The following is a 56,889-nucleotide window of genomic DNA, read 5'->3' on the forward strand; positions in this document are numbered from 1 at the left end:
TGTCGGAGCGTTGTGTCGGCGCACGGTGCCGCCTGTGGCCCGGCTCTCCTGGGCGTTGCAACCGAATTGCGCGTGATACCAGCGCGAGAATCCGCTCGGCGCAGCAAAGCCGAGGAGGGCCGCCACTTCGGTCAACGGACGGTCGCTCTCGATGACATGACGCGTGGCGAGTTCCTTGCGGATGTCGTTGACGACCGACGAGAAGCTCTGCCCCTGTTCCGCCAGCCGACGCTGGACCGTGCGGCGCGCCACGCCCAGGTGTCCGGCCACCTGTTCGATGCTGCAACGTCCGCTGGGCAGCAGCAGCAGGATCGTGCGCCGCACATCCTCAAACAGTGTCGCCTCATGCGACTTGGGCGACGCGTCTATCAACTGCTGCGCATAGCGCACCATCGCCGGATCCGCTGACGGGTTGCGTGCATCGAGATCGGCCTTCGCGCAGACGATGCAGTTGAAGTCATAGTCAAACTCGACGCAAGGGCCAAATAACCGCAAATGCGTATTAACGTCGCGCGGTGCAGAGTGCTCGAAGCACACGCGCCGCGGCCGCCAGTCGGCCCCGAGGAGCTGGCGTATCAACCGCACCATCACGCCTAGCGCCAGCTCAACCCTTTGGCGCGTGGGTTGATGCGCGCCTTCAATAATCACCGCCTTGCGAATAATGACCACCGCGGCGCTTTCCTCGATCGTCAACGAAAGCACATCATTGAGCAGTGCCTGGTAGCGCAGCAGCATGTAAAGCGAGTCGCGCAACGTCGCCTGGTCGCGGATCAGCAAGCCTACCGCTCCAAGATTGGACAACCGGCGTGACTCGGCCATGCGCAGTCCGAAACTCTCGTTGCCCGACAGGGTTGCAGAGGCCTCGAGCAGTTGCCCGACGCGCTCGACCGGAATCATGAGGTCCGGCTCGCGCAATACGCTCGGACTTAACCCCGCGTCAAGGAGCATCCGCACGGGGTCCAGTCCGGCGGCACGAGCGACCTCGCTGTAGTTGGTGAGGCTCGCGGCGCGGATAAGTGACGACATCGGAGAGCTGAATAGAAGACCAAAGATCTGGCGCAGAATGATAATCCGCTGTCATGCACTGTCAAGCGGGGGAAACCCGTCACAGCCACACTACGAAGCGTTGATTGGGCTGATCGAAAGCCGGACAGTAAGTCAGCGCAGGCGGACGGGGGGCGCGATTTTGCGCTCGCGTCCGCCACGGCGCATCAAGCAAAACTGAGGATGAGTATGAGTTCGACGAATAAGAGTGTTGTCGCCCGATACTTCGGCTTGTCAGGTCTGACGGTCGTCGTCACGGGTGCGGGGTCGGGCCTGGGCCGGCAGGCGGCGCGTACGCTAGCCGCGGCTGGCGCGCAGGTCGCGCTACTGGGCAGGCGTGCCGATCCGTTGATGGAGACGCAAGACATGATCGCGCGGGATGGCGGCGTCGCGCGCCACTTTCCGGTCGATGTCACGGATCAGGAGGCGGTGGGTCTCGCGTTCGATGAAATCCAGCGAACGATGGCGCCGCTCTGGGCGCTCGTCAACAATGCTGGAGCGGGCGGTCGCGCTGCGTTGATCGATGTCGACGCGCAATTGTTCGACCGGGTGTTTGGCGTCAATACGAAGGCTGCGCTTCTCACCGCAACGGCGTTCGCGCGTCGACTGGTCGCCAGCGCACTGCCGGGACGCATCATCAACATCTGCTCGCTCGCTGCGCAATCGCACTCGCCAAATCTGTCGATCTATGGCGCGAGCAAGGCGGCGCTCGAGCATCTGACCCGATCGATGGCTCACGAATGGGCGTGTTACGGCATCAATGTCAACGTGATCAATCCGGGCTTCATCGAGACCGACATCAATCGTGCGCTGTTTCAGACGCCGGCCGGCAAGAAGATTGTCGAAGGATTGCCGCGCCGACGGCTCGGCACGCCCGAAGCGCTCGACGGTGCGTTGCTGCTGCTTGCATCGCCGGGAAGTGATTTCATGACGGGCGCGACGCTTTCGGTGGATGACGGGCAGCGCTTCGTGATGGGGTGATCCCTGCGAATCGCATGCCTGACGCAAGTTGGACAGAGCCGAACTAAATAGAAGACTGGCGCGCAATGATAAGTCCATGACATACATTGTCAAGCGGGCATGCGGCGGAACTCACACAATCATTTCACAAGGCCGTCGTTGTCTGGACGGTTCGCCGGATCGTCCATCGGGAGGTGGTCTGCACGGCGACCGAAGCGTTGAAATTTTCAAACCCGGCCTCGATGAAGCGAACGAAATGCGAAAGCTATCTGCGCGGGTGTCCACGCAGGCACGCGCACCAGACTTTCACTCTTAAAGGAGAATGGCCATGCAGGTCGAGCGATTGACTTGTTCCATCGGCGCAGAGGTGTCAGGCGTCAATCTCGGCGATGCATCGCGCGACGCGACGTTGTTCGCCGAGATCAAGGCGTTGCTGCTCGTACACAAGGTTCTGTTCCTGCGCGATCAGGACATCACGCGCGCCGAGCACGTGAAGTTCGCCGAGCGTTTCGGCCAGCTCGAGGATCATCCGATCGTCGGCAGCGATCCGGAACATCCGGGCCTCGTGCAGATTTACAAGTCGCCGGACCAGCCGCTCGACCGCCGCGAGAATTCGTGGCACACCGACGCGACGTGGCGCGCGGCGCCACCGATGGGCGCGGTCCTGCGCTGCGTCGAGTGCCCGGACGTCGGCGGCGACACGATGTGGGTGAACATGGCACTCGCGTATGAGCAATTGCCGCAGCACGTGAAGGACGATATCGCTGATCTGCGCGCAAACCACAGCATCCAGTCTAGCTTCGGCGCTTCGATGCCGATCGAAAAACGTCTGGCGCTGAAGGCACAGTACCCGGACGCCGAGCATCCGGTGGTGCGCACGCACCCGGAGACGGGCGAGAAGGTGCTGTTCGTCAACAGCTTCACGACGCACTTTGTCAATTTCAAGACGTCCGCGCGCGTGCGCGTCGGGCAGGACGGCAACCCGGGCTCCGGCCAGCTGCTCGCCTATCTGATCAGCCAGGCTCAGATCCCCGAATACCAGGTCCGCTTCCGCTGGAAAAAGAACAGCGTCGCGATCTGGGATAACCGCTGCACCCAGCATTACGCCGTGATGGATTATTCACCCTGCGTCCGGAAGATGGACCGGGCGGCGATCGTTGGCGACCAGCCATTCTGAGCCCGGGTTCTTTGCCGGCATAGTGTCGGCGGACCGCACACACACATCGGCACCCGTTGATATAGACCGACGGCGACGTCCGGCCGTCCAAACAGATGAACAGGAAACAAAACTAGATGGCACATGCGATCAGGATTCACGAGACAGGCGGCCCCGAGGTGATGCGCTGGGAGGAAGTGGCCGTCGGCGAGCCCGGTCCAGGCGAGGCGCGGTTGAGGCACGTGGCTGTCGGCCTCAATTTCGCGGATACGTATTTCCGCTCGGGCCTCTACCCGATGCCGCTGCCAGGCGGAATGGGCGTCGAGGCGGCAGGCATCGTGGAAGCGGTTGGCTCGGGCGTGACGAACGTTGCACCCGGCGATCGCGTGACCTATACCGGCTTCCTGAACACGCTCGGCGCGTACAGTACCGAGCGCCTGATTCCCGCTGCGCCGCTGATCAAACTGCCTGACGGCATCGACCGTGAAACCGCCGCGGCGATGACGATGCGCGGCCTGACGTCTGCCTACCTGATGCGCCGCATCTGGCCGTTGCAGGCGGGTGAGACGATACTCGTGCACGCTGCGGCGGGCGGCGTCGGGCTGATTCTCTGCCAGTGGGCAAAGCTGCTTGGGCTCACTGTAATTGGCACTGTATCGACGGAAGAAAAGGCCGCAATCGCGCGCGCACACGGCTGCGACCACATCGTCTACTACACGCGCGAGGACGTCGCGAAGCGCGTGCGCGAACTGACGAACGGCGTCGGCGTGTCGGTCGTCTACGACAGCGTCGGGAAGGACACTTTCGATGCCTCGCTCGATTCGCTGAAGCGCCGCGGGCTGCTCGTCTGCGTCGGCACCGCGTCGGGCAAGATCCCGCCGTTCGATCCGGCGATTCTCGCGAAGAAGGGCTCGGCGTACGTGACGCGCTCGGCGCTCGCCGACTACATCGCCGATCCGGAGGAAAAGGCCGCGCTCGCGGCGGAAGTCTTCGGCCATGTCGCCGCAGGGCGCATCCAGATCGGGATCAACCAGCGCTACGCGCTGCAGGATGCAGTGCAGGCGCACCGCGATCTCGAATCGCGCAAGACGACCGGCTCGTCGGTCTTCGTGATCTGAGGAGGCGGGCATGAACATGACGAGCAATGAGCCGACCGTGGTCATCGTGCCGGGGCTGCGCGACCATGTCGCGCATCACTGGCAGACATTGCTTGAGGCGCGCCTGCGCGCGGCGAACCGCCCCGTCGTCAGCGTGCCGCCGATGGGGCGCGACGATCTCGATTGTGCGGCGCGCGTCGACGCGATCGAGGCATGCGTCGCGTGCGTGGAAGGGCCTGTGATCGTCGTCGCGCACAGCGCAGGCGTGATCATGGTCGCGCATTGGGCGCGTCGCTACCGCCGCCCGATTGCCGGTGCACTGCTGGCCGCGCCGCCGGATTTCGAACAGCCGATGCCGGACGGCTATCCGACGGTCGAGGCGCTCGACGCGTCTGGCTGGCTGCCGGTGCCGCGCGAGCCTCTGCCGTTTCCGAGCATCGTCGCGGCGAGCCGCAACGATCCGCTCGGCTGCTACGAGCGGATCGTGGAACTCGCAAGCGTCTGGCACAGCGAGCTTGTGGACGTCGGCAACGTTGGCCACCTGAATCCGGCTAGCGGATTCGGCGAATGGCCGGCGGCCGACACGTTCATCGAGATGCTTGCGCGGCGCGCATAGCCCTTACCCGTTCCAGCGGGAGCGGGTACCGATGTTCAACGCAGAATAGTGAGGAAGACAAAACGAATCCGAAATGAACGGTGGCATTAGCTACCGGGGCTAGACCGCGCAGACCGTCAGCCTGATGTTCCGTGACGGTCGGCCGGCGCATGCGGCACCTGATGCGAGTGCAAACGCCTCGCGATAAAAAATCTAGGAGACGAAAGTGGGAATGCAAGCGACCGCGACCATTGAGGACACCCTCATGCCCGCACCAACCGTATCCCGGGCCTACGCCTGGAGTGTCTTCGCGCTGACCTTTGGCTTGCTGCTCGCCGACTTCATGTCGAGATATGTGCTCAACGCGGTTTTCCCGCTGCTAAAGGCGCAATGGCTGCTGAGCGATACGCAGCTCGGCTCACTGAGCAGCATCGTCGCGCTGATGGTGGGCCTGCTCACGTTCCCGTTGTCGCTGCTTGCCGATCGCTGGGGGCGTGTGAGGAGCCTGATCCTGATGGCCGTGCTCTGGAGCGTTGCGACGCTCGGCTGTGCGGTATCGGCGAACTACGGCGAGATGCTCGTCGCGCGCCTGTTCGTTGGCGTCGGCGAGGCCGCGTATGGGAGCGTCGGCCTCGCGGTAGTACTCAGCGTGTTTCCCGTGCATCTGCGCGCGACGCTGTCCGGCTCGTTCCTCGCGGGCGGTGCCTTCGGCTCGATGCTCGGGATGGCGCTGAGCGGTATCGTCGCCTCGCACTTCGGCTGGCGCTGGGCGTTCGCAACGATGGCGATCGTCGGGCTTGTGCTGGCCGGGATCTATCGCGTCGTCGTCACCGAGCGGCGCCTCGCGTCCAACCGGAGAATCGACGAGCCCAAGTCCGAGGCGCGGCCGCGGATCACACTGCGCAATCTCTTGCCGACGCTGTTCGCGTCGAAGGCGGTCATCTACGCGTACGCCGGCAGCGGCGTGCAGCTCATGGTCGCCGGCACGCTGCAGGCGTGGCTGCCGAGCTATCTGGGTCGCTACTACGGGATGCGCGTCGACCACGCGAGCGCACTCGCGGCTGTGTTCGTGCTGACGATGGGCGTCGGCATGATCCTGTGCGGGATGCTGACCGACCGCGTGAGCCGCCATAGCGCACCGCGCAAGTGGACGATGGCGATCGCATACAGCGTGAGTTCGTTCGTATCGCTCGTGGTTGCATTCCAGCTGCCGCCGGGCCCGCTGCAGCTCGCGCTGATGGGTGTCGGCATGTTCTTCGTTTGGGGCACCAGTGGGCCGACGGGCGCGATGGTCGCGAACCTGACGCCGCCCGCGATCCATGCGACCGCGATTGCGGTGTGGGCGCTCGCAAACAATCTGCTCGGCCTCGCGTCGGGACCGATCATCGCGGGTATGCTCGCGGACCGGATCGGCCTGCACGCGGCGCTGCAGCTGATGCCGTTCGCGGCGATCGGCGCTGCGCTGCTGTTCATGATCGGCAAGCGTTACTACCCGAGCGATCTGCTCCGGATCGCGTCGCCGCGCAACGAAGGCTGATCGATCCCGAAACGGGCGCGGCTGCCTTGCAGCTGCGTCGATGGACAGGCATGTGCTCTTGCGACGGAGGCGAGGCTCGATGAGCCCACGCCACCCGGTAACAGACTGCCATCCGGCTGGGTTTGGCCGGTCATTATAAAAAACGGAAGAGACGTCAATGAAACTGAAGTGGAGCGGTGTAGCGGTCCTCACGGCATTTGCCGGCGTGGCGCATGCGCAGTCGTCGGTCACGTTGTACGGGGCAATCGATTCGGGCGTTTTTTATCAGAGCACGTCGGCGTCGTCGTTTGCGCCGAACGCCCACAACAACGGGCACGTGTACGGCATCAAGGACGGCAGCCTCTATGGGAGCTTCTGGGGTATCAAGGGGAGCGAGGACATCGGCGGCGGCTACAAGGTCAACTTCAGGTTGCAGGGGGTGTTCAACAGCAGCAACGGCAAGCTCGGGCTGGCCGACACGACGGGCGGTACGGCGGTGTTCAACCAGCAGGCGACGGTCGGCCTGTCCGGACCGTTCGGCACATTCGACGCCGGGCGGCAGTACGCGCCGATGATCTACGCGATGGCCGATACCGACGTCCGCGCGGCGCAGTACTTTGGCAGCATCCTGGGCGCATGGCTCGGACTGAACCAGGCCGCCGGCTGGCCCGGGACAAACACGAACGTGCCGATCGGCGCGCTGTACGACAGCAACGCGCTCGTCTACCAGACGCCAAAGTTCTACGGTGCGTCGGTCGCGCTCGAGTACGCGCCGGGCGGTGTGGCGGGCCAGATTCAGGGCGGCACGCGCGAATCGGCGGTGCTCAAATATTCGAACTACGGGCTTAATCTGTCCGCCGTCTACTACAACGCACACGACACGAACCTCGCGGCGGCCGCACCGAGCGGGCTCGACAACAACCGTCTTTACTATTTCGGCGCGAAGTACACGTTCCGCGGCGTAGCGGTATCGGCGTCGTACGGGATCGGCAAGAATCCGTCGAACACGCTCCTCGCGGACTACGAAATGATTTCGGGTGGTCTCGGCTATCAGTTCAGCCCCTTCTTCAAGATCACGTCCGGCTTCTACTACCTGAAGGACCGTAACCACTCGGTGAACCATTCGAGTGAATACGCGGTGGGCGCGGAATACAGCCTGTCGAAGCGCACAATCGTCTCTGCGCAAGTCGGGTACGTCGCGAACCACGGGACGATGAACCAGACGATCATGTACGGCCAGATCGCCGCGCCGGGCGTATCGACCACGGCCGCGATGATCGGTTTGCGCCACAACTTCTGACGAATTGCGATCGAAACGGAGAACAACGATGAAAGCGATAGATGGACTCGGGGTGGCACTCGGCGTTGCGATCGCGGCGGCGTCGATCAGCGCGTGGGCGCAGGACGGCGCGTCGGCGGGGGCATCGGCTGGCACGGCGGTTACCGCGTCTGGCGGCATGACGGCCAAAGCCACGTGGCAGGCGAATCGCGCGCTGCGGCGCAAGGTGTACGCGGCGCTCGCGAAGCACAAGGAGATCGACGCGGGCGACATCGGCATCACGGCGAAAGGCGGCGCGGTGATGATCAGCGGCACGGTCCCGGAGGCGTCGCAGATCAATACCGTCACCGAGGTCGTGAAGGGCGTTGCGGGGGTGACGTCGGTGACCAGCAAGCTTACGCTGCAGCGGCCGTTCGGCCAGTAGTGGGGCGCGCAGGCCGGCTCAGTCTGAAGCGCTCGCGTGTGACATGCTGGTCGCCGCTCGCAATGCGTCTTTCTCGCTGGAGAAAATACCCTCGAAGCGCAACTGGAACTCGAAGCCCGGCATGTGTTGGAGTCTGTTGCCCTTCACTGATACTCAGGCCAGCCAGCCGTTCACGTACGGAGGAACCTGTCATGAAGGTTATCTCTCATCTCGACAAGGTGCGGCGCCTGGCGGTGCTGCGACAGCGCCTCGACCCGTTAGCGGATTTCGAATTGTGGTTCTGGACCACGCTGAGCGCGAGTATCAACGTGTTCAACGCAACGCTTCACCTCACTGGCATGACGCGTGACGATCCTGTGTTCTCGACCATTCCCGGCGTGCACGTCGTGAAGCAACCGGATGGCAGTTACGCGCGCGAGTTGCGTGGACTCGGCGATGTGAGCCATGTCGGCTGGCCGGAAATCGAGGGAGAAGTACCTCAGGTCATTCGGCAACTCGAACATGCGTTGCATACCATCGAGCATCACCGGGATCCGTGCATTCGCGGAGATCGCGTTCCAGTACAAGCCATCGTCGACGAATGTGAGCAAGCGTTTGAACAAATCATGTACACATTCGAACGGGCGTTGAAGGGTACCGAGTATGAAAACCGAGAATCATCGGCTCAAAGCTGAGAACATCGAGAGGTCGCTGAGGTTGCTCGGTGAAGATGACTGGGAAATGAAAATCGAGGCAGCGATGCTGGCTGGGACGCACTGGGCGAACTATGCGCTGCATCGCCGCGGCGTTACTTCAGACAGTGAGGACATCGTCCACAACTCGATGCTCGTCGTTAGCATGCTGCGCAAGTATGCCCTTGCGGAAGGCGAACTGCTTGGTGCACTGACCGAAATTGAGGAGCTTCGGCCTCTTTATGTTCGGGGAGACTTGCAAGACGGTTCCCGCGCTGCAGCGCGGGCGCTGGAACTGCTTCGGTTGATCAGCGCGCTCGCCAGGCGCGCACCGTGACGGCTTCGGAAAGCGTAGCGATGAGGTTCTGTCGCAGCAAGACAGTCTGATTGCTAAGGAGTGCCTCTCTTCGCAACACCTTATCGCGACAAAACCACGTCGTGCCACGGACGATATGAGCGTGGCACGACGTAGCCTTTACCGTTGTGTGCAGGTGCGGCAGGTGAACGGGATCTCGCTCAGCGCATCACGAAAGGATCGTTGATCGGATCGTCCGACGTGCGAAGCCACACTGACTTCGTCGTCGTATATTCGAGCGCGGCGCTGAAGCCGCCTTCGCGGCCGTGCCCGGAAAGCCCGAAGCCACCGAACGGCACGAGCGGGGAAACCGCCCGGTAGGTGTTGATCCAGACGATGCCGGAGCGCACGCGCTTCGAAACGCGGTGAGCCCGCGTGAGGTTCGTGGTGAAAATGCCCGCCGCGAGACCATAGGCCGTGCTGTTGGCTTTGTCGATCGCTTCCTGTTCGGTGGTGAACGTGTCCACTGAGAGCACGGGGCCGAACAGTTCCGTCGTAATGCTGTCCGCGTTCTCAATGCCGGTGCAGTCCAGAATCGTGGGCGCGTAGTAGTAGCCGTCACGCTCCAGCTTCTTCGCACCTGCGAGCACCTTCGCACCTTGACGCACGGAGCTCGCGACGACCGCCTCGATGTTGCGAAGCTGCCGCTCCGTGCACAGCGGCCCGTATTCCGTCTCCATCTCGTTGGGCGAGCCCACACGAATGCGCGAAACGCGTTCGACCAGCAATGCCAGGAACTGCTCCTTCACGGAAGCCTCGATCAGCAGGCGGGAACCCGCGACGCAGCTTTGGCCGCTCGCGGCGAAGATGGCCGCGACCTGCGCATTCACCGCGCTCTGGATATCGGCATCGGCGAAGACGATGAACGGCGATTTGCCGCCGAGCTCCAGCGAGACCCTGGCGAGGTTGTTGGCCGTGTTCCTGACGATGTGGCGCGCGGTCTCGGGGCCGCCGGTGAAGGCGACTTTGTCCACGCCGGGGTGGCTGCTGAGCACCGCGCCGCATTCCGGGCCGAAGCCGGTGATGACGTTGACCACGCCCGCGGGAAATCCCGCTTCGTGCACGAGGCGCGCGAACTCGAGCAGGGGGCCGGGCGCTTCCTCGGACGCCTTGAGCACCACGGTGCAGCCGGCGGCCAGCGCCGGCCCGACCTTGACCGCGGAAAGAAACAACTGGCTGTTCCAGGGAACGATTGCGGCGACCACGCCTACGGGCTGCCGCTCGAGCCAGACCTGCATGTCCGGCTTGTCGACGGGGATGTTGCTCCCTTCGAGCTTGTCCGCAATGCCTGCGTAATACCGGTAGTACTCCGCAACATAGGCGATCTGGCTCGACGTTTCCCGGATGATCTTGCCGGTATCGTTCGTTTCAATTTCAGCCAGTCGCGGCGCAGCTTTTTCGACGAGATCGGCGAGCTTGTACAGCAGCTTTCCCCGTGCCGATGCGCAAAGGCCCGCCCATTGGGGATCGGTCAGTGCGCGGCCGGCGGCCGCCACCGCCCGGTTGACCTCGTCGGTGCGCGCTTCCGGCATCTGTGCCCACACCTTGCCGGTGGCGGGATTGACGCTGCCGAATGTGGCGGCGCCGGGCTCGAACTGGCCGTCGATATAGAGCTGAAAATGAACATTCATGGCATCAAGACCTCATTGGAACGCAGGCATCACGTCGTGGATCATCCGCTCGAGTGACGCCTTCTTGCGCTCGAAGCTCATGCCGGTGTCGATCCAGAACGAGTACTCGTCGAAGCCGAGCGATTCGTAGGCCTTAAGACGAGCAATCACCTCAGCGGGCGTGCCGATCACGTTGTTCTTGCGCATGGCGTCCGGCGTGTAGAACGGGTGCGCGGCCATTTCTTCCTGGCTCAGCGGCTTGATCATGCCGCGGCTGATCGGGCGCTCGTTCTTGAACCACGCGCCGAAGTAGTTGTAGAACACGTTCACTTGCTCGGCGGCGACTTGGGCGTCGTCCTCGCTGCTCGCCACATAAGTGTGACGCAGCAGCATGATCTGCGGGCGAGGCACATTGCTGAACTTTTCGCACGCGGCATTGAAGTGGCCCACGAGCTTCTCGACCTCTTCGTCGCCCATGTGCAACGGCGTGACCTGGACGTTGCAGCCATTGGACACGGCGAATTCGTGGCTGTTCGGGTCGCGCGCCGCCACCCAGATCGGCGGATGCGGCTGTTGCAGCGGCAGAGGCGAGGAGGTCGTCGAGGGGAATTTCCAGAACTCGCCTTCGTGCGCGTAATCGCCTTCCCAGAGTTTTTTCACTGCGGGAATGAGCTCGCGCATCCGCTGTCCGGCACCCCACGCGTCGAGGCCCGGCATCAGGCGCTCGTACTCGAACGAGTATGCGCCTCGCGCAATGCCCAGTTCCAGACGGCCGTCCGTGATGATGTCGGTCATCGCGGCTTCACCGGCGAGCTTGATCGGGTGCCAGAACGGTGCGATCACCGTGCCCGTGCCGAGCCGGACGCGCTTCGTCTTGTTGGCGAGATCGACGAGGTTGATGAATGGATTGGGCGCGATCGTGAAATCCATGCCGTGGTGCTCGCCGGTCCAGACGGCGTGCATGCCGCCGCGATCGGCGATCTGGCACAGCTCGACCATCTCCTCGTAGAGCTGCTTCTGGCTGGTCTGGTCGGAGACGCGCTCCATGTGAACGAAAAGCGAAAAACGCATGATGTGACCTTTCAGGAAAGAAGCGGGCGGACGGTGCCGGTGCTATGGTCGCCGAAGTACAAGCCGTAGCTCTTCAACTGGCTCTCCTTGCGGTAGCGTTCGAGCATGCTGGCCAGCGCGCTGTCCTGGAACGCTTCGGTGTCGATATCATGGAGGCTCACGAATTCGCCCGCGACGGCAAGCTCGTCCGGTGCGCTGCAGAGGAACGAGATGTACTGGTAATACGTTTCGGTATTGTTGTAGACCGAATAAATGAAGTTTGCCGATGCGTCCGGCTGGTATTGCGTGAAGAGTTCGGCGAGCGCTTTGTCGGCGCCTTCCTTGCCGATTTCCTTCGAAGGCAGTCCCCATTTGTTGTCGGCCGTTTTGACCATGAGCACCTTGTCGTCGCGCGTGATAATCGCGCTCACGATGACCTTCGGGCCGGCGATGACCTCGGCGGAGAGCTTGGCCGGCGTGAAATAGCCGCCGCGATAGTAGCCCAACCCTGCGTACCCTGCGCAATGGAACGCCTCGACCTTGCCGATGATGAGCGCGTGGTCGCCCGCATCGATCACCGCGTGCGTCGTGCAGTCGAACCATGCGCTGACGTCGTCGATGAGCGGGTTGCGGTTGGCGCTCAGGTGCCAGTCCACCTTGGCGAAGCGATCGTCGCTGGGCCGGGCGAAGGTGTTGGACAGCTCCTTTTGCCCCTCAGCGAGAATGTTGATCGCGAAATGCCCCGTGGTGGAAAACGTCTGGTAATTGCTCGACGTCTTCGCGATGCTCACGAGCAGCAACGCAGGGTCCAATGAAACGGACGAGAACGAATTCGCGGTGAAGCCGAGCGGCTGGCCATCCTCGCGAGCGGTGGTAACGATCGTCACGCCGGTCATGAACGCGCCGAACGCATCGCGCAACTCCCGGGTGTTGATCGTGGCGGCTTGCTGGCTAGTTGCTTGGCTCATTTCACACTTCCGACTTCAGGGTTTGCGCTTGTGGCTCGGTCTGCAACCAGGCACGCAGGGCGCGATTGACTTCTTCGGGCGCGGTCAGGTTCACCATGTGGCGCTCGTTTTCGATCACGACGGCCTTCCCGGCATGCGCTGCCTGTGCCATTTGTCTCGCCATCTCCGGCGTCGAATTCGGGTCATCCGAGCCGGTGAGCACGAGAGCAGGGCAAGCAATTCTGTGCCAGCCATCGGCATACACTTCGTCGCCCTTGGCGAACGCCGTGTACGCCGTGGCGTAGCCCGCGAGGTCGACGGACTGAAGCCAGGATTCGACCTTTTGCGCAGCGACCTGTTGCGCTTCCTCGGCGTTGAACCAGCGCCGCAGCGGCGTTTCCACGTCGATGGTTCCCGAGCGCAGTTCGGCGGCGCGTTGCAGGACGGCTTCGCGCGCCTCCTCCGTACGACGGTACACACCGTTCAGGACTGCCACGCGCTTGACCAGATCGGGCCGGGTGACGGCAACGCCAGCGGCAATCAGCGAACCCATCGAGTGGCCGGCCAGATTGACGGGGCCGGCGTGAAGCGCCTCGATGAACTCGATCGCCCACTGCACGAACTGTTGCAGGTCGGCGTTCGCGTCGAGCGCATCGCTCGTGCCGTGACCCGGCATGTCGACCGAGATCACGCGGAATTCGCGCGACAGGTCGTCGATTTGCGGATACCACGCGCTCGCCTGCATGCCCACGCCGTGAATCAGGACCAACGGTTCGCCGGTGCCTTGCTCGAGCCAGTGGGCAACGCGGTTATTGGACAGCAGCAGGGTTCTTGACGTCATTTCCGAGTTCTGCGAGGTCTTTGTAGCGATCGCCAATGCGGTGATGCGGGCGGCCGGCGGTGGAGGCGCCAATGGCGATGACCAGTTCGTCGGCTGCCGGCGCGTCGGGAATCGCAAACTGGAGCGTCAGATAGTGCGAGCGGCGGCCCTCGTCGTTCTTGTCCATCATCGGAATGAGCAGGGGCGCATTGGCCGGGCCGCGCGTGTTGTTGAAGGCGAGGTACGACTTGGCGCCCACCGCCGAGCGATAGATGTTGCCGAAGTGCAGGGTGTGGATCAGCGCGGACGCATGCTCGATCTCGCCGTCGAGCCCGACGATCGCGCTCTTGCCAAACGCCTCGACCGCTTCGCCCGAGCCGGCTTCGTCGAGGATCAGCTTGGTCAGGTGCTCGCTGAGTTGCGGTCCGAGTGCGCGAATCTCCGGCGACAGGTCCTCGACATAACCGCGGCCTGCCCAGGGGTTCTTGATCACAGCAGCCGCCCCGATCATTTTCAGCGGCTTTGCGGCGGCCTTGTCGCCATCGACATAGACGGTCTCGACATGGAGGATGGTTTTGCGAATCAGGCTCATGGCACCTTCCTTTAGTGCGTTGAATGTGAGGTGCATTTTGGTATACCATGTTACGGGATGCCATGAGTGTTAACCCTTGCCCGAAAATTCTCGAAAAGGAAGGTGGAAAAATGACTGCGTTCTGGATTGCCCATGTGAAGGTCCTCGATCCTGCGAAGTACAAGGACTACACGGATATCGCGCCGCAAGCGTACAAGAAGTTCGGCGCCGTTTTCCTGGCGCGCGGAGGCGCGTCGCAGGTGCTGGAGGGGGAGTCGTTCGAGCGCCACGTGGTGATCGAGTTCAGCGATATGCAAACGGCGCTTGCCTGCTACCACTCGCCCGAATATCAGGCTGCCAAGTCGAAGCGCGATGGACATTGCATCGCGCACGTGTCGATCGTCGAGGGTTTGGGCGACTGATTGCGCTAGAGCCTCATCGGCATGGAAAGCTGGGCGTCAGTTAGGTCATAATATGGCATTCCATGCCTGTGCCCGGCCTGTGCCCGAGTGCAGGCCATCGTCCGTTTCCAGAGTGCCGCCTATGCAAGACCTCAAAATCGACCGCAATGCCAAAACCCTGCGTGAACTGACGCTCGACAAACTGCGCGGCGCAATCGTTCAGGGGTATTTTCGACCGGGCGCGCGGCTCGTCGAACGCACGTTGTGCGATGAGCTCGGCGTGAGCCGCACGGTGGTGCGCGAGGTGCTGCGGCATCTGGAAACCGAAGGGCTGGTCGAGACCGTTTCGCGGCAAGGGCCGATCGTGGCGCGGCTCGACCCGGCGCAAGTGGGCGAGATCTACGAGCTGCGCGGCCTCCTCGAAGCCAATGCCGCGCGCGCCTGCGCCGAGGATGCGACACCCGAAGTCGTGCAGCAATTGCGCGACATCCGGGGAATCATCGAAGAGGCGTTCGAGAAGCGAGAACTGCCGCGCGTGCTCGAGTACACCGAGCGCTTCTACGAAACCCTGTTCGAAGCCGCCGGAAAGCATGTGTCGCTGGCGGTCGTCAAGACGCTCAATGCGCGCATCAACCGGTTGCGCGCGTTGACCATCGCAACACCGGGGCGCGGTGACGACTCGAACCGTGAGATGAACCTGCTGCTCGACGCTATCGGACGGCGCGACGGCGACGCGGCATCTGCGGCATCGTTCGCGCATATCAAGCGGACTTCCGAACTGGTGTTGTCAGCCCTGGCGCAGCAAAACGAGGGATTGGGCGACAGCTAAAGCGTTTCCCAACCAGGCTTCAAAACAAAAGGGCCGCACTTCGGGTGCGGCCCTTTTGTTTTGTCTGCTGATTCGCACGGGCCGAAGTGCTCGCGTGCTCGAGCCTCCCTGAAAGTCCAATGCACGCCAGACCGGCCGCCTGCTAACTAATGGTATTCCATAATACATCATCCATTGTTGTGGACCATAAGATGGAATACCATAATATAATGTGCAACGCAGCAATCACTGGAGAGCGCCATGGCTGAGGCCACTACCGGACAAACCACGCAACAGGCCTTCGACATCGCCGATTTTCGTCGCGCGCTCGGTGCGTTCGTCACGGGCGTGACCGTCGTCACGACGATCCAGCCCGACGGCTCGCCGCGCGGCTTCACAGCCAACTCGTTCACCTCGGTGTCCCTCGACCCGCCGCTGATTCTCGTGTGCATCTCGAAGGCGGCGTCGAGCTATGCGGTGTTCTCCGAAACGCGCCGCTTCGCCGTGAGCGTGCTCGCCGAAGAGCAGAAGCCTGTCTCCGGGGTTTTCGCCTCGAAGGCAGCCGACAAGTTCGCGCAGGTGCCCTGGAGCACGCGCAAAACGGGCGCACCCGTGATGGACGGCGCGGCGGCGAGCTTCGACTGCCTGACGCATGAGGTCGTGGACGCGGGAGACCACATCATCCTGATCGGACGCGTGGTCGACTTCGTTCAGACGAGTGCCTCGCCGCTGGGCTACTGCCGTGGCGCGTACGTGAATTTCAGTCTTTCGCAGGATGCCCTGGGCGCTGCCGGAGCGCGCGCGCACGTGGGCGCGATTCTGGAACACCGCGACGGGCTCGTGCTCGTCGACACGGCGAAAGGCGTGCAGTTGCCGACCGGCATCAAGCTCGAACCGGCCAGCGACCCAGCGAGCCTGCGCGGCGTACTCGCGAAGCTCGGCCTGCATGTGCATCTCGACTTCCTCTTCGCCGTGTTCGAGGCGGACCGCGAGCGGGAGTCGGGCGTGCATATTTATTACCGCGGCCGCGTGATTCACAACGGTTCGCCCTGGCTCGACAGCAGCATTCGCATCGTGCCGCTCTCACAGATTCCCTGGGACGAAGTGAGCGACGACGCCGTGCGCTCGATGCTCGAACGCTACGTGCGCGAACGCAGGCAGGACGCATTCGGCATCTATGTCGGCGATGCGGGAGCCGGGACCGTGCAGACGCTCGTCGACGGGGATGCGGGCGATGTGCGCCTCTTTGCTCAAGTTTGACGACGACCGCCATGAGTAACGCACGTCCGTCGCTGAAGGTCCAACGCCCCACGGTCACCCTGCGGGAACTCGCGCTCGAGAAGATGCGCACGGCCATCCTGGAGGCGCATTTTCATCCGGGTGAGCGGCTGGTCGAGCGTTCTCTGTGCGAGACACTCGGCGTGAGCCGTACGGTCGTGCGCGAGGTCTTGCGGCATCTGGAAACGGAAGGGCTGGTCGACTCGCTACCGAACCAGGGGCCGATAGTTGCCGTTCTCGACTTCGAGACGGCGGCGCAGATCTACGAAATACGCGCGTTACTGGAGGGAGAGGCCGCCATGGCCTGCGCGCAGTATGCCGACGAGCGTATCGTTGCGGATCTCGCGGACCATCTCGACAAGATCGAGCACGCTTTCGAAGAAGAGGATTATCAGGCCGTGAGGGCGCTCACCTCCGCCTTCTATGAGCGCATGTTCATCGGCGGGAAAAAGCATGTGGCGTGGGAGATCGTGCAGTCATTGACCGCGCGCATCAACCGCTTGAGAGCGCTGACGATCGCTTCCGATGACCGCGGGCGCCAGGCGGTCAACGAAATGCGCCGGATTCTCTCTGACATTGAGGCTGGAAATGGGGCAGGTGCGCGCGAGGCTGCAATCGCGCATGTCGACAGAGTGGCCGAGATCGCATGGAAGCTATTGGCCCACGGGCACGAGAACGCTTTGTGGCGTCAGGCAGGGTAACGCGCTGCGCTTCATGACGCTCAAAGCCTGAGCGTCGCGTCGAAGTTGGATATTGACGTAGGCGATGTCATTAGTCATGCGAATTAGAAACTACATCAAGCATAAGCTGGAGAGGAAAGCGTGAGGCGCAGTAACTTCAAGAGAAAACTGGTTTGCGCGCTTTTGCGGAGTTCGCTCATTGCTGCGAATGCCTGCGCACGGTCCTCGGTCACCCATTACGCGGTGATCGATCAGCGTTGAATGGACTTTCGTCTGACGCCTTACGGCCCTGCTCCGGCCGGGCGATGCATTTTCCCCCTCAAGGAACAATCGTGGAATTGAAAACCCTATTGAAGGACGTGGCGCTCCTGCGCCATCAGGCATATATCGATGGGCAATGGTGCCCGGCCGACTCGGGCGCGAGTTTCGACGTGTTCGACCCGGCAACGGGCGCAACGCTTGGCAGCGTTCCTTTGATGGGAGAGGCCGAAACATCGCGAGCGATCGACGCCGCGAATTCCGCGTGGCCCGAGTGGCGGGCCCGGACGGCGAAGGAGCGTGCGCTCGTCCTGCGCCGCTGGTATGAACTCATGATCGAAAACGCCGACGACCTTGCGCTGATCCTCACTGCCGAACAGGGCAAGCCGCTTGCCGAAGCAAAAGGCGAGATCGCTTATGGTGCGTCGTTCATCGAATGGTTTGCCGAAGAGGGCAAGCGCGTGGCGGGCGATACGCTCGCCACGCCGGCATCGGACAAGCGCCTCGTGGTGATCAAGGAACCCGTGGGCGTTTGCGCCGCGATCACGCCCTGGAATTTCCCCAACGCGATGATTACACGCAAGGTGGGGCCGGCGCTCGCGGCAGGCTGTCCAATCGTCGTGAAGCCGGCCGAAGCCACGCCGTTTTCCGCACTCGCACTGGCGGTTCTTGCCGAGCGCGCAGGTGTGCCAAAGGGCGTGCTCAACATCGTCACCGGCGAGCCGAAGGCGATCGGGTATGCCATGACGAGCAGCCCCGTCGTCCGCAAGCTTTCGTTCACCGGATCGACAGCGGTGGGCAGGTTGCTGATGGCGCAAAGCGCGCCCACGGTGAAGAAAGTGACGCTCGAACTCGGCGGTAACGCGCCCTTCATCGTGTTCGACGATGCCGATCTCGACGCGGCAGTGGAAGGTGCGATCGCTTCGAAGTATCGCAATAACGGGCAGACGTGTGTCTGCACCAATCGTTTCTATGTTCATGACCGGGTTTATGACGCGTTCGCCGCGAAGCTGGCAACGGCTGTGAAGGGGCTGAAGGTTGGTCACGGAACAGAAGCTGGCGTGACACTGGGTCCGCTCATCAATGATGCAGCAGTCAGCAAGGTCGAAGCACACATTTCGGACGCGCTGGAGAAAGGCGCGACGCTCGCCGCTGGTGGAAAGCGGCACGCGCTCGGGCATGGCTTTTTCGAACCCACGGTTCTCGTGAATACCACCGCGCAAATGGACATTGCGAGAGAGGAAACGTTCGGACCTCTCGCACCGCTGTTTCGCTTCTCGAGCGACGACGAGGTGGTGAAGCTCGCCAACGACACGGAGTTCGGACTTGCCGCTTACTTTTACAGCCGCGATATTGGGCGCGTCTGGCGGGTGGCCGAGCAGCTTGAATACGGCATGGTTGGCATCAATACCGGCCTCATTTCGAACGAGGTCGCGCCGTTCGGTGGCGTGAAACAGTCAGGCCTTGGCCGCGAAGGTTCGCACTACGGCATTGACGACTACCTGGTCATCAAATACCTGTGCATGGCGGTTTGATGGACAGTTCAAGGCCCATCGGTAAACTCCGCGGTCCGACACGAATGGCAAATACGATGGCCAAACGCGGTGCCGAGGTGGACCATTCGACGGCGCACCGCTGGGCGATCGAGCTTGTGTCACTGCCCGAAATGGCGTTTCGCCGGCACAAGCGTCCGGTGGGACGTAACGCTTTTCACCTCGATGGCGACTCATTGCAGCGTTAGGCGGAAACCCCCATTGACGCTCCAGGGACGCGCCACTAGTATTTGATAATATGGCGTCCCGTACTATGGTATACCAAACGAAGGCAAACACCAGGCGATGCGCGGGTGATTCACTCGGCAACCTGACTAAACTGCAGGAGGCGTTATGAAGAGATCGGATAAGGCGTTTCTGCTTATCGACATGCAACAGGAAGATGGTTTCGTGCTCGACGGCTTCGATGAAACCTTGCGCAATGCTGGCGCTTTCCTTGAGTTCATCCGTGGCGAGGGAATTCCTGTTATCTACACAAAGCACATCAATAGGGCCGACGGTGTAGGGCTGGCCAATGGTGAGCCCCTTGACTCCGATGGCATCCCTCAAACTTACTGCTCCTCGACGGCGAAAGTGGAGATTTGTGACCTGATTTCGCCAAAGCAGGGCGACGTAGTCATCGAGAAGTACAGGTATAGCGGCTTCTTTGAATCCAACCTTGATTTGATCCTGCGCAGCATGGGCGTCAAGTCGCTGATTGTCGGCGGTGTTTTGACTGACGTTTGCGTGATGACGACCGTATTTGATGCGTATTTCAGAGATTATCAGGTCACCCTGATTGAAGATGTCTGTGGTGCGACTACCTCCGCGGCGCATCACTCGTCATTAATGATTATGGCTAACTGGGTGTACGATCTGCAAATATTCAAGTCGACCGAATATATGCGATATCTGCGGAATGAAGAATATAAGGCATTCAAGCATGAATTCCCGGACGAATTCGCGCATGCGCCAGAGCAGATTGTCGATGCCATTTCCAAACTTAAAAGCAAGATAAATCACTGAGTCATTCAAAAAAGATGGAGGGGAAAGATGTCAATTGAAGCGAGAAGTGTAGATTTCATACCGGAGAACGAACGGTATGGCAAGCCGAGTTCCCTGTTCTATATCTGGTTCGGCGCGAACATGAACATCACGACGATTGCCTCAGGCGTGCTGCCCGTCGTGCTGGGACTCAATCTGTTCTGGAGCTCCGTGTCGATCATCGTTGGCTCGCTGATCGGCGCGATCTTCATGGCCTCTCACTCGGCTCAGGGGCCCAAGCTCGGGATTCCCCAGATGATTCAAAGCCGTGCGCAGTTTGGAGTGATTGGCGCTGTTTTGCCGTTGCTGTTTGTCATGCTGATTTATCTTGGGTTCTTCGTCAGCAACACCCTCCTGGCTGCTCAGGCTATCGACAAAGTCAGTCCTCTGGGTCAACGGGGCAATATCTACGTCATCAGTGTGCTGTGCTTCTTGATCGCGCTTTATGGGTATAAATTGATTCACCGGGTGCAGAAGGCGCTTTCGATCATGTCGATCCTGGTGTTCCTTATCGCGACGGTCCTGGCGATTATCTTGCCTGTTCCTCCGGGGCAATGGGCGGCAACCGGGTTTTCACTGCAAAAATTTCTTGCGGCAGTCAGTATTTCGGTCACCTGGCAGCTTTCTTATGCGCCTTATGTCGCGGATTATTCGAGATATCTTCCTGGCAAGACCTCCACATCGAAAGTCTTCTGGCATAGCTACACCGGGACGGTTTTGGGCGGTGCGTGGATGATGATTCTGGGTGCGGTCCTGAGTGTGGCGATTCCACACTTTGCAGACAATGTCGGCCTGAATGTCGCTGAGCTCTTTGGGTGGGGCGCCGTGCTGCTCTATGTGTTTGTGGTTTTTGGCCAGGTGTCGATCAACGTGTTCAATCTTTATGGCGCGTTCATGTCGACAGTCACCGTTATCGAACCATTCGCAAAGATGAAGGTGACGGCCAAAGTCCGTGGATATTTCATGCTGGCAATCACCGCGATTGCAACTGTGCTCTGCACCGTCAGTCAGGATAATTTCATTACGTTCTTCCTCAATTTTATATTCTTCATGAGTTATTTCCTCATTCCGTGGACGGCCATCAATCTGGTGGACTTCTATTTCGTGAGGCACGGTGTTTATAGCGTGGAGGATATTTTTGACCTTGACGGGCGCTATGGGCGAGTCAACTGGTTCTCGTGCGTGACCTTTGTGCTGGCAATCCTGCTGGAAATTCCGTTCATGAATACCAGCCTGTACGTCGGTGCCGTCGCTGAGCGGTTGAATGGTGTCGATCTGGCGTGGCTGGTGGGCCTCGCCTTTCCCGCTGCGGCGTACTACCTGTACATGAAGTCGGGCAAACGCAATGTCCTCGAGACGCCCGTCGCGAATAGTTAGGAAGTTCGCGGGCGATCATCCCGTGAGCCGATTCGGAGGTCGATTGCGAGGGCACTTGTTCGTTGCGATCGCATCGACCAGACCTCAAACAAATAGCTTTACCCGAATTGGCCCGAAGAACATCGCTTTCAAATTAGACGCGATGCCGAGATCTGTGTAACGTCGCCGCCCCGGTCCCGGCGGGCCGTTATAAGGGGATTTCATTTTTCGTCGCAGCATGATTTTTGAAAAATATAAATCAAGAGGAGATGTGGATTGAACACGTTTATTCGTACTGCTATATTTTCGGCGGTTTGCCTCGGCAGCAATGCGCATGCCCAAAGCTCTGTCATGCTCTATGGCGTGCTCGATGACGGCTTGAATTTTACAAGTAACGCCGGGGGGCATCGAGGTTATGCGATGGTAAGCGGCGACACGGCGGAAACCAGCTTCGGCCTGAAAGGCGCTGAAGATTTGGGCGGTGGACTGAGCGCGATTTTCACCCTCGAAAGTGGCGTTAATCAGAACAGTGGACAACTCAACGAAGGTGGGCGGTTGTTCGGCCGGCAGGCCTTTGTTGGATTGTCGTCGGCGACAGCGGGTACGCTGACGCTAGGCCGACAGTACGATGCAACGATCGACACGTGGAGTCCGTTCACGGCCGCGGGAAATTCGATCGGTGATCTGGCGGCCCATCCGTTCGATAACGACAACGCGGATTACGATTTCAGGCTTGGCAACGCGATCAAGTACGCCTCACCAACGTTCTATGGATTTCAAGTCGAAGGGGTGTACGGCTTCAGCAACACGACGAATTTTTCGGAGAATCGCGCATACAGTGCAGGGCTGACTTACAGCGCAGGTCCCCTGGCGCTTGCTGCCGCATATATGCGCCTGAACGGAAGCGGTACCACAACAGCCGGTGCGGTGACCTCCGACTCTGTTTTCGAGTCGCCGAAGCAGCAAAACATCGATGCCGGCGTGAAATGGACTTTCTCGGAGAACGCGAATGTTGCGCTGGCATATTCACACGTTGACGTCAGTTCGCCGACGGCGAATGGTTACGCTCCGAATATCGGTACTCAAGCATGGGCGTCGTGGAAGTTCGATAATATCGAAATTAATGGGCAGTACTACCTCACACCAGCGCTGTCCCTTACCGGAGCGTATACGTTCACGCACGGCCGACTCGAATCCGAGGCCGGAAGCGATAGCCCGAACTGGCATCAGGTTGCGCTCATGCTGAACTACAGTATCAGCAAACGTACGTCCGTCTATCTTCAGGGCGCATGGCAGCACACGAACGCGAAGACGGGAACCGACCTCGATGGCGCACAGATCATCGGTTCGAGTGGCATCTCTTCGTCGGGGAACCAGTTTGTGGCTCGCGTCGCGATGTCGCAAAAGTTCTGAAATCGTAGGCGATTGCCCGGTTCACGGCGTCGATCGGCGAGGCGTCATAGTTGTGCGCAGAAAGCTCCGCCGCCGTGCGGAGATTCTGCGCCTTCGCTGCTCTCGGACCCGGTCTGATTGGCATTGAGACCTGTCACCGTTCCCGCGACTGGGCGCGAGAGTGGCGGCCATCTGCAGCGATTAGAAACGTATCAGGGATACAAGCGGGTCATGGATATTGGCGCAGGCGATGTCTGGTTTTTCGAGAAAACTCAATGCAGATTAAAAATTCGTCTATTGGGAAAAAGCTCACGTTCGCATTTTGCTGCGTGATCGTGGTTTTTTTATTGGACTCGATCGTCTGTTTCTATGCTTTGCATGCCATTGCGAGCAAAACTCAGGAGACGAGACGCTCGGAAAGCAATCTCCTGGCCTTGCGCGACGCTAACACCGACTACCTGAATATCATTTGGGCGATGTTGGCTTATAACCTCAACGGGGAGCCTGGGCATCTCGAATGGAAGAACGACCATATCGATGACTTCAAGAGGAGTCTCGCGAAGGTGGAGCTTTCGAATGTGATTGCGGAAACCGAGAAAAAGGAGGTTGGCGATGCGTTGCGGCAATATTCCATGTGGGTGAAAAATGTAGTGGAGCCGATGTTCGCACTACGTTCGAAAGTTACTTCGCGTAACGTGTCACTCGCTGAATTGCAGAAGATGCAGGAAGATCTCGGCGATTATCTTGGTACGGATAACCTGGTTGTCGCAATGGATAAGCTCGACGCCACGGAGAAGAAGCTGGTGGCCGAGCAAGTGAAAGAGGAGGAGGTGTTGCAGAACGTCATCAGCGGGAGCCTGGTGATCGCAACATTGCTTGCGATCACCGTGGCAGGCTTGCTGGGGCGTTGGCTGACCAGATCAATTCGTGTCCCGCTGGCGGAGGCCGTCGGCGCCGCGGAGGCAATTGCGCAAGGCAAGCTTAACCGCGTGATCAAGCACTCGTACAGCGACGAGACTGGCGCGTTGCTGCGTTCGCTCGAGACGATGCAGGCATCGCTCGTGAGCATTGTCAGTTCGGTCGTTTCAGGTGTTCGTGCCATCAATTTGAGTTCGGCCGAGCTTGCGATGGGCAACATTGATTTGTCGGCTCGTACTGAGCAGCAAGCCGCGTCTCTCGAAGAAACCGCGGCTAGTATGACGCAGCTGACCCAGACCGTGAAGCAGAACGCGGACAACGCGTATCAGGCAAATGAGCTGGCCACGATCGCCACCACCATGGCCGACACCGGCAACGATGCGGTTCAAATGATGGTAGCGACGATCGACAACATCAGTCACAGCTCGATGAGGATTTCCGAAATTACCAGCCTGATAGAAGGTATTGCGTTTCAGACCAATATTCTTGCGCTCAATGCCGCGGTGGAAGCTGCGCGTGCAGGCGGACAAGGGCGCGGCTTCGCCGTCGTTGCCAGTGAGGTTCGCAGTCTGGCTCAACGCTCCGCCGCCGCCGCAAAGGAAATCAATGGCCTGATTGGTTCGTCCGTGGCGATGATTCAGGAGGGCTCGAAGCAAGCCGTGGAAGTCGGAGCCACGATGGAACAGGTCAAGCAAGCGATCAAACAGGTTTCGGATATTGTGGCCGAAATCGCCGCGGCGTCCGTGGAGCAAAGCCGGGGTATTGAACAAGTCAATCAGGCCGTCAACCAGATGGATAAAGTGACGCAGCAGAACGCCGCCCTGGTGGAGCAGGCCGCTGCTGCGGCTCAGTCGCTTGAGAGTCAGGCGACAAAGTTGGAGAGTGCGGTATCGGTATTCAATGTTGGAGGCGCGGGATAATCCGCGTCCAGCGAGGTTACCTCCTGCCATTGGCGCTACAACGTCAACTTTCACGATGGTCTCCTGAGCGTTGCAAGCCGTGGCTCCTGGCAGCGAGAGTGCACTCAGCGCAACCGATGACCGCCAGACGAAAATGCACGAATTCATGGCAATTCCCAAAAGAAGATTATGATGTAGTGCTACATATAACAATTACTCAACCAATTACAAAATCCGCCAATCACCGATGCCTGGCTCCGCCATAAGTCATCATTCAGCATACTGATCATATGGTCGATGTCCGCATGCGAACGATTGACCCGGAAAAGACCGCGCCATGGGCCGCTTTTCGCGAGCGAAGCTCGAATCAAATTGATTGATGCGGTTAGTTATGTTGAAGCATGGGTGCCACGCCAGTACGGCGATCATTGTGCGAATGAAGCCTCCCGAACCTCCGCGCAGGACATGCGTCGTCGTCCTGTGTGAGACATCTCCATCGCCTGTTTTATCCGTAAGCTTAGCGCTGCTGGTAGACCCAGTCTGAGCGAGCCAGGCTCAGCGTTCGTTGAACCGAAAAGGTCAACCGATATGCAAGACCACGATCTGACCCAACTTCGACAAACCGAATCATTGCGATTCGGCTCCAAATACGAGCTGTCCGGTAGCCACCTGTTGGCGTCGTCCAGCAGTCTTGGTTGGGGGCCAGGCTTCACTGCCGAGCTATGCCATCACGACGAGGAACTGGATTGCCCGCCGTTTTTTCAGCCGGTCAACGAAGTCGCCATTGCGATTCGCGGCTCCGCGCTCGTGCACCGGCGAGCGTCGGGCCCGGAGCAGACATTCTCATCGAGTTCGGGAATTGCCTGCCTGTGTCCGCGCGGCGTGGACGTTCGCTACCTTCACGTAGCGAGCGGCTCGGTCGACACGCTCCACCTCTATCTGCCCACGAACCTGTTCGGTCTGCTCGAGATCGAAGACGACAGCGTCCAGGATGTCGGCTTGAATTACCTGGCAGGGGTTCGGGATCCGCTGATTACCCAGATCGGCCGGACGATTGGACAGGAGCTGACCTCCGGGACGTTGACGCGAGCGAGCAACCTCCTGGTTGAATCGCTGGGTGTGGCGCTCACGGCGCACCTTGTCGAACGCTACGCGCAGCAGGGGCAGGCGCGTAGTGCCTTGGCGAAATCTTTTCATCAGGTCCGTGGAGGTCTGGACAGCCGACGGCTGACGCGGGTCATCGAGTTCGTGCACGCTCATGTCGGTGCGAATATCTCGCTCGACGCGATGGCTCAGGAAGCGTGTCTGAGTCGCTTCCACTTCGCGCGCGCATTCCGACAGTCCACCGGACTCACCCCGCTGGCCTATGTCACGGCTGTTCGCATCGCACGCGCCAAAGAACTTCTGCAGCAGACTTCCTCGACCATTGAAGACATCGCGTTGGCGCTCAATTTCTCATGCAGCTCCAACTTCGTCCGTACCTTCAGGCGTGAAGTCGGGGTGACCCCGAGTGCCTACCGCACGCGCCGGTAGCGTTGCCACCCAATGGCGAAAGATGCAGAGATGAGGGCTGGATGCCGCGTTTCGCCCAACGGCGGTTGTAGCGCGTGTTACATGCCTTTTGGTCTAAGCTTTCGGCGCCAAGCCGCTCCCTGACCTTACGCGTTCGCTGCTTCGACGGCCGCCATCGCGCGCAGTGCTGAAGGCGAGGGCGTGTGCTGCGTAAGATTGACGATGGCGAACTGCGTGGAAAGCTTGAATAGCTCCGGCACCTCCAGCTGAACGAGGCCACCCGATTCAATCGCGGCGGCGAGCGCCTGCACGGGCGCGAGAAGCACCAGGTCGGAGCTGGCGGTCAGGCGTGCGAGCGCATGGAAGTCATTGCTGACCGTCTGGAAGTTCGGCGTCTCGCCGGGCAGGCAGCCCAGTGCTTCCCGTATTCGCGCGCGCGCAATCTCCGGGGCGGAAACCGATGCGAGCGCTGCCTGGCGCAGACGTTCCACCGTAATCGGCTCGGCGAGGAGAGGATGTCCCGGGCGTACGAACCAGCCGGCCGGCGCCACAGGCAGACGCTGGACCTTCAATTCCGCCATAAGCGGGACATAGCGTTGCTCGACCACGACGAAATCGAGCTGCTCGGCGCGCAATTTATCGAGCAGAAACCGTCCATCGTTGACCTCCGCTTCGACGCGCAGATGAGGCCAGTCGCGGTTCAATGAGCAGAGCACCTCGGCCAGCATGCAGGCGGCCGGCAGCGAGCCCAGCCCGAACTGCACGCTCCCCATTTCATGCTGCTGCATGAGCACGAGATCGCGCGAAAGCCGGTGCGTTTCGAACAGAATGCGCCGCGCGCGTTCCGCCACCAATTGCCCTGCCGCATTGAGCGTCACGCCGCGCGCGCCGCGCTCGCACAGGGGAAACCCTGCCTCCTCCTCCAGTGCCTGAATGCTGCGCGTGAGCGCGGGCTGCGAGAGATGGACGCGCCGCGCCGCGGCGGCCAGCGAGCCCGCTTCGGCAACGGCAAGCAGATGTTCGAGGCGCTTGAGGTTCAAGGTATGTGTGAAATGCAGAGATAGGATAAAAAACTTGCAATTGAATTATATATTGCGGCGGGATTAAATAGGACACCCAAACCGGCCTCCGAGGAGGCCAATCATGCTCCCGGCCTCGCCATTGCGAACGCCGGCAGCGCCGCGCAATCGACCGATCGCCGTCACGCAATCCGGATAACTCCATGTCGCCTGTCGAATCATCACCCGTTACCGCGCCCCACGGCGAGCCTCGTTTCGCCACCGCCGCGACCATTGCCGCTCACGAGAAGGCGTTGCGCGAATTGCCGCCCGAGGATCACCTGGACGAAGAGGAGGCGCGCCGCGGCTTCATCGGCACGATTCCCGATGCCGAAGTGCGCGATGCCTATGGGCGCCTCGTGTGGAGCCTTGCCGACTATGGCTTTCTCGGGTCGCCGCAAGCGCCGGTGACCGCGCATCCCGCGCTGTGGCGTCAGGCCCGGCTGAACGCGGTCCATGGCCTCTTCAAGGTGACCGAGCGCATCTATCAGGTACGCGGCTTCGACCTCGCGAACATTACGATCATCGAGGGCGACACAGGCCTCATCATCATCGATCCGCTTTCGACGCAGGAGACCGCACGGGCGTCGCTCGACCTGTACCTCGCGCACCGTCCGGCGAAGCCAGTCGTGGCCGTGATCTACAGCCACAGCCACCTCGATCACTTCGGCGGCGTGAAGGGTGTCGTCAGCGAAGCCGACGTCCGTGCAGGCAAGGTCGCCGTGATCGCGCCCAACGGCTTCATGGAGGAAGCCGTTGCCGAAAACGTGCTCGCCGGCACCACGATCGCACGCCGCGGGCAGTTCCAGTTCGGCCATACGCTCGCGCGCAATGCCTGCTGCCAGATCGACTCCGGGCTCGGCAAGAATATTCCGCGCGGCACGCTCACGCTCATCGAACCCACCCAGCTGATTTGTGAGGAAAGCGAAACACATGTGATCGACGGCGTCGAGATCGTTTTCCAGCTGACGCCGGACAGCGAAGCGCCTGCCGAGATGCATTTCTTTTTCCCGCAACTGCGCGCGCTCAATCTCGCGGAGAACGGCACGCGCACGCTGCACAATCTCTGTCCGCTGCGCGGCGCGCAGGTGCGCAATGCCCTGTTGTGGTCGCGCTATCTCTCGCGCTCGCTCGAACGCTATGCGCCGCATGCCGACGTGGTCTTCGCGCAGCATCATTGGCCGACATGGGGCAGCGAGCGCATCGTGGGCTTTCTCGAACAGCAGCGCGATCTGTACAAGTTCCTCCACGATCAGACCGTGCGCATGATGAATCACGGCATGACCGCGCTCGAGATCGCGGAATGCATGACGTTGCCGGAGAGCCTCGCGGCGCAGTGGCATGCACGCGGCTATTACGGCACCGTTTCGCACAACGTGAAGGCCATCTATCAGCATTACCTGAGCTGGTACGACGGCAACCCGAGCAATCTGCATGCATTGCCGCCGGAGCAGGCGGGCGGGCGTTACGTCGAGTACATGGGCGGCGCCGAGGCGCTGCTCGAGCGCGCACGGCGGGATTTCGAGCGGGGCGAGTACCGCTGGGTCGCGCAGGTCATGAATCATCTGGTTTTCGCCCAGCCGGCGCACCGGCAAGCGCGCGAGCTTGGGGCCGCGGCGCTCGAGCAGATGGGGTTCCAGAGCGAGTCCGCGACGTGGCGCAACGCATTCCTGCTGGGCGCGCGCGAGCTGCGCGAGGGCATCGGCGAAGGCAACGCGTTCGGCAAGCGCAGCGCCGACATGGTGTGCGCAATGAGCGACCAGATGTTCTTCGACTACCTCGCGGTGCGCGTCGACGGGCTCAAGGCCCAGGCGCTCGAGGTGCGGCTCGACTGGCAGTTCGCGGATACGGGCAGCCGCTATGCGCTGAACCTGCAGCACGGCGCGCTCACGAGCTGGCCTGGCGTGCATCGCGAGGCGCCTCATGTCACGGTCGTCATGACCCGCGCCACGCTCAATCGCATTCTGATGGGCGAGACCGGTTTCGCCGATGCCATCGCGCAAGGAGCAATCCGCGTCGAAGGCGAACCGCAGCGGTTCAAGGCGCTGCTCGGCACGATGGACACCTTCACCGGTCACTTCAATGTCGTGGAGCCCTGAGCCCAACCGCTCGACGAGGAACAACATGGACACGCAATTCGATCCCCGCTCGGCATGGCGCGTAGCGCTCCTGTTGCTCGTTTTCATGATGATCAACTTTGTCGACAAGATCGTTGTCGGCATGCTGGCCGTGCCCATCATGAACGAGCTGAAAATTACGCCGGCCCAGTTCGGCGTGATCGGCAGCAGCTTCTTCTGGCTGTTCTCGCTGGGCGGGATCGCGGGCGGGTTTCTCGCGAACCGGATCGCCGCGCGCTGGGTGCTGCTTGCCATGGCGATCGCCTGGGCGGCTTGCCAGATTCCGCTCGCGTTCTCGGCATCGGTGGCCGTGTTCGTGACGGCGCGCATGGTGCTGGGATTGACCGAAGGACCGGCTTATCCCGTGGCGATCCATGCGGCCTACAAGTGGTTTCCGCCCGCGAAGCGGATCCTGCCCGTGTCGCTGTTCGGCGCCGGCGCGGCGTTCGGGCTGCTGCTCGCCGGCGTGGGCGTGCCGCTCATTTCGCAGCATTGGGGATGGCGCGCCAATTTCTCGTTGCTCTTCGTCTCGGGTCTCGTCTGGGCTGCTGTCTGGCTCAAGTTCGGCAAGGAGGGGGCGATCGACGACGCGCCGGCCGCCGGTGCGGTGCGCGAGCGCGTGCCATACCGCGTGCTGCTCACGGACCCGACCGTGCTCGCGAGCATGCTGATGCTGTTCGTCTCGTACTGGGCGATCGTGCTCATCTTCACGTGGCTGCCGGCTTATTTCCAGCTGGGTCTCGGCTATGACGCGGCTACTGCCGGACGGCTCTTCGCACTCGCCATTGCGATTGGCATTCCCGCCTCGCTCACCGTGTCGTTTGCCGTGCAACGGCTGATGGCGCGGGGCATCTCCTCGCGTGCGGCGCGCGGCTGGTCGGCCGCTGCGTGCCAGGTGGTGGGCGGCGTCATGTTCATGTGCCTCGTCGTACCGGGGCTCACGCTCGTCGCTCGGGAAGCGGCAATCGTCTGCGTGATCGCATTCGGTGCGTTCAGCTACACGATGTCTCCCGCGATTCTCGATGAGGTGACACCGGGCGCCCAGCGAGGGGCCATGCTCGCGATCGCCAATTCCGTGGCTTCCATCGCGGGCATCGTTGCGCCCATTCTCACCGGCAGGCTCGTTGGCGTGGGCCACGGCGCGAGCGGCTACGAGCAGGGTTTCCTCCTGTGCGGCGCGCTGCTCGTGGCGGGCAGCGTCGTGGGCGCCATCTTCGTCAACCCGGCGCGCACGCTCGAGCGCTTGCGCGGCAGTGCGCGGGCCGGGTCCGGGCGCGCGAGGCTCTCTGGCGAACAAGCGTAGGGCGGCCGATGCGGCCGGATTCGTCCAGATTCGTCCAAAAGGGAGGGGGAAGGACACCCGCGCGGCGGCTAGACTCTCCAGCGAATCGCCCTGTATGGGCAGCCAGATCAGGGAAATCCCGGGAGCAAATGTGAAGCCGAATTTTCGCCGGCCGTTCATTGTGAGCGTGGCGCTCACGGCGGCCGTGACTGCCGTGACTGACGCGTCGCATCCGTGCGCTGCGCAGACGCCGCCACTCATGCACCGCGCCATTCCCGTCACGGTCGACAATTTTGTGCGAGCGGAATCCGATATGTACTTCTCTGCGGTCGCGGGCCAGGGGGGATTCGGAAAGTTCGTCCACTACCGCGAGCTCATGCCGATCGACAAGCAGGCTGTTGTGCGTGCCAACCGCGATACTTTGTATTCGGTGGGAGTCTTCGATCTCGACGCTGGCCCGGTGAACGTCACGCTGCCGAATGCGGGGGGACGCTTCCGCTCGATTACCGCCATCAGCGAGGACGAATATGTGCCGTTTGTTGCCTATGGCGACGGCCCCTACACATTCACGCGCGAACAGATCGGCACGCGTTACGTGATGATCGGCGTGCGCACGCTGGCCAATGTGAAAGACCCGGGCGACATGCAAGCGGCGCACATCCTGCAGGACGGCATGAAATGGCAGCAGGCCTCGCCCGGACGCTTCGAGCTTCCGGACTGGGACAAGGTCAGCCAAAAGCACGTGCGCGATGCGCTGATCGAACTGGGCAAGACACTTCCCGACCTGAACGGCGCGTTCGGCATGCCGGACACGGTGTCGCCCATACGCCACCTGATCGGCGCGGCCATCGCGATGGGGGGCAATCCGCAAAAGGATGCGATCTACCTGAACGTCACTCCGCGCCACAACGACGGTCGCACGGTGTATCGCCTGAGGGTGGCGAGCGTGCCGGCGGACGGGTTCTGGTCGATCAGCGTCTACAACGAACAGGGCTATTTCGAGCCCAACCCGCTCGGGGCGTACACCCTCAACAATATCGTCGCGAGAAAAGATGCCGATGGCGCGGTATCCGTCCAGTTCGGCGGCTGCGATGGCTCGGTTCCGAACTGCCTGCCGATTACGCCCAACTGGAACTACATGGTTCGCCTGTACCGTCCGCATGCTGAAGTACTCGACGGCCGCTGGACCTTTCCCGAGGCTCATGCAGTGAGCGAGGCGGCCCGTTGAACCGGTGCCCGACGCGGTTACCGCATTTTGACGTTGGTTCGATCTAATATCGGAGACTTCATGTATTCCCTGCCTGGAACCAGAAGTTCGCGGCTTTCCAGTCTGCTCGGCGTGGCTGCCGCCTTGTGTTTTCAGACCGTCGTCGCCCAGGAGGCGGCAGCACCGGGATCCACCGTGGCTGCCGCTCCGGCATCGACGCACGCGTTGCCAGGCACTGCGTACGAAGCTGCGGTCTGGGGCATGCCGATAGTCAGCGTCGACGCCATGCGCGAGGCTTTCTTTCGCGATGCAGGCGCACGCTATGACGATGTCGTCTATTGGAGCCGTCCCGCGGACTGGAAGAACCAGACCACCACGCCCAACTCCTCGGTGCTTTACGTCTACTTCAACTACAACCTGAAGGACGGTCCGGTGGTCGTGGATGTTCCCGCAGAAAACGATGTCGCTGTGTTTGGCAGCTTGCTGGACGCATGGCAGGTGCCGCTCGCGGATGTGGGACACGAGGGTTCGGACGAGGGCAAGGGCGGGCGATACCTCTTGCTGCCACCCGGGTTCAAGGGGCAAACACCGGCAGGCTTCATACCCGTGCAGTCGAGGACCAACAACGGGTACTCGCTCATCCGCGTAACGCCGCGGACACAGTCGCGGCACGATCTCGACAAGGCAAACGCATGGATCCGCACGCTTCGCGTGACGCCGCTGCACAGCGCGTCCGACGGCGCGCCGCAGCGCTTCGTCAACATGGACGGCAAGCTATTCGACGGCATCGTCCGCTTCGATGACACCTATTTCGCCCGTCTGTCGCGCATGGTGAGCGAGGAGCCGCCTTTGCCGGGTGACGCGGATGCCTACGCGAGTTTGCGCGCGCTCGGTATCGAGCCGGGCAAGCCCTTCGCTCCGGACCTTTCCACGCGCACACTGCTGCGCAACGCTGCGCAGGCGGCACACGCAAGCTTTCGCCAAACGCTGCTTGCCGGGCAGCAGAGATGGTGGCCGGATTCGCAGTGGGGCACCAGCGCGTCGGTCAGGATGGGCGTGAAGACCCACTTCACCTTCGGCGAAGGGCAGCACCTCGACACCGACATGCGCGCAGCGGTCTATTTCCTTGCGTATGCGCCGCCGCTCAAACTGGGCAAGGCGAGTTTCTACCTGACGAGCTGGCGTGACGAGCACGGCCGGATATTCGACGGATCGCGCCACTACCGTTTGCATGTGCCGCCGAATGTGCCCGCGCGCGAATTCTGGGCCGTCGATGTCTACGACAGCGAGACCTGCGGCTTCATACGCAGGGCGCCGCGCGTGGGCGCAGATTCGTACGACAACGCGCTTCGGCGCAATGCGGACGGGTCAGTCGATCTCGACTTCGGGCCACAACCGCCGGCAGGCAACGCCGCGAACTGGATCTACACGCAGCCGGGCAAAGCGTGGTTCGCCGCGTTCCGCTTCTATGGCCCGGAACCGGCGGTGTTCGACAAATCGTGGACACTGCCCGACATCGTGCGGCAGTCGGCCCGAGGCGGCGCCCAGGAGCCGTGAATGGAGCCGTACGCTCCGTCGCGCCCGCGCGGGGCGGAGTTGCTGGCCAGTCGTTGAATCGCCGTTGTTGAAACGACAAGAACAAGACCATCGAATCCCGAGACTGGAGCCGCACCGTCGAGTGCACCCAGGGGACATCGTGGCCAAGACGAGACGTATCTGGAGGAGTTAGCATGTGTTTCAACAGGCAGGCCCTTGGCGCGGCAGTGATGATGCTGGCCGTGCAGGGCGCATGGGCGCAATCGTCGGTAACGCTTTACGGCACGGTCGACAGCTTCGTGCAATACCTGGGCAACGGGTCGACGCACTCGTTTTCCGAGCGTAGCGGTGGCGACAGCGGGTCGAGCCTCGGCATCAGAGGCACGGAAGATCTCGGCGGCGGCCTCAAGGCAAAGTTTGTGCTGGAGAGCGGTTACAACACGAATAACGGCGCATTCTTCGTCGACAGTTCGACGCTGTTCTATCGTCAGGCGTGGGTGGGGCTGTCGCACGAAAACTATGGATCACTAACGTTCGGGCGGCAGTATCAACCGACGTTCTGGGCCATCTACTTCACGGACCCGTTCCGTGGCGACGAAGTCCTTTCGCCGGTGGGGGCCGCCGCGGTTGCCGTCGATCGCAATACGCTTGCCACGCAAGCGACCTCCGGGCGCACGAGCAATTCGATCGAATATCAGTCGCCGGTCGTGGGTGGGTTCAAGCTCTATACGATGTACGCGTTTTCTTCGAGCGTGACGCAGCCGGTTCCCCAGACTATCGGCAATCTGTTCGATGTCGCCGTTTCGTGGAGCGGTTATGGGCTGTATGCGGGGCTGGCTTATCAGAACCAGCACGCGGGATCGGAGAGTCTGCCGGGACTGCCCGCCGCGCTGAACCTGCTCGGCACCGAACGCTACACGGCCGCGCTCGCGTACCGCATCGGCATCGTGAACCTGCAGGCCAACTACACGTACAACCGCTCGAACGATGCGCCTGCCGGTTCGATGGCCGCCCGGTTGAATGCCGCGCACTCCTACAGTTTTGCGGAGGTGGGCGCGAGCATTCAGGCGACGTCGGCGGATACCATCGAAATTGCAGGCATCGAGCGCGACGCGCGCGGCGTGCACGACAACGCCTGGGGTGTCGAGCTCGGCATCGATCACAACCTCTCCAAGCGCACCCAGATTTACGCACGCGCGGGCTACATCAAGAACCACGGCACCTCGATGATGAGCTGGCCGGCCGTGACGGTGACGGAACCCGAATCGTCGCAGCGCCTCGTTGCGCTGGGCCTGCTGCACCGGTTCTGACGGGCTGTGGGACGCTGCCTCCGCCTCGCGGCCGGGGGCAGCGCTGGCCGCCCGGACTGCCCCTCAATTTGCCCGATACCAGGCGACGCCGCTGTCGTCTTCGTAACGGCGCGCCATGCCTCGATTCACCAGATAGTTCAGGTGTGCGATGCTTTCGCCGGTCGCGAGGCCGTAGGTCGACGCATCTTCCGGTGCGATCGCGCGGCCGAACAGCGTGACGAACGTGTCGATGGCGCGCTTCGGTTCCCGCAAGGTTGCGTGCAGGCGTTCGAGCGCGCGTCGCTGGCTCGTTTCCAGTCGCGTCAGGCGGGTGTGCAGCCCCGTGAACGGCTCATTATGCGCGGGCAGGACGAGCACGTCGTCGGGCACGCGCCGGCGAAGTGCGTCGAGCGAATCGAGCCAGTCGGCCATGGGGTCCGCGTCGGGTTCGCTCGGCAGTACGGAGATATTTGACGAGATGCGCGGCAGCACCTGATCGCCCGATATGAACAGCTTGAGCGACGGGCAGTAGAGGCAGGCGTGCTCCGGCGTATGACCCGCCCCGACGACCACTTGCCACTCGTGCTTGCCGATCGCCAGGACCTCCTCGTCGCGCATGCGCCGGTAACTCGCGGGCAGCGGCGTGAGGAGCCGGCCAAAGTTGCCGAAGCGCTTGCGGTAAGTCTCGATTGCGGCTTCGTCCCAGCCCGCGCGCCGATAGAACGCAACGGCCTCGTCCGGCGCGGCCTGGCCGCTATCGCCGGCCAGCATCCGGCACTGCAGATACTCGGTGCGCGTCATCCACAGGCGGCAGCCGTGCTCGCGCGTGAGCCAGCCGGCCATGCCGACGTGGTCGGGATGCAGATGCGTGACGATCACGCGCGCGACGCCCGCCGAGAGCGGCCCCGCGAGCAGCGCGCGCCAGTTCTCGGTAGTGTCCTCGTTGCCGAGGCCGGTATCGACGAGCGTGTGCCCTCCATGGTCCTCGATGGCCCAGACGTTGATATGCGCGAGCGACATGGGCAGGGCAAGGCGCATCCAGCGCACGCCTCGTGCGATCTCGCGTGCTTCGCCGCGCTCGGGTGGCGTACCGCAGGGATAGGTGAGGCCGTGGCCTGCTGTGTCGCGCTGATTCGCATCGTTCATCGCTGCGGGTCCCTCTGCTGGAATGGTTCAATCGTGCGCAGTCGCGCAGCTTCCTCTTGTATAACGTTTTTTCCGTGCTGTCACCCTTCGTTTGGAGGGGGCGTGCGTGACGTTGCACGACCCTGTCTTCAGGATAGGTGTCTCGATCCGGCCAGTCTGTTCCAATGGGGAGACCGTTTTTACCTTGCCCTATCCGGGAGAAAAAATACGATGAGCTATCGCGCGCCCTTCACGCCTCGCGGATCGTCCACCGGTTCGCGGGGCGTTCGATTCTACCCACTGAGCTCATATGAACAAACCCGCCGTCCTCACGCGCGATGCGTACCCGCATTTTCTTCCCATCCAGACACGGTGGATGGACAACGACGTCTATGGCCATGTGAACAACGTGGTCTATTACAGCTATTTCGACACGGTGGTGAACGAGTATTTGTTGCGCGAGCGCGTGTTCGACATCGAGCGGAGCGATTCGATCGGACTCGTGGTGCAAACGCAGTGCGACTATTTTGCTTCGGTGGCGTTCCCCGAGCGTCTCGTCGCGGGCTTGCGCGTGGCGCGCCTTGGCACGTCGAGCGTGCGCTATGAGATTGGTCTATTTGCGGAGCACAAGGGCGCGCCGGCGGCCCAGGGGCATTTCGTGCATGTATACGTCGATCGCGTCACGCGCAAGCCGAAGCCTCTTTCTGAAGCCTTGCGCGCTGCATTGCTGCCGCTTGTTCGGACTGACGAGGTGAGCTGAGACCAGGTTCAAGCCGCGCTGAGCCGGGCGCCGATTCGGGCAGTCCATTGCGTGGCTTCGATCTACTGGTCCAGATCTCAATGTTCAGGATCATTCTGTACCTGGAGCGTGTTTGAGATCCCGCGCGCCAAAAACCAGGAATCAAGATTTCAGAGCACTCGCTTAGCTTAGACGCGCCTTGACGTAGCTTCCCGGTGCCGGTTCTATGGGCTTGTGCGTCTCGTTGCCAGGCGTTTGTCGTGCGGGTACTGCCATGCCTACGTGACGCCGCAACCATGCGCTCCAGTGCGTCCACCAGCTGCCGCCGTGCGAGGAGGCGTGTGCGAGCCAATCATCGGCGCTTGAAGCCGGCTGCGTGGCGCCTGTCCAATAACTGCGCTTGTTCGCGGCCGGCGGATTGATCACACCCGCGATATGACCGCTCGCCGCAAGCACGAATTGCGTCTCGCCGCCGAGCAGCTGCGTGGCTTGCCAGGCCGCCCGCCATGGCACGAGATGATCGCGTTCGGTGCCCAGCACGTAGGCAGGCAGCTTCGCCTCGCCCAGATCGAAGCGCGTCCCGCATATTTCGAGCTTGCCCGGCTCGCGCAGCTCGTTTTGCAGGTAGCCGTGGCGCAGCAGCCAGGCGCACATCGGGCCGGGCAGGTTGGTCGCGTCGCTGTTCCAGTAGAGGAGATCGAAGGCCTCGGGCCGCTGCCCCTTGAGATAGTTGCCGACGACGTAGGGCCACAGTAACTCGTTCGCGCGCAGGGACTGGAAGAGCAGCGCGAACACCTTGCCGCTCACGAGGCCGCCATCAGCGAACGTTCTTTCGGTTTCCTGAACGCTGTGCGCGTCCACGAACGTGCCCAGTTCGCCCGGCTCCGCGAAGTCGAGCAGGGTGGTGAGCAGCGTCATGCTCGCGGCAGGCTGGGTGCCGCGCGCGCCGAGCACCGCGAGAGCGCTGGCGAGCATCGTTCCGCCGATGCACCAGCCGAGCGCATTGAGCTTGTCCGCGCCGCTGATGGCAAGCGCGACGTCGATGGCCCGCATCACGCCCTGCTCGAGATAGTCGTCCCACGTGGCCTGTTGCAGTTCGTTGCGTGGGTTGCGCCACGACACCACGAACACCGTGTAGCCTTCTTCCAGCGCGAAACGCACGAAGGAGTTATGCGGCTGGAGATCGAGGATGTAGAACTTGTTCACGCACGGCGGCACCACGAGGAGCGGGCGCAGCGCGACCTGCGGCGTGAGCGGTGCGTACTGGATCAGCTGCATCAACTCGCATTCGAACACCACGGCGCCTTCGGTCGTGGCGATATTGCGCCCGACCTCGAACGCGCGCTCGTCGGTGATGGCGATCTGGCCGCGCGCCGCATCCGCGAGCCAGTGCGCGAGCCCGGCGCGCAAGCTCTCGCCGTTGGAATCCAGCGCGAGGCGCATGGCTTCGGGATTCGTTGGCAGGAAGTTGGCCGGGCTCGTCGCGTCGATGAACTGGCGCGTGAGAAAGCGCAGTTGCTCGCGGGCTTTTGGCGCGACATCGGCGGCTTCGGTCATGGCGCGCAGCATGTCGGCATTGAGCATGTACGACTGCATCAGCGCGGCGTACCACGGATGCTGATGCCATTCCTGCGCGTCGAAGCGTCGATCGGCTGGTGCGGGCCGCGCAATTTGAGGCAGGCGCCCGGCATCCCGCCCCGCGTTGCCGAACGCTTGCCACAACTGCCATTGCCGCTCCCAATACTGCTTGGCCAATTCGGCCGCGCGGGCGGCCGGATCGGCGCTTGCGTGCGTTTGTGCATGCGACTGTGCGTGCGTCTGTGCTTGTGTTTTCTGCGGGCCGGTATCCGGCTTTTTCGAACTCATATCGGGCTCCATCGTCAGGACACGCGTCGCGGCTCGTTCGTCCAGTACTTCTCGCGCACGCGCCGGCGCAGCACTTTGCCGACTGCGCTGAGCGGCAGCGTCTGGACCAGCGCCAACGTCTTGGGCGCCTTGAAGCGTCCGAGCGTTTCCTTCACGTGCTCGATCAACGTCTCGGGCTCGACCGCCTCGCCCGGCTTGAGCACGACTTCGGCGTGCACGGCCTCGCCCCATTTGTCGTGCGGCACGCCCACGACGGCCGACATCTGCACGGCTGGATGCGCGTTCAGCGACGCTTCCACCTCGACCGCATAGACGTTGAAGCCGCCCGTGATGATCACGTCCTTCTTGCGATCGACGATGAACACGTAGCCCGCGTCGTCGATATAGCCAAGGTCGCCGGACTTCCAGAAGCCATCGGCGAATTCGGCTGCCGTGCCTTCGGGATTGCCGTAGTAGCCGCCGATCGTGCCGCGCCCGCGCAGCCAGATCTCGCCGGTCGTACCGGGCGCAACGTCGTTGCCGGCGTCGTCGACGATGCGCATTTCGATGCCGATGGTGGGCCGTCCGGCCGAAGCGAGCCGCCCCGTTTCGAGCGCGCTGACATGATCGGCCGGGGTGAGCGTGCAGACGGCCTGCGCGCATTCGGTCGCGCCATAGAGCTGGAAGAAGATGTTGCCAAAGCGCACTTGCGCCTGCGCGAGCTTGGCGGGGCTCATCGGCGCCGCGCCGTAGTAGAGCGTGCGCAGGCTGGCGAGGTCGTGGCGCGTGGCTTCGGGAAGATCGAGCAGCCAGTTCACGAGGGTGGGCACCATCAGCGTGGTCGTGACCCTTTCGGCCTCGACATTGCGGCACCAGGCTTTGAGATCGGCCGCATTCTGCGTGAGCGTGCAGCCGCCGCGAAAGAGCGTGGGCAGAAACGAGAGGCCCGAACCGTGGCTCACGGGCGCGATATGCAGGTAGCGCGTGCGGCTGTTGAGCGCGATGCTCTGCTGCTCGTCGGCATACATGGTGTCGCGTGCGGCGAGCCAGTTGTCGATCGTGTACTGGGCGCACTTGCTCTTGCCCGTGGTGCCGCCCGTGAAACGGTAGATGAGGAGGTCCGCATGCGTGTCCGACTGGATGCCGGGATCGGTGTCGGGCATGCCTTCGAGCAGATCCCAAAAGCACTGCACACCTTCGTAAGGCGTCGCGGGCGCATCCATGCACACGATGATCGCGCCTTGCTCGCGCAGTATGTCGGCGTAGCGCGGGAGCAAGGACGTTTCGATGAAGACGGCCTTCGGTTTGATGAACGCCATCTGCCAGCGATGCTCGTCCAGCGCGTCGCGGATGTTGGTATGGGCAAAGGCCGCTTCGCCCTTGAAGGCCGTCCACGCGTGCAGCAGCGAAAGGTTGTCGTTTTCGAGGATGCAAAACGCCACGTCGCCGCGACGCAGGCCAAGGCGGCTCCTCATCATGTTCGCGATGCGGTTGGTCAGCCTGTGCAGCTCGCCAAACGTGTAGCGGCGCTCGCGCTCGATGTTGACGAGGGCCTCCTGATCGGCGAACTGCAGGGCGAGCTGCCCCATGATGCGGGCGAAATCCATTTTCATTGCTGTCTCCGCGGGCGTGTTCCCGTGTCTGCCGCGTGCAGTCTAGGACCGCGCGTCGATGCAATGCCCCTCTCCGGACGGGAGGGCAGTGAGGTCGGGGGCCACGGGAACGCGCGGCGCCGCACGGCGGGCCGGATTGCGGCGCCACCCTGGCGGATGCGCCGCCCCTGCAAGAAAGGGAGGGGAACGACGCACGGCGCCTCCCTAAGATGGGCTCACGTCAATGAACCTTGCATGGACAGCATGCTCTCGCCACGAGGGCGATGCGCCACCTCTGAGAGTAGAAAACGCATGGATTTCGATCTGAATTCCGAACAGCAGATGTTGCAGGACAGCGTGCGCCGGTTTGTCGAGCGGGCCTACAGCTTCGAGGCGCGCGCCGCGCTGCTCAAGCACGGCAGCAACGGCAGCGAGACGAACTGGCGGACCTTCGCGGACAACGGCTGGCTGATGGCGGCCATTCCCGAGGAGGACGGCGGTCTGGGCGGCACGGTCGTCGAAACGGCGATCATCGCGCAGGCGCTTGGACGCGCGCTGGTGGTCGAGCCCTGGCTCGGCTGCGCCGTGCTCGCCGCCCAGACGCTGGTGGCCGGGGGAACGGCCGGGCAGCGGCAACGCCTGCTGCCGCAAATGGCCGCCGGGACCGTGCGTCTCGCGCTCGCCTATAGCGAGGCCGCCTCGCGCGGCCTGCCCGAGCCGGTGTCGCTGTGTGCGCGGCGCGAAGGCAATGGCTATGTGCTCGATGGCCGCAAATCGCTCGTGCTGGGGGCCACCGGCGCCGACGCGTTCATCGTTTCGGCCCAGGTGCCGGGCGTGTCTGGCCTCACCCTGCTGCTCGTCGATGGCGGCGCGCCGGGCCTGAACCGCCAGGCGCTGCCGCTGCACGACGGCACGTGGGTCGAGGAGCTGACCTTCGAGGGCGTGTGGGTGGCGGCAGACGCGGTGCTGGGCGCGCCCGGCGCAGGCCTGCCGGCGCTGCGCGCGGGACTCGCGCACGGCACCGTGGCGCTCTGTGCGGAGTTGATCGGCGCGATGGAAAAGACCCTCGAAATGACGGCCGGCTATCTGAAGACGCGCGAGCAATTCGGAGTCCGGATCGGTTCGTTCCAGGCCTTGCAGCATCGCATGGCGGACATGGTGGCCGAACTCGAGGTTGCGCGCTCGATGCTGCACGTGGCGCTGGCGTCGCTTGCCAACGACGACGCGCAGACGCAGGTCAGGCGCCTCGCGGCCGCGAAGATGCTGATTGGCCGGGCGGCGAAGTTCGTTTGCGGCCAGGGCATCCAGTTGCATGGAGGCATCGGCATGACCGAGGAATACGCCGTGGGCCATTACTACAAGCGCGCCGTGGTGGCGGATCTGCTGCTCGGCAGCGCGGATAGCTGCGAAGCCGTATGCGCCGAGACGCTGCGGGCGACGGTTCAGTGACACGTCCTGCATACGGGGCCGCCCGACTCAAACCATCCAGCAAGAAGCGAGACAAAGCATGAAGACCTATGAAACCGTGGCCGAGCTGCAACCCCTCGTGGGGGAGGTCGTGGGCACCAGCGACTGGATTCTCATCGACCAGCCGCGCATCAACACTTTTGCCGATGCAACCGGCGACCACCAGTGGATTCACGTCGACCCGGAGCGTGCGGCAACCGGTCCGTTCGGCGCCCCGATCGCCCATGGCTTTCTGACGCTGAGCCTGCTGCCGGTCTTTTCGCAGAACGCGTTCACGATTCGCCAGTTCAAGCTCGGCGTGAACTATGGCCTGAACAAGGTGCGCTTTCTGAAGCCCGTGCCCGTGAACAGCCGCCTGCGCGCCCAGTTCAGGCTGCAGAGCTTCGAGCCGCTCGAGAACAAGGGCGCCCAGCTCACCTATGAGATGACGGTGGAGATGGAAGGCGGGGACAAGCCGGTATGCGTTGCCGAGTCCATCGTGCGCGTGTTCGACTGAATGCAGTGATCCAGGGCCTGGCCATCCAGAAGATTGAACAGAGGAAGACAATGAGCGAAACATCTACCGTACTCCTGAACGAACAGGAAGTCATGATCCGCGATGCCGCCCGCAAGGTGGCGCAGGAAGTCGTTGCCGTCACGGCCGCCGAGCGCGACCGCACGGGCGCGTGGCCGCGCGGCGAACTGGCGGCCGTGGGCGAGCTCGGGTTTCTCGGCATGCATATCCCCGAGGAATTCGGTGGTTCGGCGGCGACGTTTCCGGAATACTGCTTGGCCATCGAGGCGTTTGCCGCCGCCGATGCCGGCTTCGCGACCATCCTGCATGTCCACAACGGCCTCGCGGGCTGCGTGGCCCACGCCGGCACCGAAGCACAAAAGCGCAAGTATCTGCCGGACATGGCCTCGGGCAAGACCATCGTGGCGGGTCTGCTGACCGAACCGCAGGCCGGCTCCGACACCGCCGCATTCCGCACCACGGCGCGCCGCGAGGGCGAGCACTATGTCCTGAACGGCAGCAAGCAGTTCATCTCGAACGGCAACGAGGCGGGTGTGGGCCTGGCCATCGCAGCGGTGACCGAAACGCCGGAAGGCAGGAAGGGGCCGAGCCTCTTTATCGTCGATCCGCGTGCGCCGGGCTACAACGTCACGCGCATCGAAGAAAAGCTGGGCCAGCGTTCGGCGCATGTTGCCGCGATCCAGCTCGAAGACCACCGCGTGCCGCTGGAAAACATCATTGGCGAGGAAGGCGCAGGCTACAAGCGCGTGATGAGCATGCTCTCCGAGGGGCGTATCGGCATTGCCGCTGTGGCGTGCGGCGTCGCGCGCGCGGCGCTCGAAGCCGCGGTGCAATATGCGAAGGAGCGCGAAGCATACGGCAAACCGATCATCAACCTGCAGGGTGTGGCGTTCGATCTCGCCGACATGGCCATGCAGGTGGACGTCGCGTACCAGTACATGCTGCACGCGGCGCGCCTTCAGGCGGCCGGCGTGCAATGCGCGAAGGAGGCCTCCATCGCCAAACTGTACGCGAGCGAAATGGCGGAGAAGGTGTGCTCGGGCGCGATCCAGATTCACGGCGGTTACGGCTACCTCACCGATTTCCCGGTCGAACGCTACTACCGCGACGCGCGCGTGACGAAGATCTACGAAGGTACGAGCCACATTCAGAAGGTCATTATTTCGCGCAGTCTCGCGGGACGCTGAGCGGACGCGCGAGCCGGCCTTGACCGGCACAGCATGATGAACCCGCAGGGGAGCCAGAGGCTCCCCTTGGCATTGGTGCTAACTTGCCTGGAGGTCTGCTGCCGCGGCTACTTCAGGAGCCCACGCTGGCGAGCGAGCGCGATGGCGTCATAGCGGCTCGACACGCCAAGCTTCGCGAGGATGTTCTTTACGTTCCACTTCACCGTGCCGAAGGTGATGTTCAGCGTCAGCGCGATGCGCTTGTTCGACATCGCCTCGGCGATCAGCGTGAGGATTTCGAGTTCGCGCGGCGTCAGCGTGCCTCGCTGGCCTTCCGGATGGCTTCGGCTGGCCGCCGCCGCGCCGCCTGCGCCACTCATCTCGGCGGCCTCGGGCGCACGCGCGCCCGGTGTCATGCGTACGAGCAGGTCGTCGAGGTAGTGGGCGACTGCGGGCGGCAGGCTGCCTTCGTCGCGCAGGCGCGGCAGCAGATGCCCGATCTGCTCCTTCACGTCGAGCAGCGTGCGCACGAGCCCGAGCTTCGCGCCGAGCGTGAGCGCCTCCGTGAGGCAGCGCATTGCTTCGGTGTCCTCCTGAAGCGTGTGGTGCGCGGCGGCGGCCAGCAGGCCGGCGCGGACCACGAGACGACCGCGCCCGTACGCTTGCCCGAAGCGTCGAACTTCGTCCAGTGCGTCGAGCGCCGCCGCCGGATCGTGGTCGGCCATGGCCACGCGCGCCCGCGCGGCGGCCGCGATAGCGGGAATTTCGGCGAAGGCGCCTGTTGCGCCCGCATGGAGCTTGCGCAGGCCTTCGAGGCGCTTGACGAGCTCAACGGCGCGCGGCTGCTCGCCGACGGCGAGCAGGATGTCGACCTGTTCGCCGAGCATGTGCGCAAGGGCACGGTCCAGCCCCACGAGATGGAAGTGCGATGCCTGCGCTTCGAGGAAGGCGAGCGCCGTTTCCGGCGCGTCCAGCAGGAAGTCGAGGCGCGCGCGGCACAGCGAGGCGCGCGTCATCACGTCGGGCCATGAGGTCTGCACAAGACCTGTGCGGTTGGCCAGCACTTCGCGGGCGTCGTCGACGCGATCCAGTTCGTACCAGGCGTCGGCAAGCGTGGCGGCGCACAGGTTCGCCGCCACGGATCCGCGTCCGAATGCGGCTTCGGCGCGCTGCAGAATGCCGATGCCAAGACGTTCGGCCTCCTTGACTTCGCCCGCGACCAGATAGCTCTGCGCGCGAAAGCTTTCGTACACCATGGCCATGTCGTTGTCGCGGTCTGCCGGCGCGACGGGCTTTTCGTCGAGCAGGCGGTGCGCATCGGCGATGCGGCCGAGTGCGAGGTAAGCCGCCGCGAGCCCGGCGAGGCAGATGTAGCGCAACGTCGGGTTGTCCATCGGCACGTTCAAGGTCGGCTCGAGCAGATCCACCACGCGTTGCATATCGTCGCGTTGCACGGCGATGGCCGAATCCGTGATGAAGAATTTCGACGATATGGCGGGGATTTTCGCGGCTTCCGTGCGGCGGATCTGCTCGATCCAGCGTTCGGCCTTGTCGTGCCGGCCCGTGAACGCGCAGGTCAGGCAGCCGAGAAAGAACAGGCGCGGATGCGAGAACAACGTGTCCTGAGGCAAGCGGTCGAGCAGGTGCAGCATGGGGCTGACATAAGCCATGTTCCACGTTGATCGCGAGGCCGCTTCTTCCATGGCGTCCGCGGCAAAGTCGAGGTCGCCGCCCTGGCTTGCATGCCGCACGGCCTCGACCAGCAGCCCGTGGTCGGCGAACCAGCGGCTCGCGCGCCGATGCAGCGCCTCGACGCTTGCCTCGCCCTGCTGCGCGAGCCGCCGCGCGAGGAACTCGCCGAACAGCGGATGAAAGCGATACCAGGGCGAATCGTCGTCGGAGTCTACCCGGTAGATGAGCAGGTTTTCGTCTTCGGCGCGCTTGATCTGCTCGGCGGCATTGGGGTCTTCGGTCGCCCACGCGGCCAGCTCCGCATTGAAGCGCCGGAAAATCGACATCTTTTCCATGAACGCAGTGAGCTCGGGCGGCAGCCAGGCCACGACGTCCTCGGCCAGATACGACTGGAGGTCGGTCGATTTCCAGAGCAGTGCGCGCAGGTTCGCTCGTTTGGCCGGCCGGATGCGCAGCATCGTCGCAATCGGCTGGAGGCTCGCCGGCCAGCCGCTCGTGAGATCGTGAATCAGGCGCACTTCATCGGCGCTCAGCTTGACGGTGCTCAGATTCTGCTCGAAGAATGCGCGCGTTTCCTCCAGATCGAAGGGCAGCGCCGCAAAGTCGATTTCATGGACCTGGCCCTGCATGCGCAGACGGCCGAGGCTGAGCGGCGGCATGGTGCGCGAGGCGATGACGATATGCAGATTCGCCGGGCAGTGATCGAGCAGCTTCTGCATGAGCCGGTGAGCCGCTGGCGCCTCGACGTGATGGTAGTCGTCGATCATCAGGTAGAGCTCGCGATCGACTTCTTCCATGGCGCTCGTGAGCACGGCCGCGAGCGCGTCGATGGAGGGCTCGCTGCCCGTGGCATGAGGCATCACGCTATCGGAGGGCATGCCGAGACGCTGCAGCGCGCCAAGCAGGTAGGTGCAGAACTGCGTGAACTCGCGGTCGCTGTGGCCGAGCGAGAGCCAGGCGACGTCGATGCCGGCCTTGATCAGCGTCTGGCGCCACTGCGCGAGCAGGACCGTCTTGCCGAAGCCGGCGCCGCCCGTGACCAGCGTGGCGCAGCAGTACTTCGTTTCGGCGAGGCGCGCGAGCAGGGGCTCGCGCGCAATGTGGCGCGGGCCGATGCGCGGCGGCGAGAACTTGGTTGCCACGAGGAAGGTGTCGGAATGCATGGCTCTGGCCTGTTTGATCGGTTGCCACAGCCGCGATGCGGCGCGGCTGCGTGGTCGCCCTTCGGAGCGAACTCGACGGCACATTATGGCGTTTCGATCACCCGTTTGGAAAGCCACCGGCGGGCAGGGGCGCCGTTGTCCGCCGTGCGCGCCGCGCACGTCCGCAAGGGGAGGGGCAGGGGCATCCTCGACTCGCGTACCTTGGCATCCGGCAAGCAATATTGTCTGCATCTGGATTCTGGAACAAGGAGAGGAGATGAACGAATCCGTGTCTTTCGAAGTGAGGGGCCAGGTCGGCTGGATTACGCTGACGCGGCCCGAAGCGCGCAATGCGCTGAGCCGCGAGATGGTGCTCGCCATGACGGCGCAATTGCGCGCATGGCGCGAGGACGCTGGCGTGCGCGTGGTGGCGCTGACCGGCACGGGCCCGGCGTTTTGCGCGGGCGCCGACCTCAAGACGGCGGGCAGCGCGGCGCAGCCCGGTGAAATGGATTTCCTCGACACGCTCGTCGTTTTCTTCGACCTCCTGCGCACATTCCCGAAGCCGGTGATCGCCGCGGTCAACGGTCTCGCCGTGGCGGGCGGGCTCGAAACGGTGCTCGCCTGCGACTTCGTGATCGCGGCGCAGAGTGCGCGCTTTGGCGACGCGCATTCGAACTTCGGGGTATTCCCGGGGGGCGGAGGCGCGGCGGTGCTGCCTCGCAAGGTGCCGCACAACGTGGCGAAGTATCTGCTTTTCACCGGCGATTCGCTGCCCGCGGACGAGATGAAGACCCACGGACTCGTGAGCGAGGTGGTGGCCGATGCCGAGCTCGTGGCGCGTGTGCAGGCCATCGGCGAGAAGCTGGCGAAGAAGAGCCCGCTCGTGCTGCGCCGCATGAAGCAGGTGGCCGACGAGGCGCCCGACAAATCGATGGCCGACGCGCTGCGCCACGAGCTGCTGGAGCTGCGCAACCATCAGCGTTCGTACGATATTGCAGAAGGGCTGCGGGCTTTCGCGGAAAAGCGCACGCCGGAATTCAAGGGCTACTGATTGATTGACCGGGCCGGGCGTCGAGCGCTGCCACACAGTCGCGCCGCGCGCGCCGCTCGTGCCCGCCAGGACATCGCATCGGAAAATGACTATGGAAGATATCTACATCGTTGGCGTCGGCATGACGCCGTTCGGCCGCCACGCGGACAAATCGGTCAAGCAGCTCACGGCCTGGGCCGTGGAAGATGCGCTCAAGGACGCAGGCTGCGATCGCCAGTGGGTTCAGACCGCGTTCTTCGGCAATTGCACGCAAGGCCATTTCGACGGCCAGCACATGATCCGCGGGCAGGTGGCGCTGCTGCCGCTAGGCTTCGACGGCATTCCCATCTTCAACCTGGAAGGTGCGTGCGCTTCGTCGAGTCACGCGTTCAACCTCGCCGTCACGCAGTTGCGCGCCGGGGCCGCCGACGTGGTCCTCGCGGTGGGCGCCGAAAAGATGTTCTATAGCGACAAGGCGAAGATGTTCTCGGCCTTCGAATCTGCCTGGGACATCGAAACATTCGAAGAGAACAAGCAGTACCTCGCGCAGATGGGCAAGGCCATCGTGCCGCCGCCCGGCTCGCAATCGGAGAAGCCGTACAGCCCGTTCATGGACGTCTACGCAGCGCTCGGGCGCGGCGGGCTCATGGAGCGTTACGGCATTACGCAGCGCCAGCTCGCGGCCGTGGCGTCCAAGAATCACGGGCATTCGGTGCACAACGAGCGCGCGCAATACCGCAATGCGATGACGATCGACGAGATCCTCGCCGCGCCGCCCATTACTTACCCGATCACGCTGCCCATGTGCTCGCCGATCTCTGACGGCGCCGCCGCCGTCATCGTTTGCACGGGCGCCGCGCTGAAGAAGTACGGGTTCGAGCGCAAGCGCGCGGTGCGTGTGCTGGCGAGCGTCGTGCGCTCGGCTTCGGCGCGTGCGGCCGACGCGTTCGACCAGGGCTGCACGCATCTGGCTGGCAAGGCGGCCTTCGAGCAAGCCGGGATCGCACCGAAGGACGTCGACGTGGCCGAGATTCACGACGCCACCGCAATTGGCGAACTGCTTTCGATGGAATCGCTGGGCCTGTGCGAGGCGGGCGCGAGCGGCGAGCTTGCCGAGCGGGGCGAAACCACCTTGGGAGGCAGGCTCCCGATCAATCCGTCCGGCGGCCTGGAGTCGAAGGGGCACCCGATCGGCGCGACCGGCATCGGGCAGATTTTCGAGCTCGTGGAGCAGTTGCGCGGCAATTGCGGCAAGCGCCAGGTCGAAGGCGCGCGCATCGCGCTCCAGGGCAACGGCGGCGGCCTCTGGCGCGTCGAGGAATCGACCGAGCATGTGGGCATTTTCGGGCTCGCTTGAACGTCGCCTGAGCGGCCCGTGTGAAGACCGAAGCTTCCTGCGTATCATCGGGTGACCGGTGCGCGCAGGAAAAACGAGGGGATGCGATACGGCATCCCCTCGTTCGTTAACATCACATCAACGACATCGGCGCGGCCGAAGAGGTGGCGAAGGAATAGGGAAAGGGGCTGCGATGCCCCTTCTTTCGTTCAGTCTACCTTAACGTCGCGTAGCGACGCCATGTCGATCACGAAGCGATATTTCACATCGTTGGCCTGCATCCTCCTGAACGCCGCGTTGATGCCGTGCACGTCCACGATCTCGCAGTCGGGCAGCACGTTGTGTTCAGCGCAGAAGTCGAGCAGTTCCTGCGTCGCGGGCAGGCCGCCGATCAGCGAGCCGGTGATCGACCGGTTGTTCATCACCAGCAGCGCGCCATGGACGGCTTCGAGTGGCTCGAGCGCGCCCACCAGCACCAGCACGCCGTTGCGGCCGAGCAGCATCAGATAGGGGTTGACGTTGTGCTTCGTCGGGATCGTGTCGAGGATGAAGTCGAAACGGCTGGCCGCGGCCTGCATCGCCTTGGGGTCTTTCGAGAGCAGCACGTCCGATGCGCCGAGTGCGCGCGCATCGTCGGCTTTGCTGGCCGACGTGGTGATCACCGTCACCTGTGCGCCCAGCGCGACGGCGAGCTTCACGGCCATGTGCCCGAGGCCGCCCAGGCCCACCACGGCGACACGCGAGCCTGCGCCGACGCCGTATCGGCGCAGCGGCGTCCAGACGGTGATCCCGGCGCACAGCAGCGGGCCGGCGTAACGCATGTCGAGCGCGGCGGGCACGCGCAGCACGAATTCCTCGCGCACGACGATGCTTTCCGAGTAGCCGCCCAAGGTCGTTTCACGGGTGTGCCGGTCGCGGCCATTGTAGGTGGCGGTGGGCCCCTGGGTGCAGTTCTGCTGCTGGCCGTCTTCGCATGACGGGCAAGTCTGGCAACTGTCCACGAGACAGCCCACGGCGACGCGGTCGCCGGGCTTGAAGCGGGTGACCCGGGGGCCGACCGCGCTCACGCGTCCGACGATCTCGTGTCCCGGCACGCAAGGGTAGACCGTGGAGCCCCAGTCGTTGTGGACGGCGTGCGCGTCCGAGTGGCAAATGCCGCAATAGTCGATGACGATGGCGACGTCGTCGGCGCGCAGGGCGCGCCGTTCGATCCGCATGGGGGTGAGGTCGGCGTGCGCCTCGCAGGCGCCGTAGGCATTACAGGTGCTCATGGATGATCCGGTGAAAGCGCGGGCCGCCCGCAGCGAAAGCGCGGCGGCATGCGCGTGGGGGTGACGAAATGGGGCGTATGGCTCACGCCTCGATGGAAGGCCGCAGCCACGGCGCGGGCGAAGTTTCGGGCGTGGCGATCTGGTTCGAGATCCATTTGCCCATGCGGCGCAGCGGCTCGATGGCGTCTTGCGGCGCCGCCCATTTCATCGCGGCCGCATAGCCGAGCGAGACGATGCGTTGCGCGCCGTACAGCGGCAGCTTGTCTTTCAGTTCGTCCTTGACGCTCTCCGGGTAGATGCCCACTGTCTGCGTGTACGCGTCGACGGCGGCCATCACTTCGTCCAGCGAATCGACGGGCACGAGGTTGGCGGTGCGATCGTCGAGCAGCGTGGCAAAGGCGACCGGTTCGGGAATCTGCGAGCAGACGATGGCGCCTTCGCCCTCCTTGCCGCCGATGACCTTGTACCAGTCGTCGTCGAGCCGCAGCGCATCCACTTCGGCCTTCAATGCCGGGTCGTAGCGTTTGGGCGCGGTGGACAGCGTGTTGGGCAAACCGAGCATGGCTTCGTACACGTGCTGGCCGAAGCGGTTGAGCCGCGCGAGGCCGGCCTCGTCGGTGCCGCTTTGCACGTACACGACGCGTGCGCACACGCAGCCCTTCTGGTTCAGCGCGCCGATGTCGCTGGCAAGACGCAGCGCGGCTTCGCGCATGGACGCATCGCTTTCGAACGTGTCGCGTCCGATGATGCTGGCGCTGCGCTTTGGATCGAGCGAGATCAGCTCGAGGCCGGGCTGGATGTAGCGCGTGACGTGCTTCATCGAGGCATAGCCGCCCCACGCGACGATCTTCTCCAGGTTCTGAGGCTGGTACAGGCGTTCCTCGAAGGCGGTGTCGCCGCCCTTCCAGTAGGCGACGCTCAGGTGGCGCGTCAACGGGTGATCCGGAGCCATGTCGATCATCGTGCGCGCGATGGCGAGCGCCGTGAAAGGGTCGTTGGACGGCGCCTTGATGATCGCGTCGCTGCGCATCACCATGTTGCGGATGATCGTGAGCAGCGACAGCCCCGTTGCGTTGCCGGCCACGATGTGCAGCGTGCGCGCGCCGAAGCAGCGCACCTCGAGCTCGGTGCCGTCGATGAGCTTCTGCTTCACCCAGCCTTCGAGATGCCGGATGCCCACGGTGCTCTCCACGGCCTCGGTGATCGCCGCGCGCGAGAGCATATGGCGCAGGCCGAGATAGCTGCCCTTGACCATCGTCGGCGTGACGGGCGCGGTGCGGTACGACAGCTCGCAGGCTTGCTGAAGGTGGGCATTGGTGGCCAGATCGAGCCGCTCGCCGAGCGCTTCGGCATAGTCGAGGATATCGGTGAAGCTCAATGCGTACAGGTCGGCGAGCCGCGCCGGATTGCCGAGCGGCAGTCTGTCGAGGTAGTGGCGCGCGTCCGGCGTGAGGAACCTCAGGTCGCCGCCACGGCCTCCGGCCTCGATCAGGTTCTCGGTGATGACGCTGCCGCGGATGACCATCGGTGCGATGGGAAGAGTCATGTTCTCAGGTCTCGCTTAGTGTGCTCGATTCGGTGCTTGATTCACTGTTTGATTCACGGCTTGATCGGGTAGTCGATTCGATGGGCGTCATGCGCCGCTGTTCAGGAAGTCCATGGCTTCGCGGTGCGAACCTTCGGTGGCCGCGCAGGTGATCTTGTCGTCGCCGCCGTTCTTCTCGCTGTAGCGCTGGATCGCGCCCGTGACATAGCGGCTCGGGCGGCCGCAGGCACACGGCTGGTCCCACTCCACGGTGACTTCGTCGCCGGTGATGAAGCCGCCCCAGTGGACATCGGCGCCGAGGTCGTAGAAGGCGGCGCGGCCCGTGACGCGGCCCGCGCGCGGCAGCGGCCGGCTGGTCTCGGGGTCGAGCACGAACGGGATCACGGTGTGCGCGAAATGGAAATTGCCGTGCTCGCAGCGCGGGTTCGACCCGCTCACGAGTTCGGACATCGCATACGTCTCGTTCAAGCGCCTCGCGCCCGTGAAGCGCAGCACGTCCTCGCGCCAGCCCTCGGGCTGCACCACGCCCTTGGCGCCGCCCGTGGTGGAGATATACGAGTCTGGATGGAACACGGATTCGAGCCCCCGTTCGAGACCGGCGCGGGCCATGCCGTGCAGCAGATTCCAGGTGGCGCCGATATACACGCGCTGGCCGCGCAGCTTCGTCGCCATGTCCTCGAAGAAGGCGGCCAGGTAGCCGGGCATGTCGGCTTGCAGCTTGTCGAAGGACTTTTTCTTCGCGAGCAGCTCGGGGCTGATTTCCAGCCTGTCCAGCGTGCCCTTTGCATGGGCGGCGCGCAGCCGCGCGCCCAGATGCAGTACGTCGGTCGAAAGCGTGGCCGGGTAGGCGGCGTGGAAGTGGTCTTCGCCCGGCAACAGGGCGCGGATGAGAAATTCGTTCGCGCGCACGTGACTGAGGTAGCCCTTGCGGAAGTAGGGATAGACGGTGTGCAGGTCCGGGTCCGGCATGTCGGGGCTTGTCTGGGACCAGATGTAGAGCTTGCGGACGTCGCAGGCCTTTTCCCATTCGCGCACGCTATTGGGCAAGAAGGAAATCGTGCCGGAGGTGCCGGACGTGTGGCTCACGCGCAATTCGGGCACGGCGGCGTCCATCGTCTCGAACCACTCGTCGAGGCTCTTGCAGCCGCTCACGTCCGCGGCGGCGATGCGTGCCGCCAGCTCGGGCGTGACGAGCTTGCCGAGCCACCGGTTGATCTGCGCGAACTGCTTCTTTTCGAGCAAGGAAGGCGGGTAGGACTTGAAGACCGTGTGCTCGAACAGCAGCGGCACGACATCCTCCAGCGTGTCGATGTGCGTCACGCCCTCGGCTTCGGCGAGCTTCGAAAGCAGCGGCACGCGGTTGCGTAGTTGTGCAAAGCGCTGTTTCAGCGCTTGTAGCTGGATGGCGTCGATATCGGCGCGCGGCAGGTGCTGCCAGGCGTGGCAGCTATGGCCCGCGAGGGTGGCAGGGTCGTTCAGCAGCAGTTCGGTCTTGCGTTCGAGAGGCATTGCGGTGTGGGACATGGATCGACTCGCGGATAAAGATGAAATGCGGACTGACGTCATTCGTCGGCAGGTCAGTATAGAAGTACGACTGACGATTTCGACTCCGGATTCGAGTGGCCCCGGACACAGCGCAGGGGCTTGATTGAGGCGCAAAGACGCGTGTCCATGCATGGGCGGCTCCGTCTTTTCGGGCAGGACGTCGCGAATGGCGAGCGCCACCCGAAAAGAGGGGGGACGCATGCGGGGTTTTGCGGCAGGCTACGCCCATGCGTGCACGCAGCGTGGTCTCGGGCGCATGGCAAGCAAAGCGAGCCACTTCTCCGTTTCACCCCCGGAATAGCCGACATGTCTTCGCGCAGGACGCCTCAGGCGCCCGAAACCCTGCAGATCGAAGTTCCCGCGCAGCCGCGCAAGCGTCCGAAGCAGGAACGTTCGGTTGTGCTCGTCGATGCGCTCAAGCGAACCGCGTGGGAAATCCTCAGGAAAGAGGGGCGCAACGCGCTCTCGCTCGAGCGGCTGTCGATGCGCTCCGGCGTGGCCGTCAGTTCGATCTACGAATATTTTCCGACGATCGAGTCGCTCGTCTTCGTCATCTTCGAGGACTTTCGCGCACAGGCGCGTCAACGTCTCGTCATTGAGCTGCGCGCGTTGCCGCCGTCCACCACCTTGTACGAAGGCATTGCATTGCTGCTGCGGGTCGGCATTCCGATGCTGCACGAGTGGGTGCAACTCGACCGCGAGGGATTCGTGAAAGCTTCGCAGTACGACGAGCTCGTTCGGATCGATCTCGTGAAGCCGGCGCAGTACTGGACTTCGATGGCAACGGACGCGCTGATGGAGCGCTTTCCCGACGAAGTCGCGGTGCGCGACCGTGCAAAGGCGCGCTTCATGGCGTTTCACACCATCCTGGCGCTGCCGCGCGCCATGGCGCTGCTGCAGCCGGCGTATCTGGCCGACGCGGATACCCAGGTGCTGATGGCGCGCATGCTGCATGCGCTTCTGACTACGCCGGGTTGAGGCTGGGCAGGAATTTCAGGGCTTATTAAGGATACCGATATGAATGATTTGCAGGGAAAGGTGGTCATCGTCACGGGAGGCGCGGCGGGAATTGGCCGTGCGAGCGCGCTGCGCTTCGCGGGGGCGGGCGCGCGCGTCGTGGTGGCCGACCGGGACGAGGACGCCGCCCGTGCGGTGGCTGCCGGGATCGTCGAAGCGGGCGGCGAGGCGCTCGGCCTGCGCGTGGACGTGAGCCGCGACGAGGACTGCGCGGCGATGGTCGACGCGACGCAGCGCCACTTCGGTGGTCTTGACATCGCCTTCAACAACGCGGGCGTGTCCGGCCGCATCGCCCGCACCGAAGATCAGGGGCTCGATAACTGGCACGCGGTGTTGGGCGTCAATCTCACTGGCGTCTTCCAGTGCATGGTCCACGAACTGCGGGCGATGAAGGCGCACGGTGGGGTCATCGTCAATACGGCATCCGTGGCGGGCGTGAAAGGCGCGCCATACAGCGCCGCGTATTGTGCTTCCAAGCACGGAGTGATTGGCTTGACCCGCGCGGCGGCGAAGGAGTACGGCAAGTACGGAATCCGCATCAACGCGGTTTGTCCCGGCTACATCCGGACCGCCATGGCCGATGAAATTGCCGCGGGCTCCGCGCAGGGCAGCTCGGAAGCCCTGGTGGCAGCCGCCGCGCTGCGCCGCTCGGCCGACCCCGAGGAGGTGGCCGAGCTGGTGGTGTGGCTTAGCTCGGCCAAGGCTTCATTTGTGACGGGCGCGCACTATGTCGTTGACGGTGGGCTGAGTGCTTAGCTGAGTGTCTGGCGCGAGCGCCTGGCCGCATCGCGCCAGGCACGCGCGCCGCCTAGCCCCGCGACGCGTCGCCGTCGGCGCCGAAGGCGGTCCACCCCCCATCGACCGGCAACGTGACGCCGGTCACGTACGACGCCCAGTCGGAGGCAAGAAACGCCACCGCCTGCGCGACTTCGACCGGATAGCCGAGCCGCCCCATCGGCGTGCGGCGCTCGAGCGACGTCACGTCGAGCCGCCCCTCGCGCGTCATGGCGTCGAGCGGCGGCGTGCGAATGATGGCCGGCGCCACGCCATTCACGCGAATACCCTTTTGCGCCCATTCGCAGGCGAGCGAGCGCGTCAGCATCACGACGCCCGCCTTTGAAGCGGTATAGGCCCCTATGCCCGGACCGCCGCCGAGCCCGTAGATCGACGCGATGTTGACGATGGCGCCGCCGCCGCGGGCGAGCATATGCGCGCCCACGGCCCGCGACATGAGCCACGTGCCGGTGAGGTTGATGTCGAGGGTGCGCTGCCACACCGCGAGCGCCTGCCGGTCCGTGCGCGCTCCCGGTTCGAGCACGCCGGCGTTGTTCACCAGCACGTCGATGCCGCCCATGCACGCGATCGCTTCCGCGCTCATGCGCTCGACGTCCGCCTCCGAAGACACGTCGCCGCGCAGCATCGTCCATGCGGGGGCCACCACAGGGGCATTGAGGTCCGAAGCGCAAACCACGGCGCCGGCCTCCACAAAGAACGCGGCCACCGCCGCGCCGATCCCGCTTGCGCCGCCCGTGACGAGGACCCGTTTGCCGCTGACGTCGAGGCGCGGGCCGCTGTGCAAGCGGGGGTGCGAGTCGGGATTCAAGTCTGGGGGGCAGTCGGGGTTCGAGTTACCGCCTGAAAGATTCACGATGATTCCCTCCATCCGCGCGCTGGGCTCACTTGCCCGTGAACACGGGCTTGCGCTTTTCGAGCATGGCGTTGACCGCTTCGCGGTGGTCGTCGGACTTGCTCGCGAGCCATTCGTACGAGATGCAGGTATCCATGATCGAGTGCGCGAGCTGCTTGAGGCCGATATTGGCGGACACCTTGGTCCAGCGGATGGCCTGCGAAGCGCCGGCGGCGAGGCGGTCGGCGAACTGGTTGACGCGTTCGTCGAGCACTTCCGCGGGCACCGCATGGTTGATGAGGCCGATGCGCGCGGCGTCGATGGCGCTGAGCGGTTCGCCCGTCAGCAGATATTCCTTGGCGCGCGCATAGCCGATGAGCTGCGGCCAGATCACGGCGCCGCCGTCGCCCGCCACGAGCCCCACGTTCACGTGCGGGTCGGCGATCTTCGCCGTGTCGGCCGCGAAGATCACGTCGCAGAAGAGGGCGATGCTCGCGCCCAGCCCGATGGCCGGCCCGTTCACCTTGGCGATGATCGGTTTTTCGCAGTCGAGCTGGGCAAAGATGATCTGCTTCGCTTCGCGCGCCGTCACGCGAAAGGCGGCAGGGTCGTCAAACGAGGCCTTCACGGCTTCGAGATCGCCGCCGGCCGAAAACGCGCGGCCCGCGCCGGTGAGGACGATGACCTCGGAGTCGGGGTCGTTGTTCGCGTCGATGAAAACCTGCGCCATCTCCGCGTGCAGCCCGGCGTTGAAGGCGTTGAGCTGTTCGGGGCGATTCAGGGTGATTTCGAGCACGCGGCCGCGCCGCGCGAACGTGATGTGCCGGTAGGCGTTGAAGTCCATGGTGTCTCCACGTTGTAGTCGATGCGAATGTGCGGGTAGCCCATGCCGGGTTGCGAACCTCGGGCTGGAACCGCTCGTGCAGACAATAGCCAGTGCGTTTTCCGGGCGTCCCCCCTCCCGATGGCAGGGGCGGCCCTGCGGGCGCGGGCACGCCGCTGTGCGGCATGGGCTGCATCGACCATGCGTGCCGTTCGCAGTGGCGTGCGCCGTGCTGTGCGCGATATCAAGCGGCGGGGTTGCCGCATCCCATGCCCGGCCAACCCCCGACGGCAAAAAAGGGAGGGGCGAACGCGCCGCCGTCCTCCCTACCATGCTCCAGCAGGTACGCATCGGAACACTTTGCTGGAGGGAAACCGGGATGTCCGAGAACACAGTGGTACTGGAGCGCGTCGGCGGCACCGCCGTCATCACGCTGAACCGGCCGCACCGGCGCAACGCGCTCGATGACTCCATCAGGACCAGCATGAGCGCCGCCCTCGATGCCGTCCGGCGCGACGCCGGCGTGCATGCAGTCGTGCTGACGGGGGCGGGCGGCAACTTCTGCGCGGGCGCGGATCTCGGCAACGGCGAGGGCGAACGCGAGCGCGGCGCCTACGTGCGCGAATTGCTGTTAGACCACGATCGCTGGTTCACCGACCTGATCGATCTGGAGAAGCCGGTCATTGCCGCCGTCGATGGCTTCGCAACGGGCGCGGGGCTTTCGGTCGCGCTGGCCGCGGACTTCAT

Annotated in this window: 49 protein-coding genes and 1 pseudogene (1 of these 50 only partly in view); 34 read left to right on the top strand and 16 right to left on the bottom strand. The window is 63.2% G+C overall.

The window, feature by feature from the left end; genetic code table 11:
* A partial coding sequence (locus EYW47_RS25285; RefSeq protein ID WP_133197713.1) for an AraC family transcriptional regulator ligand-binding domain-containing protein occupies nucleotides 1-1,026 on the bottom strand: 1,026 nt, incomplete at its 3' end.
* A gap of 207 nt (nucleotides 1,027-1,233) precedes the next feature.
* On the opposite strand from EYW47_RS25285, the gene EYW47_RS25290 reads away from it, so the two are divergent.
* The 9 genes from EYW47_RS25290 (at nucleotide 1,234) to EYW47_RS25330 (ending at nucleotide 9,079) form a co-directional block, all read left to right on the top strand.
* Nucleotides 1,234-2,025, top strand: a complete 792-nt coding sequence (locus EYW47_RS25290) for an SDR family NAD(P)-dependent oxidoreductase (RefSeq protein WP_133197579.1) — start codon at nucleotides 1,234-1,236, stop codon at nucleotides 2,023-2,025.
* Nucleotides 2,026-2,332: 307 nt separating this feature from the next.
* The gene (locus EYW47_RS25295) at nucleotides 2,333-3,181 is read left to right on the top strand and encodes a TauD/TfdA dioxygenase family protein (RefSeq protein ID WP_133197580.1); all 849 of its coding nucleotides are present in this window, start codon (nucleotides 2,333-2,335) and stop codon (nucleotides 3,179-3,181) included.
* A 116-nt stretch (nucleotides 3,182-3,297) separates the two neighbouring features.
* Complete coding sequence (locus tag EYW47_RS25300) at nucleotides 3,298-4,278, top strand: quinone oxidoreductase family protein (protein ID WP_133197581.1); 981 nt, start codon at nucleotides 3,298-3,300, stop codon at nucleotides 4,276-4,278.
* A 16-nt stretch (nucleotides 4,279-4,294) separates the two neighbouring features.
* Nucleotides 4,295-4,873: an RBBP9/YdeN family alpha/beta hydrolase gene (locus tag EYW47_RS25305; RefSeq protein WP_133197714.1), complete on the top strand. Its 579-nt coding sequence runs from the start codon at nucleotides 4,295-4,297 to the stop codon at nucleotides 4,871-4,873.
* Nucleotides 4,874-5,117: 244 nt separating this feature from the next.
* The gene (locus EYW47_RS25310) at nucleotides 5,118-6,389 is read left to right on the top strand and encodes an MFS transporter (protein WP_240763910.1); all 1,272 of its coding nucleotides are present in this window, start codon (nucleotides 5,118-5,120) and stop codon (nucleotides 6,387-6,389) included.
* Nucleotides 6,390-6,546: 157 nt separating this feature from the next.
* Nucleotides 6,547-7,668 carry a porin gene (locus EYW47_RS25315; protein WP_133197583.1) on the top strand — a complete coding sequence of 374 codons (1,122 nt, stop codon included), beginning with the start codon at nucleotides 6,547-6,549 and terminating at the stop codon, nucleotides 7,666-7,668.
* A 28-nt stretch (nucleotides 7,669-7,696) separates the two neighbouring features.
* Nucleotides 7,697-8,071 carry a BON domain-containing protein gene (locus tag EYW47_RS25320; RefSeq protein ID WP_133197584.1) on the top strand — a complete coding sequence of 125 codons (375 nt, stop codon included), beginning with the start codon at nucleotides 7,697-7,699 and terminating at the stop codon, nucleotides 8,069-8,071.
* Between the two features lie 191 nt (nucleotides 8,072-8,262).
* The gene (locus EYW47_RS25325; protein ID WP_205710155.1) at nucleotides 8,263-8,745 is read left to right on the top strand and encodes a hypothetical protein; all 483 of its coding nucleotides are present in this window, start codon (nucleotides 8,263-8,265) and stop codon (nucleotides 8,743-8,745) included.
* Complete coding sequence (locus tag EYW47_RS25330) at nucleotides 8,714-9,079, top strand: hypothetical protein (RefSeq protein WP_133197585.1); 366 nt, start codon at nucleotides 8,714-8,716, stop codon at nucleotides 9,077-9,079. Before EYW47_RS25325 ends, EYW47_RS25330 begins: the two co-directional genes overlap by 32 nt.
* Before the next feature lie 179 nt (nucleotides 9,080-9,258).
* Here EYW47_RS25330 and EYW47_RS25335 read toward each other — a convergent pair whose 3' ends face one another.
* The 5 genes from EYW47_RS25335 to EYW47_RS25355 are packed head-to-tail and all read right to left on the bottom strand — an operon-like array spanning nucleotide 9,259 to nucleotide 14,116.
* A complete protein-coding gene (locus EYW47_RS25335) occupies nucleotides 9,259-10,728 on the bottom strand; it encodes an aldehyde dehydrogenase (protein ID WP_133197586.1) in 1,470 nt (489 codons plus the stop codon).
* Between the two features lie 12 nt (nucleotides 10,729-10,740).
* Entirely contained in the window at nucleotides 10,741-11,778 is a 1,038-nt protein-coding gene (locus EYW47_RS25340) for an LLM class flavin-dependent oxidoreductase (protein ID WP_133197587.1), read from the bottom strand.
* An 11-nt stretch (nucleotides 11,779-11,789) separates the two neighbouring features.
* Entirely contained in the window at nucleotides 11,790-12,725 is a 936-nt protein-coding gene (locus tag EYW47_RS25345) for a flavin reductase (RefSeq protein ID WP_133197588.1), read from the bottom strand.
* Between the two features lies 1 nt (nucleotide 12,726).
* Nucleotides 12,727-13,545, bottom strand: a complete 819-nt coding sequence (locus EYW47_RS25350; protein WP_133197589.1) for an alpha/beta fold hydrolase — start codon at nucleotides 13,543-13,545, stop codon at nucleotides 12,727-12,729.
* A complete protein-coding gene (locus EYW47_RS25355) occupies nucleotides 13,514-14,116 on the bottom strand; it encodes an amino acid synthesis family protein (RefSeq protein ID WP_133197590.1) in 603 nt (200 codons plus the stop codon). Before EYW47_RS25355 ends, EYW47_RS25350 begins: the two co-directional genes overlap by 32 nt.
* 110 nt (nucleotides 14,117-14,226) lie before the next feature.
* Between EYW47_RS25355 and EYW47_RS25360 the strand changes: the two genes are divergently transcribed.
* The 11 genes and pseudogenes from EYW47_RS25360 (at nucleotide 14,227) to EYW47_RS25410 (ending at nucleotide 26,194) form a co-directional block, all read left to right on the top strand.
* On the top strand, nucleotides 14,227-14,517 hold the full coding sequence (locus EYW47_RS25360) for a DUF1330 domain-containing protein (RefSeq protein WP_133197591.1): 291 nt from the start codon (nucleotides 14,227-14,229) through the stop codon (nucleotides 14,515-14,517).
* A 121-nt stretch (nucleotides 14,518-14,638) separates the two neighbouring features.
* Nucleotides 14,639-15,325, top strand: a complete 687-nt coding sequence (locus EYW47_RS25365) for a GntR family transcriptional regulator (protein WP_133197715.1) — start codon at nucleotides 14,639-14,641, stop codon at nucleotides 15,323-15,325.
* A gap of 240 nt (nucleotides 15,326-15,565) precedes the next feature.
* Nucleotides 15,566-16,564, top strand: a complete 999-nt coding sequence (locus tag EYW47_RS25370) for a flavin reductase (RefSeq protein ID WP_133197592.1) — start codon at nucleotides 15,566-15,568, stop codon at nucleotides 16,562-16,564.
* An 11-nt stretch (nucleotides 16,565-16,575) separates the two neighbouring features.
* Complete coding sequence (locus EYW47_RS25375) at nucleotides 16,576-17,283, top strand: GntR family transcriptional regulator (RefSeq protein ID WP_133197593.1); 708 nt, start codon at nucleotides 16,576-16,578, stop codon at nucleotides 17,281-17,283.
* A 284-nt stretch (nucleotides 17,284-17,567) separates the two neighbouring features.
* The gene (locus tag EYW47_RS25380) at nucleotides 17,568-19,055 is read left to right on the top strand and encodes an NAD-dependent succinate-semialdehyde dehydrogenase (protein ID WP_377784813.1); all 1,488 of its coding nucleotides are present in this window, start codon (nucleotides 17,568-17,570) and stop codon (nucleotides 19,053-19,055) included.
* Nucleotides 19,056-19,111: 56 nt separating this feature from the next.
* Nucleotides 19,112-19,219 (top strand): annotated as a pseudogene (locus tag EYW47_RS41410) (IS6 family transposase); the annotation flags it as partial.
* A gap of 187 nt (nucleotides 19,220-19,406) precedes the next feature.
* On the top strand, nucleotides 19,407-20,078 hold the full coding sequence (locus EYW47_RS25390; protein WP_133197595.1) for a cysteine hydrolase family protein: 672 nt from the start codon (nucleotides 19,407-19,409) through the stop codon (nucleotides 20,076-20,078).
* A gap of 27 nt (nucleotides 20,079-20,105) precedes the next feature.
* Nucleotides 20,106-21,473, top strand: a complete 1,368-nt coding sequence (locus EYW47_RS25395; protein ID WP_133197596.1) for a purine-cytosine permease family protein — start codon at nucleotides 20,106-20,108, stop codon at nucleotides 21,471-21,473.
* A gap of 255 nt (nucleotides 21,474-21,728) precedes the next feature.
* Nucleotides 21,729-22,865 carry a porin gene (locus EYW47_RS25400; RefSeq protein ID WP_133197597.1) on the top strand — a complete coding sequence of 379 codons (1,137 nt, stop codon included), beginning with the start codon at nucleotides 21,729-21,731 and terminating at the stop codon, nucleotides 22,863-22,865.
* 254 nt (nucleotides 22,866-23,119) lie between these two features.
* Complete coding sequence (locus EYW47_RS25405; protein ID WP_165976673.1) at nucleotides 23,120-24,682, top strand: methyl-accepting chemotaxis protein; 1,563 nt, start codon at nucleotides 23,120-23,122, stop codon at nucleotides 24,680-24,682.
* A gap of 567 nt (nucleotides 24,683-25,249) precedes the next feature.
* Nucleotides 25,250-26,194, top strand: coding sequence for a helix-turn-helix domain-containing protein (locus EYW47_RS25410; RefSeq protein ID WP_133197598.1), 945 nt, complete (start codon nucleotides 25,250-25,252; stop codon nucleotides 26,192-26,194).
* 125 nt (nucleotides 26,195-26,319) lie between these two features.
* Here the strand turns inward: EYW47_RS25410 and EYW47_RS25415 are convergent, their stop codons facing one another.
* On the bottom strand, nucleotides 26,320-27,213 hold the full coding sequence (locus EYW47_RS25415; protein ID WP_133197599.1) for a LysR family transcriptional regulator: 894 nt from the start codon (nucleotides 27,211-27,213) through the stop codon (nucleotides 26,320-26,322).
* Between the two features lie 182 nt (nucleotides 27,214-27,395).
* Between EYW47_RS25415 and EYW47_RS25420 the strand changes: the two genes are divergently transcribed.
* From EYW47_RS25420 to EYW47_RS25440, 5 genes are all read left to right on the top strand, one after another.
* Nucleotides 27,396-29,330, top strand: a complete 1,935-nt coding sequence (locus tag EYW47_RS25420; RefSeq protein WP_133197600.1) for an alkyl/aryl-sulfatase — start codon at nucleotides 27,396-27,398, stop codon at nucleotides 29,328-29,330.
* A 25-nt stretch (nucleotides 29,331-29,355) separates the two neighbouring features.
* Nucleotides 29,356-30,651 carry an MFS transporter gene (locus EYW47_RS25425; RefSeq protein WP_133197601.1) on the top strand — a complete coding sequence of 432 codons (1,296 nt, stop codon included), beginning with the start codon at nucleotides 29,356-29,358 and terminating at the stop codon, nucleotides 30,649-30,651.
* Nucleotides 30,652-30,889: 238 nt separating this feature from the next.
* Nucleotides 30,890-31,858 (top strand): DUF1254 domain-containing protein, encoded by a 969-nt coding sequence (locus EYW47_RS25430; RefSeq protein ID WP_133197602.1) that lies wholly within the window; start codon nucleotides 30,890-30,892, stop codon nucleotides 31,856-31,858.
* 60 nt (nucleotides 31,859-31,918) lie between these two features.
* Nucleotides 31,919-33,394 carry a DUF1254 domain-containing protein gene (locus EYW47_RS25435; RefSeq protein ID WP_133197603.1) on the top strand — a complete coding sequence of 492 codons (1,476 nt, stop codon included), beginning with the start codon at nucleotides 31,919-31,921 and terminating at the stop codon, nucleotides 33,392-33,394.
* A gap of 173 nt (nucleotides 33,395-33,567) precedes the next feature.
* Complete coding sequence (locus EYW47_RS25440) at nucleotides 33,568-34,683, top strand: porin (RefSeq protein WP_133197604.1); 1,116 nt, start codon at nucleotides 33,568-33,570, stop codon at nucleotides 34,681-34,683.
* A gap of 63 nt (nucleotides 34,684-34,746) precedes the next feature.
* On the opposite strand, the gene EYW47_RS25445 is transcribed toward EYW47_RS25440, so the two are convergent.
* Nucleotides 34,747-35,808, bottom strand: coding sequence for an MBL fold metallo-hydrolase (locus EYW47_RS25445; RefSeq protein WP_133197605.1), 1,062 nt, complete (start codon nucleotides 35,806-35,808; stop codon nucleotides 34,747-34,749).
* Between the two features lie 289 nt (nucleotides 35,809-36,097).
* On the opposite strand from EYW47_RS25445, the gene EYW47_RS25450 reads away from it, so the two are divergent.
* On the top strand, nucleotides 36,098-36,547 hold the full coding sequence (locus EYW47_RS25450) for an acyl-CoA thioesterase (protein ID WP_133197606.1): 450 nt from the start codon (nucleotides 36,098-36,100) through the stop codon (nucleotides 36,545-36,547).
* 162 nt (nucleotides 36,548-36,709) lie between these two features.
* Here EYW47_RS25450 and EYW47_RS25455 read toward each other — a convergent pair whose 3' ends face one another.
* Together EYW47_RS25455 and EYW47_RS25460 are read right to left on the bottom strand one after the other, a co-directional pair.
* On the bottom strand, nucleotides 36,710-38,392 hold the full coding sequence (locus tag EYW47_RS25455) for a PHA/PHB synthase family protein (RefSeq protein ID WP_240763911.1): 1,683 nt from the start codon (nucleotides 38,390-38,392) through the stop codon (nucleotides 36,710-36,712).
* Nucleotides 38,393-38,406: 14 nt separating this feature from the next.
* Nucleotides 38,407-39,984, bottom strand: a complete 1,578-nt coding sequence (locus tag EYW47_RS25460) for a class I adenylate-forming enzyme family protein (RefSeq protein ID WP_133197608.1) — start codon at nucleotides 39,982-39,984, stop codon at nucleotides 38,407-38,409.
* A 291-nt stretch (nucleotides 39,985-40,275) separates the two neighbouring features.
* Between EYW47_RS25460 and EYW47_RS25465 the strand changes: the two genes are divergently transcribed.
* From EYW47_RS25465 to EYW47_RS25475, 3 genes are read left to right on the top strand one after another with little or no spacing between them, the layout of a single operon-like run.
* Nucleotides 40,276-41,412, top strand: a complete 1,137-nt coding sequence (locus EYW47_RS25465; protein ID WP_133197609.1) for an acyl-CoA dehydrogenase family protein — start codon at nucleotides 40,276-40,278, stop codon at nucleotides 41,410-41,412.
* A 58-nt stretch (nucleotides 41,413-41,470) separates the two neighbouring features.
* Nucleotides 41,471-41,926, top strand: coding sequence for a MaoC family dehydratase (locus EYW47_RS25470; protein ID WP_133197610.1), 456 nt, complete (start codon nucleotides 41,471-41,473; stop codon nucleotides 41,924-41,926).
* Between the two features lie 50 nt (nucleotides 41,927-41,976).
* The gene (locus tag EYW47_RS25475; protein WP_133197611.1) at nucleotides 41,977-43,131 is read left to right on the top strand and encodes an acyl-CoA dehydrogenase family protein; all 1,155 of its coding nucleotides are present in this window, start codon (nucleotides 41,977-41,979) and stop codon (nucleotides 43,129-43,131) included.
* Nucleotides 43,132-43,238: 107 nt separating this feature from the next.
* On the opposite strand, the gene EYW47_RS25480 is transcribed toward EYW47_RS25475, so the two are convergent.
* Nucleotides 43,239-45,965 carry a winged helix-turn-helix domain-containing protein gene (locus EYW47_RS25480; protein WP_133197612.1) on the bottom strand — a complete coding sequence of 909 codons (2,727 nt, stop codon included), beginning with the start codon at nucleotides 45,963-45,965 and terminating at the stop codon, nucleotides 43,239-43,241.
* Nucleotides 45,966-46,221: 256 nt separating this feature from the next.
* On the opposite strand from EYW47_RS25480, the gene EYW47_RS25485 reads away from it, so the two are divergent.
* Together EYW47_RS25485 and EYW47_RS25490 are read left to right on the top strand one after the other, a co-directional pair.
* Nucleotides 46,222-46,998, top strand: a complete 777-nt coding sequence (locus EYW47_RS25485; RefSeq protein ID WP_133197613.1) for an enoyl-CoA hydratase/isomerase family protein — start codon at nucleotides 46,222-46,224, stop codon at nucleotides 46,996-46,998.
* Nucleotides 46,999-47,089: 91 nt separating this feature from the next.
* The gene (locus EYW47_RS25490; protein ID WP_133197614.1) at nucleotides 47,090-48,334 is read left to right on the top strand and encodes a thiolase family protein; all 1,245 of its coding nucleotides are present in this window, start codon (nucleotides 47,090-47,092) and stop codon (nucleotides 48,332-48,334) included.
* A 188-nt stretch (nucleotides 48,335-48,522) separates the two neighbouring features.
* Here EYW47_RS25490 and EYW47_RS25495 read toward each other — a convergent pair whose 3' ends face one another.
* The 3 genes from EYW47_RS25495 to EYW47_RS25505 all read right to left on the bottom strand — a co-directional run bounded on the left by EYW47_RS25495 (nucleotide 48,523) and on the right by EYW47_RS25505 (nucleotide 52,654).
* A complete protein-coding gene (locus EYW47_RS25495; protein ID WP_133197615.1) occupies nucleotides 48,523-49,584 on the bottom strand; it encodes an NAD(P)-dependent alcohol dehydrogenase in 1,062 nt (353 codons plus the stop codon).
* Between the two features lie 82 nt (nucleotides 49,585-49,666).
* Complete coding sequence (locus EYW47_RS25500; RefSeq protein ID WP_133197616.1) at nucleotides 49,667-51,130, bottom strand: acyl-CoA reductase; 1,464 nt, start codon at nucleotides 51,128-51,130, stop codon at nucleotides 49,667-49,669.
* Between the two features lie 87 nt (nucleotides 51,131-51,217).
* Nucleotides 51,218-52,654: a phenylacetate--CoA ligase family protein gene (locus EYW47_RS25505; RefSeq protein WP_133197617.1), complete on the bottom strand. Its 1,437-nt coding sequence runs from the start codon at nucleotides 52,652-52,654 to the stop codon at nucleotides 51,218-51,220.
* 327 nt (nucleotides 52,655-52,981) lie between these two features.
* Here EYW47_RS25505 and EYW47_RS25510 point away from each other — a divergent pair, with 327 nt between their 5' ends.
* Together EYW47_RS25510 and EYW47_RS25515 are read left to right on the top strand one after the other, a co-directional pair.
* On the top strand, nucleotides 52,982-53,653 hold the full coding sequence (locus EYW47_RS25510; RefSeq protein ID WP_133197618.1) for a TetR/AcrR family transcriptional regulator: 672 nt from the start codon (nucleotides 52,982-52,984) through the stop codon (nucleotides 53,651-53,653).
* Between the two features lie 39 nt (nucleotides 53,654-53,692).
* Nucleotides 53,693-54,448 carry an SDR family NAD(P)-dependent oxidoreductase gene (locus EYW47_RS25515; RefSeq protein WP_133197619.1) on the top strand — a complete coding sequence of 252 codons (756 nt, stop codon included), beginning with the start codon at nucleotides 53,693-53,695 and terminating at the stop codon, nucleotides 54,446-54,448.
* A gap of 52 nt (nucleotides 54,449-54,500) precedes the next feature.
* Here EYW47_RS25515 and EYW47_RS25520 read toward each other — a convergent pair whose 3' ends face one another.
* Nucleotides 54,501-55,340, bottom strand: coding sequence for an SDR family NAD(P)-dependent oxidoreductase (locus tag EYW47_RS25520; protein WP_240763912.1), 840 nt, complete (start codon nucleotides 55,338-55,340; stop codon nucleotides 54,501-54,503).
* 28 nt (nucleotides 55,341-55,368) lie between these two features.
* Nucleotides 55,369-56,163, bottom strand: coding sequence for an enoyl-CoA hydratase/isomerase family protein (locus EYW47_RS25525; protein ID WP_133197621.1), 795 nt, complete (start codon nucleotides 56,161-56,163; stop codon nucleotides 55,369-55,371).
* Nucleotides 56,164-56,521: 358 nt separating this feature from the next.
* Here EYW47_RS25525 and EYW47_RS25530 point away from each other — a divergent pair, with 358 nt between their 5' ends.
* On the top strand, nucleotides 56,522-56,889 hold the beginning of the coding sequence (locus EYW47_RS25530; RefSeq protein WP_133197622.1) for an enoyl-CoA hydratase/isomerase family protein. The gene runs 430 nt beyond the window's last position; 368 of the gene's 798 nt are visible here — the first part of the coding sequence; it begins with the start codon at nucleotides 56,522-56,524; its stop codon lies off the right edge, out of view.

The organism is Paraburkholderia silviterrae, from assembly GCF_004353915.1.
Taxonomy (GTDB): Bacteria; Pseudomonadota; Gammaproteobacteria; order Burkholderiales; family Burkholderiaceae; genus Paraburkholderia; species Paraburkholderia silviterrae.

Excerpts from the sequence above, each read along its gene's own strand:
- EYW47_RS25290 (WP_133197579.1), top strand. The coding sequence starts at position 1,234 with ATGAGTTCGACGAATAAGAGTGTTGTCGCCCGATACTTCGGCTTGTCA.
- EYW47_RS25295 (WP_133197580.1), top strand. The coding sequence starts at position 2,333 with ATGCAGGTCGAGCGATTGACTTGTTCCATCGGCGCAGAGGTGTCAGGC.
- EYW47_RS25300 (WP_133197581.1), top strand. The coding sequence starts at position 3,298 with ATGGCACATGCGATCAGGATTCACGAGACAGGCGGCCCCGAGGTGATG.
- EYW47_RS25305 (WP_133197714.1), top strand. The coding sequence starts at position 4,295 with ATGACGAGCAATGAGCCGACCGTGGTCATCGTGCCGGGGCTGCGCGAC.
- EYW47_RS25310 (WP_240763910.1), top strand. The coding sequence starts at position 5,118 with ATGCCCGCACCAACCGTATCCCGGGCCTACGCCTGGAGTGTCTTCGCG.
- EYW47_RS25315 (WP_133197583.1), top strand. The coding sequence starts at position 6,547 with ATGAAACTGAAGTGGAGCGGTGTAGCGGTCCTCACGGCATTTGCCGGC.
- EYW47_RS25320 (WP_133197584.1), top strand. The coding sequence starts at position 7,697 with ATGAAAGCGATAGATGGACTCGGGGTGGCACTCGGCGTTGCGATCGCG.
- EYW47_RS25325 (WP_205710155.1), top strand. The coding sequence starts at position 8,263 with ATGAAGGTTATCTCTCATCTCGACAAGGTGCGGCGCCTGGCGGTGCTG.
- EYW47_RS25330 (WP_133197585.1), top strand. The coding sequence starts at position 8,714 with ATGAAAACCGAGAATCATCGGCTCAAAGCTGAGAACATCGAGAGGTCG.
- EYW47_RS25335 (WP_133197586.1), bottom strand. The coding sequence starts at position 10,728 with ATGAATGTTCATTTTCAGCTCTATATCGACGGCCAGTTCGAGCCCGGC.
- EYW47_RS25340 (WP_133197587.1), bottom strand. The coding sequence starts at position 11,778 with ATGCGTTTTTCGCTTTTCGTTCACATGGAGCGCGTCTCCGACCAGACC.
- EYW47_RS25345 (WP_133197588.1), bottom strand. The coding sequence starts at position 12,725 with ATGAGCCAAGCAACTAGCCAGCAAGCCGCCACGATCAACACCCGGGAG.
- EYW47_RS25350 (WP_133197589.1), bottom strand. The coding sequence starts at position 13,545 with ATGACGTCAAGAACCCTGCTGCTGTCCAATAACCGCGTTGCCCACTGG.
- EYW47_RS25355 (WP_133197590.1), bottom strand. The coding sequence starts at position 14,116 with ATGAGCCTGATTCGCAAAACCATCCTCCATGTCGAGACCGTCTATGTC.
- EYW47_RS25360 (WP_133197591.1), top strand. The coding sequence starts at position 14,227 with ATGACTGCGTTCTGGATTGCCCATGTGAAGGTCCTCGATCCTGCGAAG.
- EYW47_RS25365 (WP_133197715.1), top strand. The coding sequence starts at position 14,639 with ATGCAAGACCTCAAAATCGACCGCAATGCCAAAACCCTGCGTGAACTG.
- EYW47_RS25370 (WP_133197592.1), top strand. The coding sequence starts at position 15,566 with ATGGCTGAGGCCACTACCGGACAAACCACGCAACAGGCCTTCGACATC.
- EYW47_RS25375 (WP_133197593.1), top strand. The coding sequence starts at position 16,576 with ATGAGTAACGCACGTCCGTCGCTGAAGGTCCAACGCCCCACGGTCACC.
- EYW47_RS25380 (WP_377784813.1), top strand. The coding sequence starts at position 17,568 with ATGCATTTTCCCCCTCAAGGAACAATCGTGGAATTGAAAACCCTATTG.
- EYW47_RS25390 (WP_133197595.1), top strand. The coding sequence starts at position 19,407 with ATGAAGAGATCGGATAAGGCGTTTCTGCTTATCGACATGCAACAGGAA.
- EYW47_RS25395 (WP_133197596.1), top strand. The coding sequence starts at position 20,106 with ATGTCAATTGAAGCGAGAAGTGTAGATTTCATACCGGAGAACGAACGG.
- EYW47_RS25405 (WP_165976673.1), top strand. The coding sequence starts at position 23,120 with ATGCAGATTAAAAATTCGTCTATTGGGAAAAAGCTCACGTTCGCATTT.
- EYW47_RS25410 (WP_133197598.1), top strand. The coding sequence starts at position 25,250 with ATGCAAGACCACGATCTGACCCAACTTCGACAAACCGAATCATTGCGA.
- EYW47_RS25420 (WP_133197600.1), top strand. The coding sequence starts at position 27,396 with ATGTCGCCTGTCGAATCATCACCCGTTACCGCGCCCCACGGCGAGCCT.
- EYW47_RS25425 (WP_133197601.1), top strand. The coding sequence starts at position 29,356 with ATGGACACGCAATTCGATCCCCGCTCGGCATGGCGCGTAGCGCTCCTG.
- EYW47_RS25430 (WP_133197602.1), top strand. The coding sequence starts at position 30,890 with ATGCACCGCGCCATTCCCGTCACGGTCGACAATTTTGTGCGAGCGGAA.
- EYW47_RS25435 (WP_133197603.1), top strand. The coding sequence starts at position 31,919 with ATGTATTCCCTGCCTGGAACCAGAAGTTCGCGGCTTTCCAGTCTGCTC.
- EYW47_RS25440 (WP_133197604.1), top strand. The coding sequence starts at position 33,568 with ATGTGTTTCAACAGGCAGGCCCTTGGCGCGGCAGTGATGATGCTGGCC.
- EYW47_RS25445 (WP_133197605.1), bottom strand. The coding sequence starts at position 35,808 with ATGAACGATGCGAATCAGCGCGACACAGCAGGCCACGGCCTCACCTAT.
- EYW47_RS25450 (WP_133197606.1), top strand. The coding sequence starts at position 36,098 with ATGAACAAACCCGCCGTCCTCACGCGCGATGCGTACCCGCATTTTCTT.
- EYW47_RS25455 (WP_240763911.1), bottom strand. The coding sequence starts at position 38,392 with ATGAGTTCGAAAAAGCCGGATACCGGCCCGCAGAAAACACAAGCACAG.
- EYW47_RS25460 (WP_133197608.1), bottom strand. The coding sequence starts at position 39,984 with ATGAAAATGGATTTCGCCCGCATCATGGGGCAGCTCGCCCTGCAGTTC.
- EYW47_RS25465 (WP_133197609.1), top strand. The coding sequence starts at position 40,276 with ATGGATTTCGATCTGAATTCCGAACAGCAGATGTTGCAGGACAGCGTG.
- EYW47_RS25470 (WP_133197610.1), top strand. The coding sequence starts at position 41,471 with ATGAAGACCTATGAAACCGTGGCCGAGCTGCAACCCCTCGTGGGGGAG.
- EYW47_RS25475 (WP_133197611.1), top strand. The coding sequence starts at position 41,977 with ATGAGCGAAACATCTACCGTACTCCTGAACGAACAGGAAGTCATGATC.
- EYW47_RS25480 (WP_133197612.1), bottom strand. The coding sequence starts at position 45,965 with ATGCATTCCGACACCTTCCTCGTGGCAACCAAGTTCTCGCCGCCGCGC.
- EYW47_RS25485 (WP_133197613.1), top strand. The coding sequence starts at position 46,222 with ATGAACGAATCCGTGTCTTTCGAAGTGAGGGGCCAGGTCGGCTGGATT.
- EYW47_RS25490 (WP_133197614.1), top strand. The coding sequence starts at position 47,090 with ATGGAAGATATCTACATCGTTGGCGTCGGCATGACGCCGTTCGGCCGC.
- EYW47_RS25495 (WP_133197615.1), bottom strand. The coding sequence starts at position 49,584 with ATGAGCACCTGTAATGCCTACGGCGCCTGCGAGGCGCACGCCGACCTC.
- EYW47_RS25500 (WP_133197616.1), bottom strand. The coding sequence starts at position 51,130 with ATGACTCTTCCCATCGCACCGATGGTCATCCGCGGCAGCGTCATCACC.
- EYW47_RS25505 (WP_133197617.1), bottom strand. The coding sequence starts at position 52,654 with ATGTCCCACACCGCAATGCCTCTCGAACGCAAGACCGAACTGCTGCTG.
- EYW47_RS25510 (WP_133197618.1), top strand. The coding sequence starts at position 52,982 with ATGTCTTCGCGCAGGACGCCTCAGGCGCCCGAAACCCTGCAGATCGAA.
- EYW47_RS25515 (WP_133197619.1), top strand. The coding sequence starts at position 53,693 with ATGAATGATTTGCAGGGAAAGGTGGTCATCGTCACGGGAGGCGCGGCG.
- EYW47_RS25525 (WP_133197621.1), bottom strand. The coding sequence starts at position 56,163 with ATGGACTTCAACGCCTACCGGCACATCACGTTCGCGCGGCGCGGCCGC.